This window comes from Neorhizobium huautlense, assembly GCF_002968575.1.
GTDB lineage: Bacteria > Pseudomonadota > Alphaproteobacteria > Rhizobiales > Rhizobiaceae > Neorhizobium > Neorhizobium huautlense.
Map to the genome: position 1 here is coordinate 113,564 of NZ_PVBM01000005.1, position 55,523 is coordinate 169,086.

A 55,523-nucleotide genomic window follows, 5' to 3' on the forward strand; every position below is an offset into this window, starting at 1 on the left:
GCACCTTCCGACAGCGACCAGGCGCGTCTCAGTTCCGGTGCGATGGCGTTTGCCGAAAACCAGGTGGAGAAGGAGAGCACCACGGCAAGGCAGAGAACTGCCAGCATGCCCCAGCGGCCTTGTAGCTGCGGTTCAGGAGACGTGGCCGTACTCATCTCATCCAGTCGTTCGATATCTAGCGGCGACGTGCCTGTCGGGCAGCCGTGGCGATCCGAATAGCTTTTCACGAAATGTGCCTTCGCGATAGCTGGTCTTGTAGAGTCCGCGTTCCTGCAGGATCGGGATCACCAGTTCGATGATATCGTCAAAGCACTCCGGGACGACGGTGCGCGACAGATTGAAGCCGTCGACGCCGGACTGGCTCATCCAGTCGGCGAGATTGTCGGCGATCTGTTCGGCCGAACCGATCATCGGGGTCTGCCGGCTGCCGAGCACCATCTGTTCCAGCAGCTTGCGCTTGGTCCATTGCGGCCCGGCAGTCCGGGTCATCGCTTCCACATTGGAGACGATCGCGGAACTCTTGCCCGTCTCGATCGGCTCATCAAGGTCGTATTTCGAAAAGTCGATGCCGAGCGAGCCCGCGGCATGGACGAGTGCGCCCTCCGAGCTGACATAAGCCCGATAATCCTCGAATTTTTCGCGGGCTTCCTTTTCCGTCCTGCCGGTGACGATTGTCGCGCCCATGAAAACCTTCACGTCCTCGGCCTTGCGTCCGTATTCCATGGCGCGGGCACGGATGTCGTCGACGATGCCTTTAATCCCCTCGATCTTCTGGCCGTTGACGAAGACGCATTCGGCATGGGTGGCTGCAAATTGCCGGCCGCGGATCGAGGAACCGGCCTGATAGAGAACGGGCGTGCGTTGCGGCGAAGGCTCGCAAAGGTGCAGCGCGTCGATACGGTACTGCTTGCCATGGTGGTGAACCTTGTGGACCTTGGCCGGGTCGGCATAGACGTGGTCCAGCGGATCGAACACTACCGCATCATCCTCCCAACTGCCCTCCAGCAGCTTGTACATCACCTCCATATATTCATCCGCGAGGTCATAGCGATCGTCATGTGCGGCCTGCGTGTCGAGGCCGATCGCGCGTGCTGCGCTGTCGAGATAGCCGGTGACGATGTTCCAGCCGATGCGGCCGCCGGTCAGATGATCCAGCGTCGACATGCGCCTTGCGAAAAGGAAAGGCGGTTCGTAGGTCAGATTGGCGGTAATGCCGAAGCAAAGATGATCGGTGACTGCCGCCATCGCCGGCACCAGCAGCATCGGATCGTTGACCGGCACCTGAACGGCGCCTTTGAGAGCGGCCGCGCCGCTGCCGCCGTAGACGTCGTTGACCCCAACGACATCCGCGAGGAAGATGCCTTCGAACAAGCCGGCCTCGAGCCTCTTTGCATAATCCGTCCAGTAGCGAAGCTGCGTATATCGATGCGACTGATCGCCAGGATGCGCCCAAAGCCCTTGCTGGATATGCCCGACGCAATTCATATCGAAAGCATTGAACCGAATTTCGCGCGCCACGAAGTTCCCCTTATGTCGTTGCAGTCCCTGTGCGTCTCTTATAGGATTATCTCGTCTACTATAGAAGACGAGCCTGAGAAGGCAAGCGGAACGGAAGATGGAACAGGATCCGGTTCAAGCGATCGCGAAAAGATTGAAAATGGAGCGGGAGGCCCGCGCCTGGTCATTGGCCGAGCTGGCGGAGCGTTCCGGGGTCTCCAAAGCGATGATCAGCAAGATCGAACGCAGTGAGGCAAGTCCGACCGCCACGGTGCTTGGCCGGCTTTCCGGCGCCTTCGGCTTGCCGCTTTCGGTGTTGCTGGCGCTCGCGGAAAGGGAACGGGAGCGGATGGCTCCGCATCGCGAGCAGCCGGTCTGGACCGATCCCGAGACGGGTTATACGCGCCGGGCAGTTTCGCCGCCGAACTCGATGCTTGAGCTGATCGAAGTGTTCTTGCCTCCCCATGTACGAGTGCCTTACCCGGCATCGGCCTTCGCCTTCCAGCATCAGCAGATCTGGGTTCTTTCCGGAAAGCTCGATTTCCAGGAAGGGGCAGTGCTGCATCATCTCTCGGAGGGTGATTGCCTGCTTCTCGGATCGCCGGCCGATTGCTCCTTCTTTAACCCCGGAACCGAACCCACCCGCTATGTCGTGGCGCTGACGCGCCGTTAGCGCGCCACGCTCGATGGGCGTTGATCGCCCGAACCCTGAAAGCCGAACCCCCGAAAGAAAGAGGCGCCTCCCGCGGGGGAGGCGCCAAGTGGGGAGGGTACTTATGACGCTGTCGGCCGCGTGGAGGTTCGGCGCCCGACAGGCCATGAACACGTAATCGTGAGTTTTGTTCCGCCGATTTTTCAATCGCCCTTTGCGCGGAACAATCCTCAAGGGCATCGGTTTTGCACTGAGAAGACAGGGAGAAGAACACTATGAGCAAAGCCGTAGAAACCACCAGCCACAAGGAAATCCGGCAGTGGATCGAGGAACGCGGCGGTCACCCGGCCCGCGTGAAAGGCGCCGAGGAGGGCGGTATCCTGCGTGTCGATTTCGGTAAGCCGGAAGAGTCCCTGGAGGAAATCGCATGGGAGGATTTCTTCTCGATCTTCGACGAGAACAAGCTCGCCTTCCTCTACCAGGAAGAAACGGAAGCGGGCAAAACCAGCCGTTTCAACAAGTTTGTCTCTCGCACGAAGCACTGACGGTCTGCAGCTCAAATGCTGCGGCTGATTGCCCGAAAGGAGCACGATATGTCCAAGCACTTCAAGACCGTTCGGCCAAGTGACGCCGATCTCAAAGCCGACCCCGGTATCGGCCAGTCGAAAGGGCTGAACCGTTTCGACGGCAATGACGAAATCATCGGGGAAAACACCGACGAGGGCGATGTCGGCAACGACACCAACCGTTTCGGCGGCGTCGACCCCAATCAGCGCGGTCGCGCCAACAAATAGCGAGGTCAGGAGGAACCGACCATGCAAGGCAACAAGACCCACCAGCAGCAGCGGGATATCCTTCAAAAGGGCGTCAATACCGCGAATGCGGGCAAGGATTTCGATCCCAAGGCAGACCTGAATCGCAGTGACGCAGCCCGCGAGGCCTTTCGAAAAGGTGACAATCTGGACATGCGGGCGGCGGATGTTTCGATGAAGGATGATCCTGCCATTATCCGCGGCCGCAACCAGGAAAGCGAACACCACAAGGGTAGCGGCTCCTGACTTTCAGTGAATGGAACCGAACGACAATCCCGGTGTTGTCCGACGCCGCCCGGTGTTATGATGACATAGGGTTGGAGGAAGCGACGGCGCGGCTGGTGGCCGCGCCACATGTGGTGGGAGGATAACATGTTCGGTTCAGGCGCAACTTTTTCCGATCGCGAGGATGCCGGCAGGCAGCTAGCGGAAGCGATGAAGGGGATGCCGCTACGCGCTCCCGTCGTCATGGCACTGCCCCGCGGCGGCGTGCCCGTGGCCTTCGAGATCGCTCAAAGGCTCGGAGCACCCCTCGATCTCCTGATCGTCCGCAGGATCGCAGCTCCCGGTCATCCCGAATACGGCATAGGCGCCGTGGTGGACGGCAAGGAACCTTATGTCGTGGTCAACGAGGAGGCAGCCCGGCATTTCCAGATCCCACCGGGTTATCTGGTGAGCGAAAAAGACCATCAGCTCGCCGAAATCGAGCGTCGTCATCGGATCTATTTCGGCGAAGACGAACCGGAGGATCACGACCATGCGGGTCAAGACGTCATTCTGGTCGATGACGGCATTGCCAACGGAGGCTCCATCCGAGCCGGCATCCATGCGCTGAAAGAGATGGGCGTGCGTTCCATCCGGGTCGCCGTGCCGGTTGCCCCGCGGGCTTTTCTGGAAATCTTGCGCGATGAGGTCGACGAGATCATCTGCCTGTCGACCCCGGAACATCTCGATGCGGTCAGGCGCTATTACCAGGATTTCACCGAAACCACCGATCAGGACGTCGTGCGCCTCTTGAAGGATGCCCGGCGGCTGACGCGGATGATCCATTGAGGGTCATATCTCGACCGTCGTCAGCAGAGGCAGGTGATCGGAGGCGCGGCGGGCAAGCGGCGCCGAGATAACCTGCGTCTCCACGGGCTTGACCTCCTGGGAGACGAATATGTGATCGATCCTCAACAGCGGATAGCGCGACGGGAATGTAGCCTTAGGTTTCGCCCCGGATCCAACCTGCACATCCGCCAGGCGGCGCGCTGCAGCCTTATAGGTGGCGGTGGACGGTATTGCATTGAAATCTCCCATCAGGATCACCGGCCTGTTATGGCAGGCCGAGTTGCCGAGCCATGAGGGCCCCAAAAGGGTGTTGATCTGCCGGATGCGTTCGCGTCCGCGCAGGCCGAGATGGGTGTTGAAGACCTGCAGGCGGTGATCGCCCAGCGCAATTTCGACCCAGACTGCGCCGCGTTGCTCGCCGATCGATGGAAGGCCGGCGCCCTTTATCGTTGTTGCCGGCAGGGCTGTCAGGATGGCGTCGCCATACCGCTCTTCCGCGACGCTGAGGGCGGCATGGAAGTGGTACTCCATCTGCAGCAGGGAAGCGATCGCGTGGGCCTGGTCGACACCGCCGGTGCGAACGCGGCCGACATCCAGCTCCTGCAGTCCGATGATATCCGGCTCTGCCGCAGCAATGACCTCCGCGATCCGCGCCGGATCAAGCCTGCGGTCGGTGCCGATGCAGCTGTGAACGTTGTAACTGAGGATTTTTAGGCGACGCCTGCGGGAAGGTGAAGGAGTTGTTCGATCGTTCATAGCGCTGGGAACACCTTTACCTAAGTTTTCGTTCCCGATGTCGGAGAACCGCAACGGGAGGATTTATGCCTGCGAAACGCCATCTGCTGAAGCTCTTAATCGGTGCAGCAATCTGCGTGGCGGTCTTCCTGCTTTACCGAAGCCTTGGTCGCTACACTCTCGACGAGATCGAGGAGTCGCTTCAGGCGATTATCGGCATCCGACTGATGAGCGCCTTTTTCTTCGTCATCCTCTCCTATTTGTGCCTTACCGGCTTCGATACGCTCGCTGTCGCCTACACGGGCCGCAGGCTTTTATATCGGCAGACTGCGCTCGCCTCCTTCACTGCTCTGTCCATCGGGCACAATGTCGGGCTGGCGGCCCTGAGCAGCGGCGCGGTGCGCTATCGGTTCTATTCGCGCTGGGGGTTGACCGCCGAAGATGTGGCGAAGGTCATCATCTTCTGCGGTATCACCGTGGGGCTCGGGCTCGCCACCCTTGCCGGCCTGGCACTTCTGCTGCAGCCCCCGGAAACGGACCTGTTCCGGCTGGATGGATGGGTGAAAGGAGCCGTCGGGATGTTGTGTCTGGCGCTTCCGTCCGCCTATCTGCTGGTATGTGCCTTCGTGCACCGGCCCCTCCATCTGAAAACATGGAGATTCCAACCGCCGCCGCTGAAGCTGGCGCTGGGCCAGATTCTCATCGGCACCCTCAACTTCGCCTCCGTCGCGGCAGCTATTCATCAGCTTCTCGCGAGCTTCACCGATACCGGCTATCTTGCCGTGGCGACGACCTATGTCACAGCCAACATCGCCGCTCTGATCAGCCATGTGCCCGGCGGACTCGGCGTACTGGAAGCCACCATGCTGAGCATTCTGCCTTCGACGGCCTCCATCGGGGCTCTCATCGCCTTCCGGGTGCTTTACTTTTTCGTGCCGCTGGGGATCGGGATCCCGACCTTGCTAGTGACCGAAGCCTATTATCGGCATCGCGCTGGAAGGCTGTCAGAGCAGACGGTGGTGTGAGAGGCGGAGGAAAAGGCGGCGCAGAGCATTTTTGATTTCCGGAATCGGCCAGAAGGGCTGTTTGGGATCGATGATTCCGGTGCCAACCAGAGACTGCGTTTCACCCTTTTCAGGATTGACGTCGAACGGCCTGAGGCCGCGCGGCTTGACGTTGAGCCGGTCGACAGAACGCACCATCGACCCAGTTTCCTCGATGAGGCGCGCCACTTCTGCCGGCTCCGCATCCAGATGTTCGGCAAGAAGGTCGTTGCGCAGCGCGTTGACGGCCGTCTGGCCCGCCGGGTCATAGGTCTCTATGGCCAGGTCACACTCGGTATCGAGGCCCTCCGAACGGTTGTTCAGATTGGAGGAGCCCACACGAACGAAGCAATTATCGACAATGATGACCTTGGAGTGGACGATCACCTCCAGATCGCCCCCCTTGCCGTTGGGCACCACGGCATAAAAGACCCGCAGGCGGCCATAACGGTCCGCACGCTTGAGGCGGCGGATCAGTCGGTTGCGGTTGTGCCCCATCATCAGCTTTTCCAGGAAGCCATGGGATTCTCGGGTCACGACGACGATAATCTCGGGGCCGTCGGCTCTGCGAAGCTGCTTGGCGAGCGTTCGCGCCAAGCCAAAGGAGGCGAGGTACTGCGTCTCGATGTACAGATGGTGCCTGGCGGCTTTTAGCGCGTCGTGCGTCAACCGGATCGCCTCGCGATGGCCGCGGCGGCCTTTCCATTTCCAGGGTTCGGTGAGTGCAAGGCCGGTATTGCAATGGGTAAGCGCCGGCTCAAGGTCCGCCGGCCAGGGCTCCTCTCCGGTAATATCCAGGGGCTCCAGAACTTCTCGTGTAGTCTTCCTCCACCGGCGGCGAGCCACATCGCCGATCAGCCTGGCAGTGTCGCCGCTGACGATCGTCTGCATGTCGTGGACCGGTCCATAGGGCGTGCCGTCGGCCGATTGCCGCAGTGGATGGTCTGCCGCATGGCTGCGATCGTCCCAGCGCCGGGCGGTAAGATCGATGCCCCCCAGGAAGGCGGTCTTGTCGTCGATGACGACGATCTTCTGGTGGTGGCTTGCCCGCAAGGGATGCTCGAAATCGAGATGAACGCGAATGCGCGGATGATCGCTCCAGGTCATCCTGCCAAACATCTTGAGGCTCTTGCTGGAATAGACCGGGCCCATTCCCCAGACGAGGATACGGACCTGCAGCGCCGGCTTTTCCTCGACAAGTCTGCGAAGCAGTTCCCCCAGCGTCTCTTCATCTCCTTCTCGGACTTTCAGACGAATGTCCGGGTTGAAGTCCCAGCCGACGATGGAGATTGAGCGTTCCGCCTGCCGAAGCACTTGGTCGAGCCGGAGAAAATACTCCTCTCCGTCGACGAGGAAAGCGAGTTTCTTCGCTCGCGCGCTGCCCCATGCATTGCGGCCCGGGCGAATGATCGGCTCCGCCTTGGGAACGGTTCGCGTCGTTTGATCGGATTGTATTTTCACGTCCACCTGCGCCACCTGATGATTTGGTGACAAGAAACGCCGGATTTTTGGCCTTTGTTCCAACAATCCGGTGGCTGTCGCAGTCTTGTACCATTTATTTGGTGGTTACAACTCCCGGCGGACGGGGCGCGACAAGTTCGGCGCCTGCATCGCCAAATATTTCGATGGCGGCGATCAGGCCCAGGAGGATGAGAGCGGCAGCGACCAGTAGCTTCCATAAGCCGGCCTTTACCGGTGTCTGGTGGTGCGTCTGTTTCATGTCCCGATGGTTCAGGTTGCTATGGCTTCGAATGTCCATGAGTATCCTTGCGGCGCTCCAGCCGCGCCATTCCCTCGATTCAGGCCAGTCTGCCGGGCGGCATATAAACTGGCGGGTTGGGATTTTCGTCCGGATTTGGCAGTGGAGATTCGTCCGGCAGGCGATCGGGTTCTGGTTCGTCGATGGGTGGTTCCGGATTCCAAATCGGCGCCGGCATTGGCGGACGGTCGCCCGGTTCGCGAGGGTCAGGTGTCATTACTACACTCCCTGTTACTCACTGAACAACCGTTCCGCATGAAGATTGTTCCTCGCAAACGACGGCATGAAAAAACTGCGAGCCATTGGGGGGCAGCCGATCAGAAGCAGCGGGCTGGCGACGAAGATTGCTGCAGCAACACGTCCGGCGTGGCATTTTTAGGTCATGGTCTTGCCCCTATGCTGTGGAATTATGCCCTTGGACAATTCGCGAACCTGCGCCATGTTTCCTTCGTGCAGGATGGATCCGCGAAGTCCTTTCGGGGATCGCTGCCCGAGCCCTGATTGTTCAGAGACCCAAAACGTCACTTTCTGGGGGCAATCTTTTGGAGGAGAGGCGAATGACACATGCCCGAGACAATTTTCTCGTGTGGCTTCGTTCCGCGCACGCGATGGAGGAGCAGGCAATCACCATGCTGACCGACCAATCGCGGCGGATAGAAAGCTATCCGGACCTCAAGGCACAGATCATCCGTCACCTCCACGAGACCGAGGGCCACGCACAGGCGCTGAAGAGCCTGCTCGACCAGTTTTCCAGTTCAGGCGGGGTGCTGACGCTCAAGGATGTGGCGGCCAAGCTGGCAGCCAAGGCCCAAGGGGTCGGCGGCATGTTGGTCAGCGACGAAATCGTCAAGGGAGCGATGGGAAGCTATGCCTTCGAGCATCTGGAAATCGCCAGCTATCGCGTGCTGATCGCTGCGGCCGACGAACTGGAGGAGAGGGAGGCCAAAGCCGTATTTGAGCGGATACTGGAGGAGGAAATAGTAATGGCGGATTGGCTGGGGGCTAATCTCGATCCGCTGACGCGCATCTTCCTGATGCGCGACGAGCGGGATTTGATGGCCAAAAGATAACGGGCCGTCGCCAGGACGGCTGCATCCGGTCAGAATTTCGAGATCTCGCCGCCATCGAGCTGAATCTCGAGTTCCTTCTCGTTCCTGATACCCTGCTGATAAAGTTGAATAATCTGCGCAGCGAGATCGTTGGCGGCCAGGCTTTCGCCGGTCAAGCCGCGCTCGGCACAAATACCGTCGAAGACGCGCTTGAGGAAAGCCAACTCACGTGGTTCGAACGTATTGGTGAGGACTGCCGAATTCATCTTTTCAGCCTCCACTGCGGGGGGCGAAAGCGCTTTCTGTCTTCCAGTCGCCAGCGCCCGTATCAATGGCTGGCAATGGCTCAAGACTACTCTTTTTGCCGTCCTTTTCAAGGCAGGAACGGTCAATGTTTCGACAGAGGCCACGTTTTGGGCCCCTCTCAACCAGACGTGATTAGGCAGCGTTTTCTAGTCATCCAGATGGTTGGCCTCATGGTCGTGAAATTGCTCGGTCTGGACTGTTTTGCTGTCCAGTCCGCGCTCCCGCGAGTGCTGTGCCTTGTCTCTGTTGGAAAGAACCATGTTCTCCGGAAGGATGTCCTTGTCGATATCCGTCATGGCGCCATTTCCGCTGCCTTTGCCAGTCGCGCCTGATCCCATGTGTTTCGAATTGGCATTGGCCATGAGTTCTTCCTCCTGATGTTTTTTCCGATCGGAGACAGAACCTCCAAAGTGCGTTTTTGATCCTGAAAAGGTGTGGGAAGCGGCAAGATCAGTCCGTCTCAAGCAGGAAGAATGTCGTCGGGCCTGCCGGCGCGTCGTTCGTAAGATCGAAACGCAGCGGTCCGTTTCCGCTGTGAAGCGGCGGATGCACCACGCCATCCAAGCCTATAGGGGAAAGCCGCCAGCGGCCCGCGCGGTTCTTGAACTCGATCGATAGCGCACCTTTGCGGATCAATACCGGCAAAGTCCCGAAGTCCTCGATCACCTTCTCCTGCGGATCTCGAAAGCGCATGCTGCTGTTGCGGGCGTCGGTGGCGAAGATCAGCAGCATGCGTCTGCTTGCCGCGAGCGAGGCGGCTCCATCGATGGCGGAAGCTGCGAAGAGCGCATCTTGGTCTCCGCCTTCGAGCCGGACGGTTCCGAGATCGACAGCGGTTTCCAAGGTAGTGAAAGCGGCGGCTTCCGTGCGGGGTGTAGACAATGTCAGGCGGAGTTTTTTGCTGTCGAGCAGCAGTTCCCCGGTATCGCTCTGGAAAATTCCGGCGGACGGATCGGTCCGACTGTTTTTGGGCAGCAGGCCGGCGCCTTTCAACGCAGCCAGCAGCTTGCCTGCATCCGCCTCGCTGCGCGGCTGGTTGATTGCAAGGGGCTCACGCAGCCCATCGGATTGTCTGAGGCCGATGCGGGAGACGAGCGACAATTTGGTCAGCGCATCTGGTTCCGCGGCCTGCATGTCGCCGCTCAGATCCTCCTCGCCCCGGACCAGGAAAGGAATGCTGTTCTGCGAGGTCTTGACGTCGCCCCGCCGGAAAAGAAGGGCTGCAAGCGTTTCGCCGGCGCGGGCTACCGGATCGAGCGCGATCGCATAAGGCAACATTGCCCGCTTGTGGGGAAAGGGTTCGCCATATTGCAGGGCGATCGGCCCATGGCCGTGGCGGCAGAGCATATCCCAGCCCTGCAGCGCTGCGTAGGCAGGCATCACAAGCCCGGCTTCATAGCGATATCTGCTCCAGAACAGGTGGTCGTATTCGGTGATGCCGAAAGGCTTGCCGAGCCAGCGGCTTGCAGCCGCGACGCGCATATATGCGCCGGCATCGGCAAGCGAGCTTTTGTTCTCGATCTTCGCGCCGGGTTCGTAGCTGTTTACGCTATCATGATAGGTGTTCATGGTGACGGCTTGAAGGTTCTGGCGGGTCAGGCCCGTCTGCACCGTCGGCCAGTTATTGTAGTCGCTGATGAGACCGCGATAGCCGAGGCCTCGCAGGACTTCCGTCATGCGGGCCGCGGTTCCGCGCTCGGTTTCGACGAAGAAGGCCTGCAGGTCGCGCAGGCGGGGGCTGTCGACATAACGATCGGTGGGCAGGCGTACGGAGGCATTTTCCAGCCGTTCGTTCGCCCGAAGGTCGGGCCATGCGGTCCGAAGCGCCTGGGTCGATCCGTAGCGCTCGCGCAGCCAGGTGTTGAACGGCTGGCGCAGGCTGTCCGGGTAGGGCCGGCCGATCCTGTCATGGACAACCGTCTCGAATTCTATGCTGTTTTCGTTGGCCAGGATCACGAGGCCGAGGGCCTCGTCACGGATCGGCGCAATGCCGGTATAGGGATTGACCCGGGTGAGGAAATCGGTGGCCAGCCTCTTCCAATGGGCAAAGGCCTTTTCCTCGTAACTCACCTCCAGCTTGAGTCCTTCGGACGGATCCCAGCGATCGTCGTAACCGCCGGAACCACCGCGCCATGAGGTCAACCCGTCGACCATCCAGTAGATGCCGTTCTTCTTCAGCGCGGCCATCAGATAATGGATACGGTCGAGGACCTCTGGATCGAAATCGAAATCCTTCTGCCGGCCGAACATCAGTGCCGCATCGGTGAAATGGAGGCGGGCGATATTGTAGCCACGCATGGCGAGCTGCCTTGCATAGACATCCGCGTCCTGATGGTTCGGAAAACCGCCGGATGCCGGGCTCCAGGCAAGGGAGGCGCAGAACATGGGGGCCGGTACGTCGGGCTTGGCGGCTTTCGCCAGATGGCCGTCCGTGCCGACGACGAGATGGTCGTTTTGGTCGATGGAGCCGTTGGGGAGCAGGTCCGAAAAATCGAGCGGACTACCGGGCTCGACGGCCAGCGATATCTCGCGGACCGGAAGCCAGTCAGCCGGCCAGGCTGCGGACGCCGAAGCCGTGAGCGCGAGTGTCGTTGCCAGAGCGCGGATCAGTCTCTTCATCAATGTCTCCGATCTCACGGCTCTCCACCCATCCACGAGGATCTCGACGCGGGGCGAAAAAGCCGAAAGGCAGCGCTGCCGTATGGAACAGCCAGGCGACGACCGTGTAAAGTCCGAGCGACACCCCGCCCTTTCGCCAGGACATCAGCGCGACGACGCCTGCGAAGAGGCCCAGCACCGTCGCCAGCGCGGCAGGCTTGTCGGGGACGGCAACCATCAACCCGAGCGAGAATAGAAGCCAACCCGCGACCAGCGCCCAAAGCTTCAGTTCCGGCAGTTCCCGCAGCATCTGCCGGAAATAGGGTTTTCCGGCAGATGCTCGCAACAGTTCTCCGACCCCGAAGAGATATTTCGTCTGCCAGCGCCGGACGAGAAGGCGGTAGGAATTGACGCTGTGGCCATAATGGCGGACGAAACGGCGATCGAGCCGATACAGGTCCCAGCCGGCGCTGCGCAGCCGGATGCCGAGGTCGAACTCCTCGTAGCCGTGCAGGTTGCGGTCCGTCAGATAGCCGATGCTCTCGATCGCGCTGCGACGATAAAGGCCGCCCCCGTTCATCCTGTCGATGGCGCCCACGCGGTTTTCCGGGGCGTTACGCTGGACCCGGCGGGTATATTCCAGATTGTCGAGCATCATTTCCTCGACATGGCCGGTCACGCCGCCCGTTTTGAGATGGTTGCTCAGATACGCCGTAGCGGCCGGCAAAAACGCGGGATCGAGGTCCATGTCGCCGTCGAGCAAGCAGATGAACTCGTGCCGCGCATACTGGAAGCCCAGTTGCGGGCCGATGCCGCAACTCGGGCGGGCAGGGTTCTGGATCTGGACGATCCGGACCGGATAGCGGGATGCGATCTCTATCGTTGAATCCGCCGAGCCGCTATCTGCAACGATCACCTCGCCTTGTCCGCCGGGCAGGCCGGCAAGCGCGAATTCGATCGTGCGGGCGATCCGCTTCTCTTCATTCAGCGTCTTGATGATGATCGATACGCTCACAGCAGCTCCTTCACCTTCTTCCGCGTCGCAACGGAGTGATAGATTGCCAATGTGCTTCGGGTGATGGACGGCCAGGCATAGGTCTGTTCCACCTTGCGGATGCGCGACAGGGCGCCCTCCTGCCCGAAAGGCTCGGCCATCTTGCGCTCCAGTGCCTTGGCCAGCGCGTCGATATCGCCCGGCGGGAAGTAGTCCTCAGGCGGCAGATCGACCTCGTGATTGGCAACGATGTCGCTCGCCAGCACAGGTAGTCCATAGCTCATGGCTTCAAGAAGCGAGATCGGCATGCCCTCGTGGAGCGAGGGCAGAACGAAGAGACCGGCCTGGGAAAACAGCGCGGCCAAGTCTTCACCGCTCTGGAAACCTGTCAGCACGACATCAGGCACCCGGGCTGCGGCAGCCTCGATTTCCTTGGCATAGGCCATGCCTTTGTGGTCGGCGCCCCCCACCAGAACCAGTTTCCAGTCGGTCTGCTTCAGTTTTTCGAAAGCCGCGATCAGATCCGTCTGGCGCTTTTCCGGCACGAAACGGGCGACCATGACGATGTAGCGGCGGCGCTGCAGGCCGAACCGGTCTAGCGTCGCTTTACCAACAAGGCTCGGTGTCACCGTGACGCCGTTCGGAATGTGGGCCACGTCCGCGCCATAGCGGCTCTTCATGGTTTCCGTCACGTCGCGCGACACGGCGATCCTGGCGTTCGCGAACCACATGGCAAGCCGTTCGCCGAGCTTCAGCGCTCGCTTGGCCATCGTACTCCACTTCTCGCGGTCGTAGTCGTATCCATGGTGCGTCATCACGATCTTCAGCCCGAGGAGACGAGCCAGCGGGGCGAGCAGGCCGGGACCGACCGCGTGGATATGCAGGATGTCAGGGCGGCGAACGGCAGCGTATACGACGCCGACGAGGGTGTGAACGAAGGTTTCGAGAAGCATTGATTTCGGCGCCCAAAGGGGCGTTACGCGGATCCCGCGCCAGGCGGAGGCGGTCGGCTCGGGCAGGTATTGGCGGCGCGCGAGGACCTCGACATCCCAGCCGCGGGCTGCAAGTTCCTGGCTCAGCATTTCGACATGCTTTTCAATGCCGCCCTGCACATTCGGTATTCCCCGAAGGCCAAGCATCATGACGCGTCGGCGAACCGGTTCCCGGTCGACACGGATGCCGGGAGCGGTGCCGATATCCGGCAAGACCGGAGACAGCCGGGGTGTCTGGTTCAGGACGACGCGCTCAATCCGGCTGTGCCCGGCTTGATCGCTGTGCGGAAGAGCCTGCGCCTGCAGCAGTTGCGCAGGGATGTGTTCGAGCGACGAGATGTCCCCCGGATACGTCCGGGTGGACTGCGAATGCCGCATCTTCGGAGGATTGGTCTTCTCGTTCATTACGGGCACCAGAAATTCATTTTCTGCTGCCCGTTCTATGCAAGGAACCTTCTCATACCGGAAAGAAAAAAGCTAAGATTTTAAAGGAGTTGTGCGGTTCCTGAGCAAAGTGACGAAAAATTTTCTCGACCCGGTGACCCTTTTCGAGATTGCGGTTTTTCGCGTTCAGCGGCGGATAAGGGACTGGTAAAGATCAAACATTCGCTGCCGATAGACGGTGCGGGAGAATTCGTCGGAAATCCAGGTGCGGCCGGCTTGCCCCATCTGTGCCCGCTCCTTCACCGATCGGCTGGCGAGGTCGTCAAGTGTCCTCGCCAGGTCATCGACAGAGCCGGGGGCAGCGCTCAGCCCGGTCTCTCCTTCGCGGATCATTTCCGGTATGCCGCCGATCGAGGCTCCAATCACCGGACGTCCCAGCGCATAGGCTTCCAGAATGCTGATCGGTGCATTCTCATACCATTCCGACGGCAGGACGAGCCCGAGAGACTGGCCGATGAGGCGGAACAGGATATCTCCCGACAGATGGCCCGCAAAAACGACCTCGGCACCGGCAGATCGCACAAGCGCCTTGAGAGCGGCCTCTTCCGGCCCGGTTCCCGCTATGATCAGTTTCTGCCGGGCTTGAGCCGCGGCGCGGATCAGGGTGGAGATGCCTTTTTCCGGAGCCAGGCGCCCGGCGAAAACGAAATAGTCGCTCTCGTGCCATTTCGTCGAAAACCGGTCGACGTCCACAAAATTCGGGACATGAACGAGCTTTTCGGCCGGCCAGCCCCATTCGATCAGCTTTTCGCGGTAGAAGCGGCTCGGTACCACCACCCGGTCGACCTTGTTGCGGTAGAGCCCGAGCGAGCGATGCAGGAGGCTCTCGGCGAAGACCACAGCACTCAGCGGCAGCGAGCCCTTGACGCAGCGATTGACCACGACGTTATGGATCCGACCGCCTTTGCAGGCTTCGCAGATACGGCCGTCGCGCAGCATCTTGTAGGAAGGACATGCGAGCTTGAGGTCATGGGCCGTCATCACCACCGGGACGCCTGCATCTTTCAGGGTGGAAAAGATCGCGGGGGAAAGGTGATGATAGATATTGTGGGCATGGGCGATATCGGGCCGCGCCTTGTCGATGAGGCGCTTCAGGTTCCGCTGAGCCTCGAAGGAATAGATAACCTTGGTCGCCTGCAGGACCTTGTCCTTCAACCCGATTTCGCGGCCGTATTCGATCTCCGAGACGAAATAGTCGGACCAGGGAGAGGAGAGGTTCTTCTCGTGCTGCATGGCGAAAGGCACGACATCCCAACCGATTTCTTCAAACAGCGCCGTATGATCAAAGAAAACGGTTTCGGCACCGCCGCGCCGATAGAAGTAATTGTTGATGTTCAGGAGGCGGGGCACCGCCACGGTTGTCGCATGGACGTTCATTGGGCGGATGTCTCCCAGCCAAGGGCGCGCGTCGCCGCCTCGACGGTCAGAATGTTGCAGCCGCGTTCACGGGCATAACCCACCAGATGCTCGAACGTCGCCGGCGTGCAGCCGTATGGGGTCGGCGTTTCGGTAACGTCATGGGTGAAGAAGATGAGCCATCCCGGGTTCTTCACGGCATCGTCTATCCAGGCCGTCAGCCCGCGGGCATGGTCCTCCGGTTGGCGGATCTCTACCGACTGCAGCATCAAGGGGTCGACCGGACCGCGATTGATGGCCTCGCCTGCGCCACGACAGGTCTGGTAACGCCGGGCAAGTTCGCGGCGGGCGAGCGGCCAGGCGGCATTGTAGGGAAAGGCAAAATTGCTGGCCGGGCGGGTAATGCCGGCATCGCTGAGATAGTCGGCATTTCTCTCGAGGTCCGCTGAAAGCGACTTGCCGTAGGAGCGGACTCGGCGGTGGGTGAAGGTATGGCCGCCGATCTCATGGCCGCGCCGGAAGAGTTCAAGGCAACCGCCACGGCTGATCAGCTTGCGGTCCGGCTCGACGCGCCCTTCAAGGCCTCCGGCGATATAGAACGTGCCCGATGCGCCGTATTTTTCGAGGATGGGCGCGCCATTGGTCAAAGCGGTCTCCGGTACGTCGTCGAAGGTGAAGGAGACAATCGGCACGTCGGTTGCGACGGTACGCGTCCGTGAAGCCATCTTCCAGATAAGCCGATTGCTCACCCGGTCGATCAGTCCCTCTATTGCTTTGAATGCGTCAGCCATGCCCCCCTCTTCCTCTTCCCGACGGCCTCTCCTCGATATGAACGGCATTGGCTTCGTAGCGGATACCAAAGAGCGCCATGCAGAACAGGAACCAGCCGACAATGTAGCCGGAAGAGCTTTCGTAAAAGAGACTTTCGAGGCAGGTGGTGAATATCATGTAAAGCCAGATGCGCAGGAAAAGCCGCCCGCTGTGGGTCATCCTTCCTTGAGCGGTGATTTTCGAAAAACTTCGCAGCGGTACGGCGAAAAACCAGATCAACGACAGCAAAAGGGCGGGGATCCCACCGATGAGCAGGATCTCCACATAAGAATTATGCGCATGCGAGGCTGTTACTGCCCAGGTTGCGACGCCCTGGCCGCCATAAACGAGCTCTTGGGTGCGCCAGAAGGACTTCAGGCCGAAACCCGTCATCGGGAATTCCGATATCGCATTGATCGCCAGCTGCCAGATATCGGAACGGTTGGTGAAGGTGGCATCCACGCCGAAGCTTGTCACCAGCTCCCTCAGGCCAGGTGAGGTCGCAGCGCCGACGGCAAGCAGGTTGAAGGCGGCGACGCCGCCGATCGAAAGCGGGATGCGAAGGAACCGAAATTTCTCGAACAGCCAGGAGAGCAGGATAATTGCCGGCAGCATGGCGGACGCGGTTTTGCCACCGGTATGCATCAGGAACCAGGTCGCGCTTGCGAAGATGGCGACGCCCACGAGCCTCGACCAGACCTGCATGACAAATATACCGCAGAAGGCAAACAGCACCATGGCGGCGGCGGCGTTGTTCTTGTGCGGGAAATAACCGCGCCAGAGGCCGGCATGCATGGGTTCGGCAACCTCGGCTGCCGAGTGGATGGACAGGTGGGGCAGGGAAAAGATGCCATAATAGCAGAGGCCGATACTGGCGAGCGTTCCGACCGCCAGCAGTTTGGCGAAATGTGTCTCGGAACGCGGCAGCAGCACGCTCGCATTGGCGCCGATGACGACAAGTGAGGTGAGAACCAGCGCCTTGAAACTGTTGGCGCCGTGGTTCGATAGAAGGGAAACGAACAGCAGCCAGAGAAAGATCGTCAGCATCAGCCAGCGAGGCTGCAGGAAGGTGCCGCGCATGGAGGTCGCCATGCTGCACAAAACTGCGCCGAACGGCAGGAAGATGAAAAGGATCTGGTTCAGCCGGCTGGACTTGTCGGTCGCGATACTCGCCGATGAGGGTAATGTCAGATCGTAAAAGGGATCGATCGATATCGCAAAGAACAGGAACAGGCCGAGGAACAGCAGGGATCCGATCAGGGGGCGGTGATCGATATCGGCGTGGCCTGTCGCGACGGCTGAAGGGTTGCGCATGCTCAACCCCTCAGGAATATCTCTGCGTGTAAGCGAGGCGCTGGCGAACATCGCTGAGATGTCGTGCGAGCCCCAGCAAAAGGGCCAATCCGGTGCCGAGCATGAAGCCGCCGGCAGCGCCGCCTATAAGCAGGATGATCGTGCGGGGGGGCCAGCTCTTCGTCTTGGGCGGCACGGGCGGCGAGATCACACGGACATTGCTGGTATCGATTTGCTGGCGTTCGGTGATCTGATGTGTGCGGCCGAGATAGGTTTCGTAGACTGCCGCCTTGGCGCGCGCATCCCGTTCCAGTTCCCGCAGACGTATCTGCGCATCGTTGTTGGTGAAAACGGTGGAACGTTCAGCGTCGGCCTTGCCGCGGAGCTGGTTCAGCGTCGCACGCGCCTGGTCCACGTCGGTCTTGGCCGTCTCGAGGATGCGGCTCGCTTCATCGGTTATGGCTTTGTCTATCGCTGCCTTTTCCGATTGCAGTGAGACCAGCCGGGGATGACGCGAGCCGTAGGTGAGGGTCAGCGAGCCGACCTGCTGCTGCAACGTATTGTAGCTCGTCCTCAGCGTCTGCATTCCGGGAGAATCAAAGACGGTCGCGGTCGCCGTCCGCCGGTCGGCAACGGCCGAACGCATCTGATTGTAGCGAGCTTCGGCCTGGATCAGCCGCTGCTGCGCATCAAGGACCTGCGTGTCGAGGGCGCTGGAAATGCGGCTGCTTGCAAGCTCGCCGGTATTGGATTCCTGGATATTGTTGTCACGCTTGAACTGCGCGACCTTTTCCTCGGCGTCCGTCACCTGGGCGCGAAGCTCGTCGAGGCGACTGGTGAGCGTGGCGGCGACGCGGCCGGCGCTGTCGGCTGATGATTCGAAAAGCTCGGTTTCGAAGGCGCGGACGATCGCCTCGGAGAGCCTGATCGATTTTTCCGGATCCTCGGACCACACGGAAAGCGTCACCACGAAGGACCGTTCCTCGCGGGCGGCTTTTACCCGCTCGCCGAGCTCCATTAGCACGCCGAGCTCCTTGTCGCTTGCAGGGCGGTTTGGGGAGATCAGACGGAGCAGCGGCTCCAGCGCGCTGGGCTTGGTGAATTCCGGATCTTCCGTCAGGTTCATGTCCGCGACGACCTGTTTCAGGACATTGCGGGACGTCAGCACGCGCAGTTTGCTTTCCACCTCCAGCAGCTGGGAATCCCGTTGCGGACTCGACGCAAACACGTCGTCGGTGACGACGTTGAGATTCTGCGGATCGATGATGATGTCGGTATAGACGGTGTAGCGCGGCGTGGCGGTCGCGGAATAGAGAAAGGCTGCGATCACGCCGAGGACGACGAAGAAGATGATCCAGGGCAGCCCTTTGCGCAGCCAGGAGAGGATGTCGCCGGCGCCGATCTCCGACAGGCTGCGGATTTGCGCTTCGACGACCCCGTTGAGAGAGGAAGGGTAGGTCGCCGCCGGTTCCGGCGCAGGACGCGGGGCGGGCTGCGGCTGCCGGCTCTGACGACGCCAATAATCGTCGCTGTCGCCCGTATGGTTATCGTTTTCGTCCTGGTAGGGCTCCTGGAAGCGGTCGTCGTCCAGCCGGTCAAGAAGCGAGCCGCGATAAGGCATGCCGCCGCGCTGGCCGGCAGACGCGGAAGATGACGCCGGGCGTCGGTTCTCGGGCTCCCTCGGCCGGTACATGCACACCTCCAGCCATGCGGCGGAAGCATCGAACCCGCCGCATTTCGCCAATATCAGGCTTCATCACTAGGTCAGTACGGTGAATATCGCGTTAATCTCACATTACGCGAAGTCCGTGAGGAGACGGCTCCAGCTCTCGGAAGCAAGGCCGCCGACAAAAATATCGTTTGCGGTCGCAGCCTCGCGGACGTCCTGATGCCGCGTCACCATGCAGAAATAGCCGCGGTGCCGGAAGCTCATCTGCCTCTGGCGCATCAACGCGTTCATGAGGAAGGGCTGCGCCATTCCATGGGCCGCTGAATAGCCGGAGGCCGACAGATCGGAAAACATATGTCCGACCACCTCGAATTCGTGTCCTTCCCGGCAGAGGATATTGAGGACGTGCGCCGTCCTGCCCGGCTTGCCGAAAAACAGGTAGCAGCCGATCGTCGTGCCTTTGGTATTGAGGACACGTTTGCAACGGAGCCGGCCGAGCGAAATGTTCGAAGCGGCCGTATCCATCAGCCAGAGAAGATCGTCACGCGACCAGTCGGGGCGGATCGCAAAGCGCTCTGTCATCGTTGCGGCACATGTGACGAAATCATCGAAATCCGCTTCGATCGAGGTTCCGCCGACAGGGTCCCGAGGCGTGAACGTGCCGAAAAAATGCCGCGCGAGGAAGTCAGCCGGTCTGAGCGATGTCGAAAGCGGAAGATGGCTGCCGGCCGGCAGTTTTCTCCTTAATCGATCGAAACCCGCCTGAAACGGTCGGAAGGTGCGGCGCCACTCGAGGCTTTGAACGGGAAGCATGAAACCGCCGCCGGTCGTCCAGTGATCGGCGCTGACGGGGGAGGCATTGTCGGAAAAACACAGGTCCGGTTGCGAGAGGCGGATCGTGCGCGCCAGTCTTGCCGCACCGGCAAGCCCGGTCTTTCCGTCCGCCATGAAGGCACAGAGAAGACGCGCAGTAATTCGCCTGCCGTAAACAAAAAAGGGCATCGGAAGCGCCAGCAATGCGCTGTCGATCCGGCCCTGGTGATCCTGATGGACGATGCTGCCGTGCTCCAGTGCGTAGCCCGGACATTTCAGGAAAACGCGGTCTAGATAATCCAGCAGGTCTTGTTGCGGCGCCTCGTCCTTGTTCCGGAATGCCTTGTTGAAGAGCCGGCCGACGGCCTTAAGGTCGGCAGCTTCCATCGGACGCACGCCATGTGTGGCGTTGCGGGTGAGGAGGACGGCAGGAGCCTCCACGGCCGGATGGCTGTACGGCAGGTTCATTCGGCAGGCTCGCTGACGGCAAAGCTCGTCTGCCTGCTCCTCGTCATCACGCTCAGATAAACAGCCCAGGCGGCGGCCGCCATCGCTGCCTCGATCACGTAATAGGATACGAAGGTGCCGAGCGGCGGGGCATACCAGGTCGCCCATGCAGCGATGCCTGCACCAACCAGGCTGCCGGTTCCCAGGACGGAAGCGCGCGCGCCCTGATGGCCGGCTGCGCCAAGTGCTTCAAGCGCAATCGCCCAGCAGGCGACCGGCACCACGACCCAGCAGAGGACGCGGACGAAACCTACGAGCGAGACGTATTCATGACCGAAAAGAAAGGGCAGCACCGGCGCAAATACATAGACCGTCGCGCCTGCGGCAACACTGATGGTGAATGCCACGGCGAAGATCTTCGATACGCGTTCGGCCGCATGATGAAGCCCGGCCTGGCTCGCTCTTGCGGTACCCGGGTAAACGATGCGGTTCAGCGCATCGACGGAGAGGTAGCTGCTTTCGATGATGCGACGCGCGACGCTGTAGCTCGAAACGAACTCGGCCGTGGTGACCAGGCTCAGGACCAGCAGGTCGGCATTCTGACGTGCCGCCTTGAGAATGAAGGGGATGCTGAAGAAGAGGCCGAGCCGGAGCTCCTCGCGGACAAGTCCCCATCGGGGTCGGCCGAGGCGGCGAAGCGCCTGGACGCAGAAAGCCAGCATGAGGAGATGCGCCGCGAACTGCCAGATGATCCAGCCCGAGAGCGTCGATACGCCAAAGATGAGGCAGGCGAGCACGGCTGCGGCAGTGCGGATCAGCGCGAAACCCATGACCACCTTGTTCGCTGAGCCGAAATCGGAAAAGGCGATGAAGACCTGTTCGGCGAACAGGATGCAGCGGACGAGCAGAATGTTCGTCACCAGCATGAGGGTGATCTCGACGACGTTTACCACCGGATCGGCAGACACGTCGAAGAAGAAGGGCAGCGCCACGGCGCCGATCAGGATGAGTGCAAGGCCGCTCGCCGCAATCAGGATCAGGTTATGCCCGAGCATGCGAGGATAGATGGCATGGTCGCGGGCGACACGGCGCACCAAACATTCGGTGGCGCCGACGCCGCAGAGATGAACCGCGATCGCCGAGACCGCGGTGATCGCCACAAACAAGCTGAATTCGTGGACGCCAAGGAAGCGGGCCAGGATGGCAAAGGTCAGGAGCTGGGCGAAGGAGCTGACGATCAGACTGCCGCCCGAGGCGGCATAGGACAAGAACATCGGCAGGAAACCGCGAAGGCGTGCCATCTTCTGGATTAATCCGGGCGCCGTCATGCTTTACTTCCTGCCGCCTTGGCAATGTGATCGGCACCGGCTGCGTCTCGGGCCGTAAACTTCCGCAGCCAGAGTTGTGTCGAAAGAATGCCGACAAAGGCGGCATTGTCGCGGAAACCTGAAACCGTCTGTGTCCGGCACTTCTGATGCAATTTGGCGACCGCCCGCGCGTTGAACAGTCCCGTCTCCGCGACTGCCTGTTCGCCGAGCATCTCGCCGACATAGGCTTGCTCGTCGTTGCCAGCGAAGGAACGGCTGTCTGGCGCTCGATATGGCTGTTTGGGCCTCTTGGTGATCACATCCGGCAGCAGGTCCTTTGCCACCCGCCGGAGGATATGTTTCTCCTCGAGACCCTTGAGCTTCATGCTTGGATTGAGCCGGGCCGCAAATTCGACCAGGCGGTGGTCGAGGAATGGGAACCGGCCTTCGACGCCATGTGCCATCGCAACCCGATCTCCCTGGCTGGAAAGGATGTAGCCCGGCAGCAGGAAACGGCCTTCGAGATATTGCGCCTGATGCAGCGGATTCCAGCGGCGGAAGTTGTCGGGCAGGCGAGAGGCAAGCTCTTCGGCGGCGTCATAGGTGCCGAGAGTGGCGCGCAAATCGTCGGAATAGAAGATCTTCGCCGCCGCCGTGGAGCGGAAACGCGGCCGGTGCGAGAAGAGCGGGTCGCCGGCAACGTCGTTCGAGGCGCCGAAGAATGCCGCGAGGTAATCCGACGATTGCTGCTTCAAGCCGGGCAAATAAGGGTAGAGCTTGCGGAAGAGATGCGGCCTGATTTTCGAACCCGGCTGGCGGGCGCAGAAGCGCCGCACGCGCGCCTCCCGAAAGATATCGTAACCGGCAAAGATCTCGTCTGCCCCTTCGCCGGTCAGCACGACCTTCATGCCGGCGTCCCGCACGAGGCCGGAGAGGCGGTAGAGCGGGGCAGGCGCGGTGCGCAGAACCGGCCGCTCCGTAAAGTTGATCACATCCGGAAAGCTCGCCGCGATATCGGCCGAGCCGCTTGCGACTGCACGATGGTGCGTCCCGAGCGCGCGGGCAACTTCCATCTGGAAGGCGCTTTCGTCATGCTCGGCGTCGTCGAAGGTCACCGAGAAGGTGTTCAATCCATTCGGCGCCATCGGCGCCGCCAGGGCGGTGATCAGCGAGGAATCGAGGCCGCCGGAAAGATAGGCGCCGACCGGTACGTCGGCACGCATGCGAAGCCGCGTCGCATCGGCAAGGAGTGCCCTCAGCTCTTCTTCCATCGCGCCCTGGTCCGCCTCGGCCCGGTCGTCGGCATCGGGAAAGTCGAGCGACCAGTAGGGCCTGACGTCGATGCGTCCGCCTTCGGCGGTCAGCAGATGTCCTGGCTCGAGTTCACGGATATCCTTGAAGGCCGTCCGCGGCGGGATCGGCGCCCAGAGCGTGAAGATCTGGTCGAGCGCAAAGGGATCGAGTTCCGCCTCGATGCCCGGCACCTGGAGCAGGGCCTTGACTTCGGAACCGAAGTAGAGCGCGCCTTTGTGCCGGGTATAAAAGAGCGGCCGCACGCCCATCCGATCGCGGGCAAGCATCAGCCGCCGGTCGCGGGCATCCCATATGGCGAAGGCGAAGTCGCCGTTGAGGCGCGAAAGGCAATCCTTGCCATAAGCTGCATAAAGCTGCAGCAGCACTTCGGTGTCGCTGCCGGTTCGGAAGGTAATGCCGCGAGCCTTCAGGTCGTCGCGCAGTTCCACATAGTTGAAGATCTCGCCGTTGAAGACCATGGTGAATCGGCCGTCGGCACTCGTCATCGGCTGCTGGCCGTCGGCGAGCCCGACGATCGACAGGCGCACATGGGCAAGCCCGACGCCCGGCGCGGCGAACACGCCTTGTCCGTCCGGTCCGCGATGGGCAATCGCGGCCGCCATGGACGACAGGAGAGCTTCCGGATTACCGGAGCCACATGCTTCACCAAGGAAGCCAGCAAAACCGCACATCTGTTTCCGTCATGAACAGGATCTTGAATGCCGGTCATAGACGGAAATGCTTGAGGCTCTCCTTAAGCGGTCGATAAAAATTTAGATGTGTCCAAAAGAGGTTCAGGTCGGCTGCATGCCGAGGACGACCGTCGGCCAGAGTTCCGACACCGTGGGGTGGATAGGAACCGCCCAGCGCAACGTATCGAAAGTGGCGCCGGCATTCATCATATCGAGTATGCCATGAATGGATTCGTCGCCGCCGGTGCCGAGGATGGCGGCTCCCAGGATACGCCTCGTGTCGGCGTCCGCCACGATCTTCATCAGGCCCTGGGTCTCGCCCTTTTCGACCGCGCGGCCAACCTGCGTCATCGGCCGGTGCCCGACGAGAACCTTCTTTCCTGCCTTGCGGGCTTCCGTTTCGCTCATGCCGACGCGGCCGAGCGGGGGATCGATGTAAAGCGCGTACCCGAGCAGCCGGTCGGAGACTTTGCGGTCTTCTCCGTCAAAGAGGTTCGCAGCAACGATCTCGAAATCGTTGTAGGCCGTATGCGTGAAGGCGCCGCGGCCGTTGCAGTCGCCCATCGCCCAGATACCCTCGGCATTCGTTGCCAGATGGTCATCGACCTTGATATAGCCCTTGCCGTCGGTTTCCACTCCTGCCTTGTCCAGACCAAGGTCGTCTGTGTTCGGCCGCCGACCGACGGCGAGCAGGATATCGGTGCCGATCACTTCCGGTTCGCCCTCGGCGCAGTCCACCCCGACTGCGATGCCGTCCCCGTGCTTGCGGAAGCGGATGCATTCGGCATTGGTGCGGATCTTAATTCCTTCGGCTTCCAGAATGCCGCGGATGGCTTCGGAAATCTCTTCGTCCTCGCGACCTACGAGCCGCGGCCCCTTCTCGACGACCGTGACCTCCGCGCCGAAGCGACGATACATCTGCGCGAATTCCAGGCCGATATAGCTGCCGCCGACGACGACCAGATGGCCCGGCACCCGGTCGAGCATGACAATGTCGCTGTTGGTCATGAAGGGCACTTCATCGATGCCCGGAAAATCCGGGATCGCGGCGCGTCCGCCGACATTGATGAAGATCTGCGGCGCGGTCAGCAGTTCGTCTTCGACCTGCACCGTGTTCTTGTCTTCGAACCGGGCATGGCCGCGGATCAGGGTGCAGTTCGGCATGCCTTCCAGCCAGCTCTCGTTGCCGTGGCGGGAATCGAGCGTCACCTGGTGCGAACGGCGCATCACCTTCGGCATGTCGATCTTCACGGAGCTCTCGAGCACCACGCCGTATTCGCTGCCGCGGCGGGCGAGATGGGCGGCATAGGCGCTGGCGACGAGCGTCTTGGTCGGCTTGCAGCCGGTGTTGACGCAGGTCCCGCCCACATGCTTCCGCTCAATGATGGCGACGCGTTTGCCGGCATCGTTGAAACGCCCGGCAAGCGAGGGGCCGGCCTGTCCCGCACCGATGATGATCGCGTCGAAAGCTGTCATGCGGCGACCGGAATCGGCAGGGACGCAACGATCAGATAGGCCCCGATGATAGCGACGGCGTCCTCGATCAAGGCTGCAGGCAGGTCCTTTCCGAAGCCCGCGGCGAGTTTGGCGCGGACGGCTGCGCCGCCGTAAGTTCCAATTGCTGCGCCGACGACGCCGGCGATCAGGCAGACGATCCAACCGCCATAGGGCGTGCCGATGGCGGCTCCGGTCAGGGCGCCCATCAGGAGCCGGGCGCCGAACTGCTGCGGAACCTTGCGGCTCGGCGTCGAGGGCAGCTGGTCGGTCACGAGTTCCACGACTGCGAGAATGGTGAAGATGCCGACGGCCCAGACTGAGCCCATGAAGGCGAGCCAGGAACCGGAAAGATTGAGCCAGCCGAGATAAGCGGCCCAGGCGATGGCGGCAGGCGCCGTCATGGCACGAAGGCCGGCGATGATGCCGATGAGAAGCGCAAGCACGTAGACCATGAAGCCCCCTGATGCCGAGACCGGCGCCGATACCCGCTTGCCAGACTGTTCCGGCCCAGGCGGCAGGTCAAGTAAAACTTCCATAAAACCGAGCATGTCTCCTTTATGCGTCCTACGGCGGCAGTTGAACGTTAGGGCTCATGAAAGGAAGTGATGGAAATCGCTCCACCACGGATTACAATAGCCGTGCCCCTTTTGCGGGGCGGAGAGATGGGAGGACCCGGCCTGTTGAGATATCGCCTTCTTTTGCCGCTGGTCCTCCTGGCGGTGCTTGGGCTTGCCTTGATCTTCAGGGGCAACGATATCGCGGCGCGCGGCTATATGAACGAAGCCGAAACGCAAGCCGCCACGACATTGCGGCTGGCGGTATCGGCATTGGATGGCCACCTGAAGCGTTACGAGGCTCTGCCGGCGCTGATCGCCGACCAGCAGAATGTCGAGGCGCTAATCCTCGACCCAGGAAACGACGCGCTGCGGGCAACGACAAATGCCTATCTCAAGGACGTCAACGCTCTTCTCAAGTCGTCCGATATCTATGTGATGACGATGGACGGCCAGACCGTTGCGGCGAGCAATTACGACACTCCGATCAGCTTCATCGGCGAGAACTTCACCTACCGGCCCTATTTCCAGGACGCGGCGGCTGGGCGGCAATCGCGTTTTTATGCGCTTGGCACGACATCCCTGAAACGCGGCTATTATTTCGGCTCGCCGATCGAGGTCGGCGGCGTGATCCGCGGCGTGATCGTCTTCAAGGTGGATATCGATACCATCGAAGACAGTTGGCGCGGCGGCGACGACCGGATCTTCGTCTCCGATCCGGAAGGCATCATCTTCATGACCGGCAGTCCGGAATGGCTTTATGCAAGCATTCTGCCGCTGACTCCCGAACGGATCGCACGCACTGAGGCCTCCAGGCGGTATGCGGACGCGAAACTGCGGGAATTGCCGGTGAAGCGCGGCACATTTGCCGATCGCGACGTCATGATCATCACCGACAATCGGGTTGAGAAGGAATATCTCGTCGTTTCCCAGCCCATGCCGGATGCTGGCTGGACGGTCAACGTCCTGATGGACACGAGTTCCGTCCGTACCCAGGCAAAAACCGCGACCGTCGCGGCGCTCTTGACGCTCTGCCTCGCCGGTCTGGCGCTTGCCGTCCTGATGCAGCGGCGCGCACGCCTCAACGAACGCATGCAGCTGCAGGCGGAAGCCCGCAACGAACTGGAGCGGCGCGTGGCGGAACGCACCGCCGATCTCGCTCGCGTCAACAGCCGCATCGAGGAGGAGATCGCCGAGCGGCGGCTCACCGAGCAGCGGTTGCGGCAGACGCAGGCCGACCTCATCCAGGCCGGCAAACTCGCCGGTCTCGGCCAGATGTCGGCGGCCCTTTCGCACGAGTTCAACCAACCCCTTGCAGCTGCCAAAACCTATGCCGAAACGAGCGGCGTGCTCATCGATCTCGGCCGTACGGACGAGGCGAGGGACAATATCCGGCGCATCTCGGCGCTGATCGACCGCATGGCGTCGATCAGCAAGCACTTGCGCAACTTCGCCCGCAAGCCGAACGAGAAGCTCGGTCCCGTGCTGATCGAGGACGTGATGCGGGATACGCTCGAGATCGTGGCGGCGCGGCTCAAGACGGCCGATGCCGTCCTGGACGTGGAGATCGATCCGATGCTGCCGGCCGTGAAGGCGGGGGCTGTGCGCCTGCAGCAGGTTCTGGTGAACATCATCACCAATGCGGCCGATGCGGTGGAGGGGCTGGAGGACCGGCGTATCACCGTTTCTGCCGAGAAAGAGGGCGACAAGGTGATCGTGTCGGTTCGCGATCGCGGGCCTGGCGTTCCCCCGGCCATCCGCGAGCGCATCTTCGATCCGTTTTTTACTACCAAGGGCGTGGGCAAGGGCTTGGGGCTCGGCCTTTCGATCTCCTACAATATCATCAAGGATTTCGGCGGCAGTCTGAGCGTCGGTGAGCATCCCGATGGCGGCGCAGTCTTCAACATCGAGCTCGACGCTGCCGATGGCAATCTTCTGGAGGCAGCCGAGTGAACGGGCAAAGGGTGCTGCTGGTCGATGACGAGGAGGAGCTGCGCCGTTCGACCGCACAGGCGCTGGAACTCTTCGGCCTTTCGGTACAGACGTTTTCCCATGCGGATCATGTGCTCGAACTTACGGGTTTCGGCTTCGACGGGGTGGTCGTCAGCGATATCCGTATGCCCGGCATCGACGGCATGACGCTGCTTCACCGCATCCGCGAGCTGGATGCGGAAATCCCGGTGATCCTGGTGACGGGCCACGGCGACGTCCAGCTTGCGGTGAAAGCGATGCGGGAAGGTGCCTACGATTTTCTCGAAAAGCCGTTCACGCCGCAGCATCTGGCGGGCATCATCCGCCGGGCGCTGGATCGGCGCGGTCTGGTGCTCGAAAACCGGCGGCTGCGGGCGGTCGCCGGCAAGCGCGACGATGTCGAGGCGCGGCTTCCGGGGCGCACGCAGGTCATGGTCGACCTGCGCTATCAGCTCCGCGCGATCGGGGCTGCCGATGCGGATACGCTGGTTATCGGCGAGACGGGGGTAGGCAAGGAGGTGGTGGCGCGGGCGCTGCACGATGTCAGCCCGCGTGCCCATAAGCCGTTCATCGCCATCAACTGTGCTGCGCTGCCGGAAAATCTGATCGAAAGCGAGCTGTTCGGTCACGAGGCCGGCGCCTTTCCGGGCGCATTGCGTCCCCGCTACGGCAAGTTCGAGCACGGCCGGGGCGGCACGATCCTGCTCGACGAGATCGGTTCGATGCCCGTCGATCTCCAGGCAAAATTCCTGCGCGTTTTACAGGAGCGGGTGATCACGCGGCTCGGCTCCAACGAAACCGTGCCGTTGGATGTCCGCTTTATCGCCACCAGCAAAGTGGACCTGGAGGCAGAGGTCGCAGCGGGGCGTTTCCGCGCCGATCTTTTCTACCGCCTCAACGTGGCAACCATCCATGTCCCGTCGCTCGCTCAGCGACGAGCCGATATCCCGCTGCTCTTCCTGCAGCTCGTCCGAGAGGCGGCGGCGCGCTACGGCCGGGAGGATCCGAACGTGCCCGCCGATGTGATCTCTGCGATCGCCCAGCGCGACTGGCCGGGCAACGTGCGGGAACTGCGCAATGCCGCGGACCGCCTGGTGCTCGGTCTCGACCCGAGGCCTGGCGAGACCGCCGTGCCGGGACGAGACGGGGCAGGGCGGCTGGCTGACAAGGTCGCGGCTTTCGAGCGAAATATCATTGCCGGCGAGATCGCCGCCCATGGGGGTGCGTTGAGGCCGGTTTATGAATCTCTCGGGATTTCGCGCAAGACGCTTTACGAAAAGATGCAGAAATATGGCCTCGACAAGAAGATCTTGGGCGTGGAACACCTGCTGCAGGACGACCGGGACGGATAACGGCGAATGTAATGGGTGGAAATCCACCCATGCTTTTGGTGCCTTGTGGCCCAATCCACCCATGGTGCAACGCATCAAAGCTAGAAAAAACGATTTAGTACTTTTCAAATGATTGCACCTGCCCAGCGCATTGGCGCAGATTTCCGGCAGGTTGGCGCCGGAGGACTTGAGCGCTGACTGTGCTCTATTTCATCCTGGAGGACCCCGATGAAAACCCTGAACGCCTTTATTGGCGCTACCGCTCTTGCGGCGCTTTCGCTTTTCTCCGCTTCCGCCAATGCCGCCGGTTATCCGGAGCGGCAGATCACCATGGTGGTTCCGTTTGCGGCCGGCGGCCCAACCGACACGGTTGCCCGTCTGGTAGCTGAATCCATGTCGAAGAATCTCGGCCAGCAGATCATCGTCGAAAACGTTGGCGGTGCCGGCGGCACGCTCGGCGCGGGCCGCGTGGCCAGCGCCGACCCGGACGGCTACACGGTTCTGCTCCACCATATTGGCATGGCGACCAGCGCCACCCTCTACCGCAAGCTTTCCTACGACACGCTGAACGCTTTCGACTATGTCGGTCTCGTCACCGAAGTTCCGATGACGCTGCTTGCCCGCAAGGACATGGAAGCGAAGGATCTCAAGGGACTGATCGAATACGCCAAGGCCAATGCGGATAAGGTTACCGTTGCGAATGCCGGCATCGGCGCTGCCTCGCATCTTTGCGGCATGCTCTTCATGAGCGCGATCGAGACGCCCCTTGTCACGGTTCCCTACAAGGGCACCGGTCCGGCCATGACCGATCTTCTCGGCGGACAGGTCGATATCATGTGCGACCAGACGACCAACACCACCAAGCAGATCCAGGGCGGTACGGTCAAGGCCTATGCGGTCACGTCGCCGGAACGCCTCGACGTTCTGAAAGATCTTCCGACTGTCACCGAAGCCGGCTTGCCGGGACTGACGGTGGGTATCTGGCACGGCATCTACACGCCGAAGGGCACCCCTAAGGAAGCGATCGACAAGCTCAGCGCTGCATTGAAGGTCGCGCTGAAGGACCCGAACGTCGCCGCCCGCTTCGCCGAACTCGGCACGGAGCCCTCGTCCGAGAACGATGCCACTCCGGAAGCGCTGAAGGCCAAGCTTGAAGGCGAAATCACCCGCTGGAAGCCGATCATCGAGGCTGCTGGACAATACGCCGACTAAGCTGCACCATCGGCTGAGGCTTTCATTCGGTTCGCGTCTTTCCAATCCCTCTCCTCCACTCCGGAGGGGAGGGATTCTCTAAAGAAAAACGGTGTGAACGGTTTGGTGGCCGGCCCTTCGTCATCCTCGTCCAAGAGGATCCGTTGACCAGGTGATCTTGGCCATCCGCTCTTCGATCCATACGGAGACACCATGAATTCGCTGAAATTCGACACCACCAATCTGATCTGCGGACTGCTGTTCGTCCTGACGGGCATCTACTTCGCCTATCAGGCCTTCGAGCTCGAACTCGGTACGGCATTTCGCATGGGCCCGGGATATTTCCCGTTCATTCTCGCCTGCGCGCTGATGCTGTTCGGAGTCATCATCCTCGTTCAGGCCGCGCGCGTCCATGGTGAGCCGATCGGCCATATCGCCTGGCGCGGGATGCTCTTCATCCTGCCGGCACCGATCTTTTTCGGCCTCACCGTGCGGGGCCTCGGCTTCGTGCCGGCGCTGTTCTTCACGGCATTGATCGCATCGTTTGCATCAGGGCGGATGAAGCCTCTGACGGCGGTTGTTCTCTCCGCCGCCTTGACGGTTTTCGCAGTCGCGGTCTTCATCTACGGCCTCGGCCTCCCGTTCCGCAGTTTCGGCCCCTGGCTCGGTCTTTGAGGTGTGAGTGATGGATCTGTTCAGTAATCTCGCGCTCGGCTTCGCGACCGCAACCTCTCTGGAAAACCTGTTCTTCTGCCTGATCGGCGTGCTGCTCGGCACCCTGATCGGCGTGCTGCCGGGTATCGGCGCCACTGCGACGATCGCCATGCTGCTGCCGATCACGTTTCAGCTGGAGCCGGTCTCTTCGCTGATCATGCTCGCCGGTATCTATTACGGCGCGCAATACGGCGGCTCCACCACGGCGATCCTCATCAACATGCCGGGTGAATCCTCCTCTGCCGTCACGGCCATCGACGGCTATCAGATGGCGCGCAAGGGCAAGGCGGGTGCAGCACTCGCGATCGCGGCGATCGGCTCGTTCTTCGCCGGCACCGTTTCGACCTTCCTGGTAGCGATCTTTGCGCCGCCGCTCACCGAAATCGCACTGCAGTTCGGCGCGGCCGAATATTTCTCCCTGATGGTCGTCGGCCTGGTGTCCTCGATTGCATTGGCGCACGGTTCGATCGTCAAGGCGCTGGCGATGGTGGCGCTCGGCCTGTTGCTGGGGCTCGTCGGCACCGACATCTACACCGGAACGCCGCGCTTCACGCTCGGCATTCGTGAGTATGCCGACGGCCTGAATTTCGTTGCCGTCGCGGTCGGTGTCTTCGGTATCGCGGAAATTCTTCGCAATCTCGAAAACGAAAAGAGCCGGTCGGTGCTGGTGTCGAAGGTCAGCGGCCTGCTGCCGACCAAGGAGGACTTCCGGGCGATGGTCGCGCCGGTTTTGCGCGGCACCGTCATCGGCTCGATCCTCGGTATCCTGCCGGGCGGCGGTGCAATCCTTGCGGCTTTCGCCTCCTACACGGTGGAAAAGAAGGTCTCGAAGAACCCGCAGGAATTCGGCCAGGGAGCTGTAGCGGGCGTCGCCGGACCTGAATCGGCCAACAATGCCGGTGCGCAGACCTCCTTCATTCCGCTTTTGACCCTCGGCATTCCGGCCAATCCGGTCATGGCGCTGATGATCGGCGCGATGATCATCCAGGGCATCGTGCCGGGTCCGAATGTTGCTGTCGAGCAGCCGGCCCTCTTCTGGGGCATCATCGCCTCCATGTGGATCGGCAATCTGATGCTCGTCGTCCTCAACCTGCCGCTCATCGGGCTGTGGGTGAAGCTGTTGACTATCCCTTACTACGTGTTGTTCCCGATCATCATGGCCTTCTGCTCGATCGGGGTCTACAGCGTCAATTCGAACGTCTACGATCTCTACTCCGTGGCCTTCTTCGGCTTCATCGGCTACGTGCTGGTCAAGCTCCGCTGCGAGCCCGCGCCGCTGCTGCTCGGCTTCGTACTCGGGCCGCTTCTGGAAGAGAATCTGAGGCGCGCGATGATCCTGTCGCGCGGCGATCCGACAACGTTCGTCACGCGTCCGATCAGCGCCGGCCTTCTCTTCGTCGCAGCGCTGGTCCTCGTCGTCGTCTTCCTGCCGAGCGTCAAGAAGAAACGCGAGGAAGTCTTCGTCGAAGAGGATTGAGAACCGGGTGCTCCGGACCTCAGACGGTCTGGAGCACCCGCATTTCGTCGATGGGCTGGGGGCCGCCGATACGCTTCAGAAGCAGGCGGCCCATCAGCAGCCCGGCCTCCGCCAGGTCCTCGTAGATGGTTTCGACCCGCGGCCTGATCTGGTCGAAAAGGCCGGAGGTTTGTTTGGCCACCAGGCGCACATCCTTCCCCAGTTCGAGATGATGGTCATAGGCTGCGGCCATGACCGATAGAGCAGAAACCTCCCCGCCGCAGATAAAGCCATCCGGCCGTCCCGGCTCGCCCATCCGGCGGAAAAGATAATCGCGGATATCGTCCGATCCGCTGTCGAGCGTAACGTCTCTGGCGATCTCGAACGCGACCCCTTCCTCCCGCACGGCTGTCATGAAACCGTGCCGCATGTGATGGGCGAACGTGAAACGCTCGGGCGGCAGGATGATGAACAGCTTCCTGCAGCCCGCCGCGATCAGTTTTCGCGCCGCCAGATAGGCAAAACCATAGTTGTCGTAATCGACGTATGGATGGGCGGTCGCCAGTTCCGTCCGACCGTGACAGATAAATGGAAAATTGTTTTCCATCAGCAGTTTTACGCGTTCGTCCGACGGTTCGGTCCGGGTGAAGATAATGCCGTCGGCCATGCGGTTACGCATGATATGCCGGACCGGGTCGGCCTGCGGCGTGTCGGAGAAATGCGGCGTGATGACAAGGTGATAAGGTGTGCCGCGGAGCGCTTCCGTCAGCCCTTTGATCATAGAGGTGGCATAGCTCAGGATTTCCTCGTGAGGATCGAGGACGAGGCTGATGACGTTGGTGCGGCCTGTACGCAGGCGTTGGGCGGCACGGTCGGGCAGATAACCGATCTCGCTTGCCACCTGCCGCACCCGCTGGCGTGTCTCCAGGGCTATCTGCGGCGCATCGGCGAGCGCACGCGACACCGTGGTGACGGCAAGGCCCGTCAATTCGGCGATGGTTTTCAGGGTGGGCTTCGCGTTGCCGCCGGCTTGCCCGGATTCCCGCTCCGGCTTCGCCCGCCGACCCTTCTCCCCCAGGTCTCCCAGCGACATCTCCTTCTTCCTCCGTTCCCGCCCAAAAAACCAAGGCAAGCGTCATCTATATCGTTACAAATTTTTTCGGCTACGCGGAATTTTTTCTCGATTCGGGAGAAAAATTTCGAGTTTGGGGGAAATTCGCATTTAATTCAATCTGTTATCGGTATGTCCGATTGCTGTAGAAATCTCCGTGTCCGGGTTGACACCCACCGCATTTATATCGTTATAAATCGAAATATCCGGAGAGGAGCCCGGATGCAAAGGGAGATTCTCAATGAATATTCGAATGATCAGAAAACTCGCCGCCGGTGCGGCGATCATCGCTCTGACGGCCGGTGCCGCCAAGGCAGCCGAAAGCGTCGAAGTCCTTCACTGGTGGACCTCGGGCGGCGAAGCGGCGGCGCTCAACGTCTTGAAGGAAAACCTGCAGAAGGAAGGCGTTGCCTGGAAGGACATGCCGGTTGCCGGCGGTGCAGGTTCTGCGGCGATGACGGCTCTGCGCGCCCGCGTCACCGCCGGCGATCCGCCGACCGCCGTTCAGCTCCTCGGTTTCGACCTGAAGGACTGGGCGGAAATGGGCGTTGCCGCAAACCTCGACGAACTCGCCACCAAGGAAGGCTGGGACAAGGTCATTCCGGCTGCACTCCAGGACTTTTCCAAGTATGACGGCCACTGGATCGCGGCTCCGGTGAACATCCACTCCACCAACTGGCTGTGGATCAACAAGGCCGCCCTCGACAAGGCCGGCGGCAAGGTTCCGACCAATATCGACGAGTTCATCGCCCTGCTCGACAACTTCAAGGGCCAGGGCCTTACCGCGCTCGCTCATGGCGGCGTTCCGTGGCAGGACGGTACGCTCTGGGAAGCGGTCGTTCTCTCCGTCGGCGGTCCGGACTTCTACAAGAAGGCCGTTCTCGACCTCGATCCGGCTTCGCTTTCCGGCGACACGATGAAGAAGGTCTTCGACACCATGTCGAAGCTCAGGACCTATTTCGACCAGAATTTCTCGGGTCGCGAATGGAACCTCTCCACCGCCATGGTCATCGAGGGCAAGTCCGGCGCCCAGCAGATGGGCGATTGGTCGAAGGGCGAGTGGCTGCGCGCCAACAAGAAGCCGGGCACCGACTTTGTCTGCATCCGCTTCCCCGGCACGCAAGGGTCCGTTCTCTTCAATGCCGACCAGTTCATGATGTTCGACGTGGGTGACGATCAGCGTGCCGCACAGCTCAAGATGGCTTCGGCCGTCGAAAATCCGGCATTCCAGATCGCTTTCAACACGGTGAAGGGTTCGGTACCTGCCCGTACCGACATCTCGGACGAGAAGTTCGACGATTGCGGCAAGAAGGGCATGAAGGATCTGGCCGAAGCAGCCACCAAGGGCACGATGATGGGCTCGCTCGCCCATGGTTATGCCCAGCCGGCCGCCATCAAGGAAGCCATGCTCGACGTCATCACCCAGCATCTCAACGGCCAGCTCACGACCGACGCGGCGCTGAAGCGCCTGCCGGAAGCGGTCGCTGCCGCCAAGTGATGGCATAGTTGAAGGCTAAGGTGAGGGGGTTGCCGACGGCGATCCCCTTACTTGTAATTTCAGCATCTTAGCCAAAGGCTAGGTGTCAGATTTTGTTGGTGAGAGGATAGCTCACGTATCCTCGGAACTGTTATTCCTCCCGCCCTCATCCGGAGGTCATGATGACGACAATCGAGCCGGTGCCCGCCCTGACGCCCAATGGAATCCCAAAAAGACAGGGCCGATCATTTGCGGACGGATTGCGCAACGCGCTGCCGAAGATCGTCCTGGCGCCGTCGTTCGCGGTCATCCTGGTTTTCGTCTACGGGTTCATCCTCTGGACGATCTATCTGTCGTTCACGACCTCCCGCATCATGCCGGTCTACAAATGGGGCGGTTTTGACGCCTATTTCCGTCTCTGGTCGCAGCCCAACTGGTATGTGGCCATGCAGAATCTCGCAATCTTCGGCATTCTCTACATCGGCATCTGCATCGCGATCGGTCTGTTCATCGCTATCCTGATGGACCAGCGGATCCGCGCCGAAGGCGTGTTGCGGCCGATCTTTCTCTATCCGATGGCGCTCTCCTTCGTCGTTACCGGCACGGCCTGGAAATGGTTCTTGAACCCCGGTCTCGGGCTTGAGAACACCATGCACAATCTCGGCTGGGAAAGCTTCAAGTTCGACTGGCTGGTCAATCCGAAAATGGCGATCTACACCGTCGTCATCGCCGGCGTCTGGCAGGCCTCGGGCTTTGTGATGGCGATGTTTCTCGCCGGCCTCCGCGGCATCGACGGGGAGATCGTCAAGGCGGCGCAGATCGACGGCGCCTCGACAGTATCCATCTATCGCCGCATCATCATTCCGCTCTTACGCCCCGTCTTCCTGTCCGCCTTCATCGTGCTCGCGCATATGGCGATCAAGTCCTATGATCTGGTTATCGCGCTGACCGGTGGCGGGCCGGGCAATGCGACCGAGCTGCCGTCCACCTTCATGTATTCCTATACCTTCACGCGCAACCAGATGGCCGTCGGTTCGGCGAGCGCCGTCATGATGCTGATGGGCATCACTGCGATCATCGTGCCCTATCTCTATTCGGAACTGCGGGAGAAGCAGTCATGAGCGCGGCCAACGAAACCGTCAGCGCCGGCCAGGCCCGCGCCGCCCGCTATTTCATCTATGCGGCCCTCGTCGTGCTCGCACTCGTCTACCTCCTGCCGCTTTATGTGATGCTGATCACCTCGCTGAAGTCGCTCGACGAGATCCGCGGCGGCGACATGCTGGCCCTGCCGGGCTCCCCTTCGATCGCCGCCTGGGTCAAGGCCTGGGGCGAGGCCTGCATCGGGGTCAGCTGCGTCGGCATCAAGGGTTATTTCTGGAACTCCATCAAGATGGTGGTTCCGGCCGTGCTGATCTCGACGCTGCTCGGCGCCCTCAACGGATACGTGCTGACGAAATGGCGATTCCCCGGTCATAAACTGGTTTTCGGCATGATGCTGTTCGCCTGCTTCATTCCGTTCCAGGCGGTTTTGATTCCGATGGCGCGTCTTCTCGGTCTCCTCGGCCTTTCGAATTCCACCACGGGCCTCGTCATGGTGCACGTGATTTACGGCCTCGGCTTCACGACGCTGTTCTTCCGCAACTATTACGAAGCTTTCCCAGACGAGCTGGTGAAGGCAGCGATGATCGACGGCGCCGGCTTCTTCCGTATCTTCTGGCGCATCCTGCTGCCGAGTTCCGGGCCCATCATCGTCGTCACGATCATCTATCAGTTCACCAATATCTGGAACGACTTCCTGTTCGGCATTTCGTTTGCGGGCGGTGAGGCCTCACCGATGACGGTGGCGCTCAACAACCTCGTTTCCTCCTCCACCGGCGTCAAGGAATACAATGTCGACATGGCCGCGGCCGTGTTTGCGGCATTGCCGACGCTGTTCGTTTATATCGTCGCCGGACGCTACTTCGTGCGCGGTCTGATGGCCGGCGCAGTCAAGGGCTGACTTAGGGATAACCGTCAATGAGCTTTCTTGAAATCAAGAACATTCGCAAGAAGATCGGCAATGTCGAGATCCTCAAGGGTATCGATATCGATCTGGAAAAGGGCGGCTTCCTGGTGCTCGTCGGCCCTTCAGGTTGCGGCAAGTCGACCCTCCTGAATGCCATCGCCGGTCTCCTGCCGCCGTCGTCCGGCGATATCGTCATCGACGGCCAGGTGATCAACGACCTGCATCCCTCGCAGCGCGACATCGCCATGGTCTTTCAGTCCTACGCGCTTTATCCGAACATGACGGTGGAACAGAACATCGCGTTTGCGCTTGAAATGCGCGGCATCGAGAAGGCGCAGCGCGAGGCCGCGGTAAAGCAGGTGGCTAAAACCCTGCAGATCGAGCACCTGCTGAAACGCCGTCCGAGCCAGCTTTCCGGCGGCCAGCGCCAGCGCGTCGCCATGGGCCGCGCGCTCGTTCGCCAGCCGCGGGTCTTCCTATTCGACGAACCGCTATCGAACCTCGATGCGAAGCTTCGTGTCGAGGTGCGGGCCGAGATCAAGGCGCTTCACCAGAACACCAACGCCACCATCGTCTATGTTACCCACGATCAGATCGAGGCGATGACGCTCGCCACCAAGATCGTCGTCTTGAAGGAAGGCATGGTCCAGCAGGTCGGTACGCCGGCGGAGATCTACAATCACCCGGCCAACCTGTTCGTCGCCGACTTCATGGGCTCGCCGGCAATGAACATGCTGAAGGGCAAAGTGATGTCCGCCGCCGGCGCGCAGGGCATTTCGCTCTTCGGCAACGAAGGCGTCAAAGTCGCCATGCCGCCATCGGTTACGACAATCCTACCCGACGGCAAGGAAGTCATTCTCGGCCTGCGTCCGGAAACGATCACCGATGCCGGCCTGGTGGATCCCGAGGCGCGCGCCACGGCCCAGATCGCCGCCGACGTCATCATGGTCGAGCCGACCGGTTCGGATACTTTTGTCACCGGCAAGCTGGACGGCGCGAGCTTTACCGCCCGAACCCGCTCCGACGTGCAGGTGAAACTCGGCGAGAAGTTTCCCTTCTCCTTCAACCTGGACAAGGCCGTCGTCTTCGATCCCGAAAGTGGCAGCCGCATCGGCTGACGCGCCCGTCATTGACGTTTGCGCGATCAATCGGACGTGGCTCCGTCCGGGGCTGTTTCTCGCGAAGCCGCACTCTTGTCGACCACCGAATTCGAGGGCTTGGCTCCGCGAAAGCCCGGAACAATCCGGAGGAGGCTGCGTTCGGTTTGTGTTCCGTTTGGAACGGAACCAACCAGGTCGAGGAGACAAACAATGGCTAACGGAAACTATTCTCAACCGGGCCGGTATCGAAACGACCGGATGCGAGGCGAACGCGATTTTCCTCGCGAGCCGTCCGGTGATTATCGCCCGGGAGACACGGGGTACGTCCGCGGTTTTGGCGACAATCAGCGAAGCGGCGACAATTTTCCCGGCGATCACGAATACGGCCGGGAGGATGGCGATCGCTCGCGGTTCTCCCGCTATGGCCGGGGCGAGCAATGGGCCACCGACGACTACGGTTATGACCCCGGCTACGGTGATACGGAGCGCTCGCGAATATGGGCGCGCGACTCCTACCGGGGCAGACCCTCTTCATTCAGCTATGAACCCGGCCGCGGTCGCGTGAACCAGGCCTATGGCGAGCAATACGGTTCGGACTATGGTTACGGCGGCGAGAGCCGGCCGCGCTACGGCCAGGAGCACCGGTTCCGCGAAGAAGAGGACTATGGCCGCAAACGTGGCTTCATGGAGCGGGCAGGCGACGAGGTCGCTTCCTGGTTCGGCGATGAGGAGGCCGAACAGCGTCGCGCGATGGATGAACATCGGGGAAAGGGACCGAAGGGTTACCAACGCTCCGACACCAGGATCGAAGAAGACGTCAACGACCGTCTGAGCGATGATCCCATACTGGACGCTTCGAACATCTCGGTTACCGTGAAAGGTGCGGAGGTCACCCTCGACGGCTTCGTTTCCAGCCGCTGGGACAAACGCCGGGCCGAGGATCTCGTGGACGGTGTTTCGGGTGTACGGCATGTGCAGAACAACCTGCGCGTCAACAACGCTCCGACCGACACCTTGACAGGTTCGACGACCATCTGATCCGGTCGGCAGGCGCCACTGGACCGCTTTGCGGAGGGGTCCAGTCCTCGAAGTCGATGATAAAACCCCTTTCGGCGAACCCTCGCGGAAAAGACACATTGTCAGCAATCAATCCTTGGCCCGACTTCCAAAACCAGTTAGAAGTCCTGTGCTGCATATATTAGTAGATGGCGGGATACATAAATGAACATGAGGGCGGACGGCAGGCCACGTGCGCCGTCTTTTCGGGTTAACTCCAGGAAATGTTAAGAATTTCGCGGTTTTTCCCGATTGCGCCCATTGGCGCGTATCTGGTTGCGCTCGCAGCCGGTGTGGCTCTGCCCCTGCTGATCTTCGTCGGTTATCTGATGATGGAGCTGGAGGCGAACGAGCGCGAAATCCTTGCCAACGACACGGCTGAGGACGCACAGCTCATTGCTCGCGCCGTCGATCGCGAGCTGCAGGATATGGCAACGACGCTGCGGATCCTCGTGACGTCGCCGGAGCTTAAAAACGGGGACCTGAAGTCATTCCACAACAGGACCCAGACCAGCCTGCGCTCCAATTCGCTGTATGTGCTGGTCGTCGATGCGGATGGGCAACAGAAACTCAATACGCGCGTGCCCTTTGGAACTCCCCTCCAGAAGGTTTCCAATCCAACGGCGCTTCAGTCGGCGCTGCGCAGCGGCGTGACCGAAGTTTCCGGCGTCTTTTTCGGGGCAACCAGCGGCAAGCATGTGTTCAACATCACCATGCCGATGCCCACCGAAGTCTCCGGCGCCGGTGCGGCGATGGTCATCACGCAGAATGCCGAGGATCTACAGAAGCTGATTTCCGTGGAGAGGCTTCCCGCAGGCTGGTCCGTCGCCATCGTCGACGGCCTGGGAAATGTAGTTACGTCCGTCGGGGCCGACACATTCGCCTCAGGCTCTGCCTTTCCCGCAAATACCCTGAAACTGATGACAGGTTTCAAGGGGACCATCGAGGACATGAGCGGTGACCGCAGGCAGATGTATGGTTATGCGCAGATCACCGGCTGGACCTGGAAGGCGGTCGTCTGGGGCCCGATCGATACGGCGCAGGCGAGCATTCTCACCACATGGCGGCAGTTGATCGGGGGCGGCGCGATCTTTCTCGCCGTCGGCATGTTGATCGCCTGGCTGGTCGGGCGTCAGCTTCGGATTCCCATCCGGCAGCTCGCGCAAATGGCTGAACGGATGGGCAGGGGCGAGATCGTTTCGCCCATCGAAACGAAAATCCGCGAAGCCAACCAGGTTGCGGTGGCTCTATCGAACGCATCCTTCGACCGCAGCCAGGCGGAGGACCGCATCCATCTGATCCTGCATGAGCTCGTACATCGCACGAAGAACATCCTGACTCTGGTGCAGGCCATGATGCGTCAGCTGGCGCGCAAGGACACCACCATGGAGGAGTTCCAGAGGGCTATCAGTGGCCGGTTGCAGGGGCTCGGCAAATCCATCGAAGCACTTGCGAAAGAGCAGTGGTCGGGGGTTTCGATTCGGCGAGTCATCGAAATCCATCTCAGTACCTTTGGAGAAGTGGCCGAGCGGGTCGAACTTCAGGGAGCGGATTTCACGCTCAAAGCCGAAGCGGTACAGAATCTGGGCCTCATCCTGCATGAGCTTGCGACCAATTCCGTCAAGTACGGTGCGCTTTCGGTGCCGCACGGCAAGGTCCGGATCGCCTGGAAGGACGTGGTCAAGGATGATGAGGACGAGGTAAAGCTGCGCCTGGTGTGGGAAGAAAAGAACGGGCCGCCGGTTCATGAGCCCTCACGCACCGGCTTCGGCACCACCATCGTCAAGCGCCATGCGGCAGCGGCTTTTGGGGGGGAGGTCGAAATCGATTTTAATCCCGGAGGGCTTTGCTGGAGGTTGACCGCGCCGCGTGCCGCGTTCGAGCGAGGCGAGGGCGCCGACGATCTGAGGGACATAGCGATTTAGCCGACAACCGGAACGAAGGCGTCGCTTTGCCGTTAATCGGCCATGGACGCCATGCTCACCACAATCGACATCGATCAGGATACCCTTCAAACAATCGGCCTTACCTATGTCAGCGATACGGAACCCGGCATCCGCAGGCTCCGGCGCGGCAAAGGGTTCTGCTACCGCCTGCCGGACGGAGCGCTGCTGACTGACGAGCGGGAGCGGCGAAGGATCGCAGCGCTCGGGCTGCCGCCTGCCTACGAGAATGTCTGGATCTGCCTCGATCCTCGCGGCCACCTGCAGGCAACAGGGTATGATTCCCGCGGCCGAAAGCAATACCGGTATCATCCCGACTGGCAGAGTTTCCGCAGCGAACGAAAGTTCGACCAGCTCTTGAAGTTCGGAGAGGCGCTGCCGCGGATTCGCAGCCGGGCGAAACGGGATCTGGCACTTGGTCTGGATAAAACCGAGGCCGTGATTGCTGCGCTGGTCGCGCTCCTGGATGCGACGCACCTGCGGGTGGGAAACCAGGCCTACGCAAAAGAGAACAGGACCTATGGAGCAACGACGCTCTTGAAGCGTCATATGACCCTGTCGGACGACGCGGTCCTCCTGCGCTTCACGGCGAAGGGCGGGAAGAGGGTACGGCACACGCTGAAGCATCCGCGCCTGCAGCGCATCCTGGAGGAGATAGCGGATCTGCCCGGACGGCAGCTGTTTTCCTGGCCAGATGAACAGGGCGTGCCTCATTCGGTGGATTCAGGTCGCTTGAACGCCTACCTTGCCAAGGCGGCGGGTTTTCCGGTGTCGGCAAAGACATTCCGGACCTGGGGCGGGAGTCTCACCGCCTTCAACGCTGCCTGGGACTTCATGGAAAGGGAAGGAAAGCCTCCAAAGATAAAATTGATGGCTCACGCGGCTTCTGACGCGTTGCACAATACCCCGGCGGTTTGCCGCTCCAGCTATATCCATCCAAGCATTTTGGAGCTTTCTGAAAACACGGCGCCACTGGAAAAGATAATGACAAACAAGGCGGAGCTGAATGTTCCGAGGGGCTTGAGGGAAAGCGAGGGCCGATTGGTGGCCTTTCTCCGGGAGGTTTCCCCGGAGAACCCGCCGATGACCGCCCGCGAAGCACTGCGGGCGGCTGTTGGAGAGCTGGCGAAAACTTAGGCCGCGCGGCGATCGTGGGGACCTTCTTGAATCTCCTCGACGATCTTTTCCACGAACTGGGGAAGATCCTTTGGCGATCGAGACGTGATGATCCCGTTGTCGACGACCACCGCCTCGTCCTTCCAGGACGCGCCGGCATTGCGGATGTCGGTGCGAATGGAATGGTAAGAGGTAGCCTTGCGGCCGCGAAGCGCATCCGCTTCCACCAGCAGCCAAGGGCCGTGGCAGATCGCGGCAACCGGCTTGCCGCTCTTGACGAAGTCTCGCACCACCTTCACGGCTTCTTCATTAACGCGCAGAAGATCTGGGTTGATCTGCCCGCCGGGCAAAACCAGGGCGTCGAACTCCTCCGTCTTCACATTCTTCGCCTCGAGATCGACGGACACGGTATCGCCCCAATCCTTCTCGTCCCAGCTCTTGATCTCGCCGGTTTTGATGGATGCGATCTTGACGGTGGCGCCTCGCTTCTTCAACTCCTCCAACGGAACCCGAAGTTCCGATCGTTCATAGCCGTCGGTGGCCAGAATAAGGATGGAAGCGGAATCGATAGCGGTCATTCATTACTCCTTCGGTCGATTTCGTCCGGCTCCTTCACAAGCGGCCTGAGGAAAGGTCACGGCCGTTGATCGACGCCGGAACGCTGATTTCATCGCGGGGCGACTTAGGTAGAGGCAGAACCACGGCCTCCGGCACCATAACCTGAAGCTCTTCGGGGTGTTCCACGGCAAAAGTCTTCTTCTCGTGCCGGATTCCGGTCAGCCTGTTCCTGAGCATCTTGAAAAAGTGTCGCATGTTGATTTCTCCCGTCGCGAGGCAAGGGCGTCCGGCCCTCTCACGAAGGAGCAAACCCATGCGGTAGGGAATCGTTCCAACTTTTTCTCAGAACGTTACAGAAAGTTATCGGGGGCCTGGAACAAAAGCGGGCAAGCCGCGTTCTTGGCCGGATGTTCGCGGCGTTGCCGCAAAACACTTGCCAGGTATCGGCCGAAATGAATGATGACCGCTTGGCTGCCTCCGGCCGGCCAATTCGATCAGGACCAAGCCTGGGCCGCCACGGCGTCTGTCGACGCCATCACCTCCTCCTTTTCGTTTTTCCGCCGCTCGCGTCATGCTCGGGAGCGCAATCCGCGCTGGATCCCGCAGGACCCGAGGCGGCAGGCGTCGCCACGCTCTTCTACACGATGCTGATCGGCGGGATCGTCATCTGGTGCGGCGTTGTCGGTCTGCTCTTTTACGCGGCACGCAAGCGGCGGGCGCATTCGACGAAAAGTGCCGGCCAGTTGGTCCTGTGGGGTGGAGCCGTTTTTCCGACCGTGGTGCTTGCGGCGCTTCTGACCTATGCCGTCTGGCTGATGCCGGTCATGCGGCCCTGGTTTCAGGATGATGCAAGCGGCATGCGGCGCATCGAAGTGACCGGCGAGCAATTCTGGTGGCGGGTCCGGTATCTCGGTGAGGACAGCGGGCCCGTCTTCGAGACGGCAAATGAAGTGCGCATACCCGTCGGCGAGCGGGTGGTTTTCCTGTTGAAGTCGCCGGATGTCATCCATTCCTTCTGGATCCCGGTGCTCGGGGGCAAGATGGACATGATCCCCGGGCGCGAAAACCGGTTGACGCTTGTCGCCGAAAAACCGGGCACCTATCGCGGGGTCTGCGCCGAATTCTGCGGGCCGTCCCACGCGCTGATGGCTTTTACGGTGCATGCCATGGAGCCACGGGCTTACGAAGCCTGGCTTTCGGCGCGGAAAAACTCGTCGGGTGCTGACGCGGAGGGCTTGGCACTTTTCCTGAGGCACGGCTGCGCCGCCTGCCATGCTATTTCAGGCACCGAGGCGCGCGGCACGATCGGTCCGGATCTTACCGCCTTCGGAGAACGCGGCAGCGTCGGCGCCGGGTCGCTAGCCAATACGGCCGAACATATTGCGCGGTTCATCCGCTACCCGGACGGCGTCAAGCCCGAGGTCCGGATGCCTCATTTCTCCATGCTGCCGGATGCGGATGTCGAACGGATCGCAGCTTACCTGAAAGGGCTACGATGACCCCAGAGCTCGGCAATTTCTCGGCCGAAGAAAGGGCGGCCCAGGAAGAACGGCTCCGCAAGGTGTGGGAGACGCCGAAGGGGCTCCGTTACTGGACATCGGTCAACAATAGCGAGATCGGCCTCTGGTACGGCGTGACTGCGTTCGCCTTCATGCTGTTTGCCGGTCTGCTCGGGCTTTTGATGCGCCTGCAGCTCGCGGTGCCCAACAACGATCTCATCTCGGCGGATCTCTTTAACCAGGCCTTTACGCTGCACGGCACAGTGATGATGTTTCTGTTCGCGGTGCCGATTTTCGAGGCGATCGCCATCTTCCTGTTGCCGTCGATGCTCGGCGCCCGCGAATTGCCGTTCCCGCGTCTCTCTGCTTTCGGCTTCTGGAGCTTCCTCATTGGCGGGATCTTCGTCTGCGGTTCGATCTTCTTCAATGCGGCGCCGAATGCCGGTTGGTTCATGTATCCGCCGCTCGCGACCGACAAGGAATATTCGGGCATCGGTGCGGATATCTGGCTGCTCGGCCTCTCGTTCATCGAGGTGGCGTCGATCGCCGCGGCCGTCGAGATCATCGTCGGCATCATGAAATGCCGGGCTCCGGGTATGCGCATCAACCTCATGCCGATGTTCGCCTGGTATCTCTTGATCGTCGCAGGGATGATCCTGTTTGCCTTCCCGCCGCTGATCGCCGGTGACATCCTGTTCGAGATGGAGCGGATGTTCGACTGGCCGTTCTTCGATGCCAAGAGGGGCGGCGACCCGCTCCTTTGGCAGCATCTCTTCTGGATCTTCGGCCATCCGGAGGTCTATATCATCTTCCTGCCCGCGATCGCGTTGATGGCGATGATCGTGCCGACCTTCTCGCAGCGGCCGATCGTCGGTTATTCCTGGATCGTGCTGGCGGCCGTCGGCACCGGCTTCCTGAGTTTCGGGCTCTGGGTGCACCATATGTTCGCGACCGGCCTGCCGCAGATTTCGCTGGCCTTCTTCTCCGCTGCGTCCGAGGCCGTGGCGATCCCGACCGGAGTGCAGATCTTCGTCTTCATCGCCACGATGCTTGCCGGCCGGGTGATCTTTTCGGTGCCGATGCTGTTCGGTGCCGGCGGCGTCATCATCTTCGTGGTCGGCGGATTGACCGGCGTGATGGTGGCGCTGGTACCTTTCGACTGGCAGGCGCACGACACCTATTTCGTCGTCGCGCACCTTCATTATGTGCTGATCGGGGGCATGCTGTTTCCGGTGGTTGCCGGCATCTATTATTATTTCCCGTTCGTAAGAGGCAAGAAGCTCAGCGATGCCTGGGGCAAGGTGGCGTTCTGGCTGATGTTCTCAGGCTTCAACATTGCCTTCTTCCCCATGCATTTTTCCGGCCTGCGAGGCATGCCGCGTCGCGTCTTCACCTATCCGGAGGGCATCGGCTGGGATTGGTTCAACCTGGTCTCCACGATCGGCGCCTTCATCTTCGCCTCGGGTGTGGCAATCGTCGTCACCGATATTCTGAGGCCAAAGCCAAAACCGACGGCGCGTAATCTCAATCCCTGGAATTCCGGCACGCTGGAATGGACGAACGATCCTGACGAGAGCTGGGGCATGCGCTCGGTGCCGGTCATCACCAGCCGCTATCCGCTCTGGGACCAGCCGAACCTGCAGCGCGATATCGAGGCGGGCCGCTTTTATCTGCCGGATGCGAAGTCGGGCAAGCGCGAAACCCTCGTCACCTCGGTCCTGGATGCCGATCCGATCCAGTGCCTGCGGGTCGGCGGCGTTTCCTATGTGACGATCATCGCGGCGCTTGCGCTCGGCGGGGTCTTTATCGCGCTCACCTTCCATTGGTGGATCACGACCATTGTCTGCGCGATCATTACGTTCGTGGCCATCGTCGTCTGGCTGTGGACGGGGACGGCGCCGATCCCGGAGGAGCCGGAGATCGATGTCGGGCTCGGGCTCAAACTGCCGATCTATGTCTCGGGTCCGGCGTCGGTCGGCTGGTGGGCGATGTTCATCACCATGGTGGGTGACGGAACGGCCTTCGCCAGCCTGATCTTCGGCTATTTCTTCTACTGGACGATCCATGCGGATTTCACCGCCGCGGCACAGGGGCCGGGCATCTTATGGCCGATGATCGCGCTGGCGCTCTTCGTCGTCGCGTGGGCGCTGACGGTGCTTGCGCGGGAGCTCAATGAAAAGGGGCCGGTCGGGGCACGGCTCGCGCTGGTCGCGGGCTTCGTCGTCACGGTCGCAGCGTCGCTTGCAGGTCTGGCGGGTCCCTATTTCCACGCCATGGATCCGACCGCCAACGTCTATCCCGCCACCGTCTGGATCCTGGCAATCTGGACGGTGACGCATGGCGCCGTCGGCGCGATCATGCATCTCTACTGCCTGGCCCGCAGTTTTGCCGGCAGGATGACGGCGGAATACGATCAGGATATCCGCAATGTTACGCTCTACTGGCACTTCATGGCCGTCACCGCCGTGACAACCTTCGGCGTCATCGGCCTCTTTCCGATGGTGATAGAATGAAGAGCTTCATCCCGCGCGAGGTCGAAACCCTCTGGACGCTGTTTACCGCGCCCACCGTCTGGGCGCTGCATTTTGTCGTATGTTATGCGGCGGTCGCCATCTTCTGCGCCAAGGGGCTGGCCGAAGAGATTACCTTCGGCACCCTGCGGTTCGCGTTGGGGGTCTTCACGCTGCTGGCGCTGGCGATGATCGTGCTGTCCGCCTATCTCGCCTGGCGGCAATGGGGTTTCGGATCGGGAGATCCTCCGCACGACGCGGCGACGCGGGAAGATCGAAAGTATTTTCAAGGTTTTGCGACGCTTCTCCTCTCCGGCCTCAGTTTCGTCGCCGTCGTCTATGCCGCCATTCCCTTGATCTTCATCGCGGAGTGCCAGCGTTGAAGCGGGCGGCCTGGGTTTTCGGCCTTGTCCTGCTTCTCCTGCTCTGGGCGTTCCTGCTCCCCTTTGCCGACCGGGGCTCCTTTTCCGTCCACATGATTGCGCATATGGGTGTGGTGGCAGGTGCTGCACCGCTGATTGCCGTCGGCCTTTCGGGAACCCGCCTCGACTTCACCGCCGGGCGGGCCTGGTTGACACCCGTGCTCGCCTCGCTGATCGAGCTGGTCGCTGTATGGGGCTGGCATGTGCCGGCCGTGCGGGCTCTCTCGGAAACCTCTACCGTCGTCACGGTGCTGGAACAGCTTGTCTTCGTGGCTGCGGGATTGACGCTCTGGCTGACCTGCCTCGGCGGCGCCACCGGTGGCCGTGAAGAGCGGCGGCTTGCCGGCACGGTCGGGCTTCTCTTCACATCGATGCATATGACATTGCTTGGCGCGCTTCTGGCGCTTTCGCCGCGGCCGCTTTACGGTGACGGGGAGGTAAGCTGTTTCGGTGTCGTGCTGAATGCCGGGACGGACCAACAGATAGGTGGCGTGGTGATGCTGCTCGTCGGCGCGGTCGTCTATCTGGCCGGTGGCGTAGCGCTCCTGGCTCGCACGCTGAACATTGATGCGCCAAAGCCTTTGGGGAGGAGGGGCCGATGACGATCCCGAGGAAATACCTGATTGCCCTTGTCGTGGTACTGCCGTTGCTCGGCATGGTTTTCGCCTGGTCGGGACTGATGAGCGTCAGGGCGAGCACGGGCCACTGGGGCGTGACGGACTGGTTCCTCCACTGGGTGATGAAGAATTCGGTGCGCACCGCCGCACTGTTCGTGGAGGTTCCGCCGCTCGACGATCCGGCGCTTCTGCCACCAGCCGCCGGCCACTTCGAGACCGGCTGTGCTATCTGTCACGGCTCGCCGGCGCAGGGGCGGTCCGATGCGGTGCTCGCCATGCTGCCGCGGCCGCCCGACCTGAAGATGGTCGTGCCGACCTGGACCGATGCCCAGCTTTTCGAGATCGTCAAACATGGCGTGCGCTTCACCGGCATGCCGGGCTGGCCGACCGGGCTGCGCGATGACGAGATCTGGGCGATGGTCGCTTTTCTGCGCAAGCTGCCGGAGATGGACGCAAACGCCTATCTGCAGGTGTCCGGCCTGCACGGCATCGGCCATGCGGGCGAGGTCTCGCCGCTGCCGATCACCTGCGAGAGCTGTCATGCGGAAAAGCGGCTTACGGAAGGCAGTATCGTTCCCAGGCTTGCCGGCCAGTCGGAGGCGTATCTGCTCAACAGCCTCAAGGCTTATGCGGAGGAAAAGCGTCCGAGCGGCATCATGCAGGTGGCAGCCGGCACCTTGCCGGAAGAGAGCCTGCCGGAGCTTGCGAGTTATTACGCCAAGCAGGCGCCGCCTGCACGACAGATCGGCCAAGGCGATCCGCAATTGGTCGAAAGGGGGCGGGAGCTGGCAGAAAGAGGAAGGCCGGCTGACAAGGTGCCGGCCTGTCTGAGCTGTCATGAAAAGGCCGGCGGCAACCCGGCCTATCCGCGCATATCGGGTCAGACCGCTCCTTACCTGGAGCGTCAACTTCGCCTCTTTCATACCGGTGCCAGAGGCGGCGGCCCATTCAGTCACCTGATGACCGAGGCAGCCAGAAGTCTAAAGGAAGAGGATTTTGCCGCTCTCGCGGCCTTTTTTGCCAGCCGCGAGAGCAGGGGCCCTTGAGTTCAGGCCACTCTCTCCTCCCCAGGAGCTTTCAAAATCAGACTGGAATGACGAGCATGTAGCATGCCGCGATCACAAGAACGAAGCCTGCCGCCTCTACCCATTCCCTGACCATAGACGCCTCCATCGCTTCCCTAGCAAGTGAACGAGAAAACACCATTCTAGTTCCACGAAATGGCCATAAACGTGGCGGGATTGCCATAAATGTGAAGCGCTACGGTTAACGACGTTTCAACGGTCGTCCGCCTCTGCCCGGGCGCGGGCCGCTTCGAGTATGGCGCGCACTTCACGCGCGGCGGAATTTTCTATCGCAAAGGTATCTTCGGGCATGACGCCCGGATCCTCCTCATTGTCCTTGAAGGTGGCATCGTCCCTCAGCCGCCTCAGAAACGAGGAGATGGTGACCTCTCCGCCGATCATTGCCGCCAGAAGCTCGATCATCAGCTCCCGGTGTGCGTTCAGGCGTCCTTCCAGTTCCTCGGGTGTCAGCGCCGACATCTCAATCCTCCTGACGAATTCCGTTGCTCAAGGAGATAGGGGACCGTTTGACGGAGGGAACAATCGCCCGGACCGAAAGTTCATCCCTTAACAAAGATAGGGAGAACGACCATGGCGGACTTCGTCAGATCAGGGGCAGGACATGGAGAACGGGACGTGCGCGACCGTCTGATCCTTGCCCTTTACGCCCAGCTGAAGGCGGAGCGGCAAACCCGGGAAGCGCTCGAATATGTGATCCGCGAAGGCGCGATCTCTCCTGAGGTATTGGAAGCGATCGCCAGTGATCCGGTTCCCGTCGCAGCGGCGGAAGATGTTGCCGCGGTAGAGAAAGTCATCGCACTCGATGCCCATCGGCGCCGGGGTTCCGTCAGCAATCTCGATGGAGAAGAGAAAAAATGAAACGCCTGATCCTTGCCCTTTCGACGGTGGTTCTTTTGAGCGCGTGCAGCGACAACAACGAAAAACAGAGTGACCCGATCAACAACACGCCGCCGCAGCAGCCAAACAACACGGCACCCGCGGACAAGGATCCCACGCCGCAAACAAGCACCGGCGGCCAGAGCCCTGCCACATCCCCGTCCGGGACAACCAGCAATCCACCCGTAACCCCTGCGCCGGCAGGCTCCGGCAATCCATAGATTTTGAAGCCCTAGGGAACGATTTGTTGTGCGGCACCATTATCAGGCGGAAACTTGGAAGGGTGCCGCATGGACACGAAATCGAACCATTTCACAGTGGAGCCGGGATACTGGCATCAGCTCGGCGCCAATTACGACGGCGAGGGGGTCAACTTCGCGATCTTTTCGGCCCATGCCGAACGGATCGAGCTATGCCTGTTCGACAATAGCGGCAAGATCGAAATCGCGCGGCTGGAGCTGCCGGAATATACCCACGAGGTCTGGCACGGCTATGTGCCGGGCCTCAAGCCTGGCGCGCTTTACGGATATCGCGTCCACGGCCCTTACGATCCGGAGAATGGCCATCGGTTCAATCCCAACAAGCTGCTGATCGATCCCTACGCCCGCGAGCTTGTGGGCGACGTCAAATGGAATGAGGCCCATTTCGGCTACGATCTCCTGCACGAGGATAAGGATCTTACCTTCGACGAGCGCGACAGCGCACCGTTCATGCCAAAGTGTCGAGTGATCGATCCCAACGAGTTCGACTGGCAGGATCAGAACCGGCCGAACATTCCCTGGCCCGCCGCCGTCATTTACGAGACGCATGTGAAGGGCTTCACTCAGCTCAATCCGGCGATCCCGAAGGAATTGCGCGGCACGTTCGAAGGAATGGGCCACAAGGCTTCGGTGGACTACATCAAAAGCCTCGGCGTTACCTCCGTCGAGCTGATGCCCGTTCACGACTTCCCGGACGACCAGCATCTGCTCGACAAGGGTCTCAAGAATTTCTGGGGCTACAATACGCTCGGCTTCTTCGCGCCGGCCTCCCGTTATTACGGCCCGAGAGGCATCCAAGGCTTCCGCGACATGGTGCGCGCTTACCACGACGCGGGAATCGAGGTCATTCTCGACGTGGTCTATAACCATACCGCCGAAGGCAACGAGCTTGGGCCGACGCTTTCCTTCAAGGGCATCGACAATTTTTCCTATTACCGGACGATGCCGGACCAGCACCGCTACTATATCAACGACACAGGCACCGGGAATACCGTCAACACGTCCCACCCTCGCGTGCTGCAGCTCGTGATGGATTCGCTTCGCTACTGGGTCGAATTCATGCATGTCGATGGCTTCCGCTTCGATCTCGGGACGATCCTCGGGCGCGAGCCGCAGGGTTTCGACCAGCGCGGCGGCTTCTTCGACGCCATGACGCAGGACCCGGTGCTGTCGAAGGTGAAGCTGATCGGCGAGCCTTGGGATATTGGGCCTGGCGGCTACCAGGTCGGCGGCTTCCCGCCGGGGTGGGCGGAATGGAACGACAAGTACCGCGACACGGTACGCGAATACTGGAAGGGAACGAATGTCTCGACCGATTTCGCTGCCCGCCTGCTTGGCTCCGGCGATCTCTACGACCAGCGCGGTCGCCGGCCTTGGGCGAGCGTCAACTTCATCGCCGCGCACGACGGGTTCACCCTTAACGACCTTGTTTCCTACAACGAGAAGCACAACGAGGCGAACGGCGAGGACAACAACGACGGCCATAACGACAACCGCAGCTACAATTACGGTGCCGAGGGGCCGACCGAAGACGAGGACATCAACGCGGTCCGCGACCGTCAGAAGCGCAATTTCCTCGCGACGCTGTTCTTCTCGCACGGCACGCCGATGCTGCTTGCCGGGGACGAATTCGGCCGCAGTCAGATGGGCAACAACAACGGCTATTGTCAGGACAGCGAGATCTCGTGGGTCCATTGGGAGGATTTGCCGGAGACCTGCGAGGCGTTGCGCGAATTTACGCGCCACATCATCAAGCTGCGCAAGGAGCAGCCGCTTCTCAGGCGCGAGAACTGGCGCGACGGACTGGAGATCAAATGGTTCAATGCCGGCGGCGGCTTTCAGACGCCGGAACAATGGGACGAGGGCTCGACGCTCGGCCTCTATATCGGCCGGCCTGATCTTCGGGAGGAGGAAGGCATCTGGCACGACGTGTTGCTGCTCTTCAATCCGTTCGAAGGCAATGTGCCGTTCCGCATCCCACAGTTCGGCGAGGGCGGCTGGGTGCTGGAACTCACCACCTCCGATACCGCCAGGCATGGCCAGGTGATCACCAAGGAAAAGGATTTCGAGCTCGAAGGCCGCAGCCTGGTGTTGTTCCGCAGACCGTAAAGGAAGCGGCCGATCGGCAACAGAAAACCGGCCTCGAAGGCCGGTTTTCGCGATCTGTGATCAGAGTATCGCCCGGTATCGATCCGAGGCCGATCCCTGGCCGGACTTCTTCACCAAGTTGGCATAGACCGCCGCATATTGCAGGGCGCTGCGTTCCCAGGAAAACTTTGCCTTCATGCCCTGGTTCTGCAGCCGTGCCCACATTTTCGGGTCCTCGTACGCATGCAAAGCGCGCCGAAGCGCCAGGCGCAGGCCGTCGGTGGTGACCGGGTGGAACTGAAAACCCGTCGCGACGCGGGCCGACATCGCGGCATCATTGGCGTCGATGATGGTCTCCGATAGTCCGCCTGTGCGGGAAACGACGGGTACGCAGCCATAACGCAGCGCATAGAGCTGGGTCAGGCCGCAAGGCTCGAAGCGCGAGGGCTGCACGATGGCGTCCGAGCCTCCATGGATCAGATGCGCCGTCGGTTCGTCATAACCAATGTGGACGGCCATTCGACCGGGGAAGCGTGAGGCCGCGTCGAGGAGGGCCCGCTCGATCCCGTGATCACCCTGGCCGAAAACGATGACCTGTCCGCCGCGATGGATGATCTCGTCCGCCGTCTCGGCGAACATATCGAAACCCTTCTGCCAGGTCAGCCTGCTGACGGCGGAGAACACCGGGCCGTTTCCAGTCGTGTCCAGGCCGAACTTCTCCAGCAGCGCCCGGCGATTTTCCCGCTTTCGGCGCAGGTTGGTGGCATCGTAGTTGCGCGGCAGGTGCGGGTCCGTCAAAGGATCCCATACCTCGAGGTCGATGCCGTTGACGATGCCGCGCAGAATGGAAATGCGCGCGTTCAGAACACCGTCCATCCCCATGCCGAAACGGGGTGTGAGAATTTCCCGTGCATAGGTCGGGCTAACCGTGGTGATCGCATCGGCCGTCTGCAATCCGCCTTTCAGGAAACTGATATCACCGAAATATTCCAGCCGGTTCATGGAATAGGCCTGGGGCGGCAGACCGAGGCTGTTAAGCAGGGTTGCAGGATATTGCCCCTGGAAAGCCAGGTTGTGAATGGTCAGGACAACAGGTGTCATGCAGCCGCGTTCGCGCATGTAGACGGAGGTCAGTGCCGTCTGCCAATCGTGGGTATGGACGAGGTCCGGAACCCAGCCGGGCAGGGCACCGTCGGCAATTTCGGCCGCGGCGAGGGACAGGGCGGCAAACCGTTTCCAGTTGTCGACATGATCTGCACCCGTGTCGTCGACATAGGGACCGCCCGGTCGGTCGTAGAGGCTTGGGGCATCCAGTACGAAAAGGCTCAAACCCTCGATCCGGGTGTGGAGCAACGAGGCGCGCTCCCCCAGAAGGCTCTCGAAGGTGACGAGCGGCATGGCGCTTTTCAGCTGCTGCATCACCCGCGGATACCCGGGGATCAGTGTGGTGGTCTCAATACCCGAGCCGGCAAGTGCTTTCGGCAGGGAGCCGGTCACGTCAGCAAGCCCGCCGGTCTTGACAAGCGGGTAGATCTCCGAGGTGACCGAAAGAACTTTCATATGCGGCAAAGCCCGCTTTCCGGGAACGATCTCAGCTTCATGGCCGATCACGCTGCGCGGATTGTGATGGCCCTCGTCGACCGGAAGGTGGGCGTTCATCATGCGTCTCTCCGCCATAGCCCGTTCAGTTCTTCCAAAACAACCAAGCCCTGGCCAACGTTCCCTCTCGGGGTCGGCTCCAGGCGGAATTCGGATGCAGATGTCATGTCATTTCCCGGAACAAAAAAATCTTGCCGCCGCGACGATGGCACTCGTCGCGACCGGTAAACTTGGTCCTTGCTGTTTTTCCCGCCCCCGGAACTATTTGCCCGGCGGTACCTTTTTGGAACGTTTCTTGGCAGGTTCGACCGCCGCGGTGATGGCCGCCGGTGGTTTCGACGCGGTTTTTGCGGATGCGGCCTTGGATGCGACTGTCTTAGGCGCCGCCTTAGGGGAGACTGCCTTGGGAGCCGCGGCCTTCGAGGCTGCTTTGGGAGGTTTGACCGCCGCTGCCGCCTTGCCACCCGAAGCCTTGGCCGACGCTCCGTTCAGCGCCGCGGGCTTCAACGTCGCATATTCCAGCTTAGCCTGTTCCCAGTGCTCTCTGTCCTTGCCGGTAGGATAGCCTTCCGCTTCCCACAAAGCGTAGGCCCGCTTCTTGATCCAGTCTTGTTCGGATTCCGCCATTATTTAGTCTCCATTCGCCCGATTGCCCCAACGGATTCGCGGGAGCAAAGTTCCATGGTCAAAAACGAAAACTCACAATTCGGCCAACAGGCACACGGCCAATTCAAAAGTCTGCCCGACGGAACTTTCGGCAGCCCAAATATGTTTATTCCGCCGGGAAGGAGACACATCGAAATGGAAAAGTACTGCGATATCATCCCGCACGCAACCGGCTGGGTCTATGTCATAGATGGGGTGCAGTCCGCGTCCTATTATCACACCTATGATCTGGCTATGGATGCTGCAAAAGCCCAGCTCGCCCGCTCCGGTTCCACCCGGGACAAGGTTTTCCGGCGGCAAGCGCTGAACGGCGAAATGCTGCCGGTGCAGATCCTGGCGCAAGGCATGGCGACTTCGAGACCGAGCGGCTCGTTCCGTCACTGAGCCCGAATAAAGGGAGGAAATGAAAAGCCCGGCCAAGCCGGGCTTTTCCGTCTCGTCAGGGGCGCAACCTGATGTCGCGCCCCTTAGCTTTTCACCTCAGGCGGCCTTTTGAGCCGCTGCATTGACGGCGGACTCGGCAAGTGCGGTCAAGGCTTCGTCCGTCTTGCTTTCTTCCGCAAGGGTCTGTTCAAGAAGCGTGACTGCCTCTTTCAGCCCGAGCTGCTGAGCCCAGCTGCGCAGGGTGCCGTAGCGGCTGATCTCATAGTGTTCGACGGCTTGTGCGGCGGCGAGCAGGCCGGCGTCGAGTGCAGGATTGCCCTTGAATTCGTCAAGAATTTCCTCGCCTTCTTCGATAATCCCGTCGATCGCCGGGCAAGTCTTGCCCTGCGCGCGCTTGCCGATGATCTCGAAGACCTGTTTCAGGCGCTCGATCTGACCTTCCGTTTCGTCCCGGTGTTTTTCGAATGCAGCTTTCAGCTTCTGGTCCTGAGCACCGCGCGCCATCTTAGGAAGGGCTTTCACGATCTGGCGTTCGGCGTAGTAAATGTCCTTGAGGGTTTCATAGAAAAGGTCGTCGAGGGTCTTGGTGGCCATTGCTCTCTCCTTGGATTTTTATGAAAATGTTCGAATGGCTGTTGCGAGACATAGAACGACGAGGCGGACTGAAAGTTCCTCGCTCTCAGTGACCGCCCGGATGCGGCTCGCGCCCGCCCGGCGGTTTATCGTAGAGGCGTTCGATCGCCTCCTCCTGCTTGCTTTCCTCGCCGCTCGTCAGGCGGCGACGCTGCAGCAATGCGTAGGCGATCGCTCCGCCAAGGAGGAT

At 61.0% G+C, this 55,523-nt stretch carries 56 protein-coding genes (2 of these 56 running past the window's edge); 29 read left to right on the forward strand and 27 right to left on the reverse strand.

Going from position 1 to position 55,523, the window contains the following annotated elements:
- Positions 1 to 155, reverse strand: partial view of an MFS transporter gene (locus tag C5L12_RS07560; protein WP_105371424.1) — the beginning only. The gene continues 1,081 nt to the left of window position 1, outside the view; only the first 155 of its 1,236 coding nucleotides appear in the window; it begins with the start codon at positions 153 to 155; its stop codon lies beyond the left edge, outside the window.
- A gap of 1 nt (position 156) precedes the next feature.
- Positions 157 to 1,518, reverse strand: coding sequence for an LLM class flavin-dependent oxidoreductase (locus tag C5L12_RS07565; protein ID WP_105371425.1), 1,362 nt, complete (start codon positions 1,516 to 1,518; stop codon positions 157 to 159).
- A gap of 97 nt (positions 1,519 to 1,615) precedes the next feature.
- Here C5L12_RS07565 and C5L12_RS07570 point away from each other — a divergent pair, with 97 nt between their 5' ends.
- The 5 genes from C5L12_RS07570 to C5L12_RS07590 all read left to right on the forward strand — a co-directional run bounded on the left by C5L12_RS07570 (position 1,616) and on the right by C5L12_RS07590 (position 4,014).
- Positions 1,616 to 2,170 (forward strand): helix-turn-helix domain-containing protein, encoded by a 555-nt coding sequence (locus C5L12_RS07570; RefSeq protein WP_105371426.1) that lies wholly within the window; start codon positions 1,616 to 1,618, stop codon positions 2,168 to 2,170.
- Between the two features lie 254 nt (positions 2,171 to 2,424).
- Positions 2,425 to 2,694: a hypothetical protein gene (locus C5L12_RS07575; protein ID WP_105371427.1), complete on the forward strand. Its 270-nt coding sequence runs from the start codon at positions 2,425 to 2,427 to the stop codon at positions 2,692 to 2,694.
- 48 nt (positions 2,695 to 2,742) lie between these two features.
- On the forward strand, positions 2,743 to 2,943 hold the full coding sequence (locus C5L12_RS07580) for a hypothetical protein (protein WP_105371575.1): 201 nt from the start codon (positions 2,743 to 2,745) through the stop codon (positions 2,941 to 2,943).
- 21 nt (positions 2,944 to 2,964) lie between these two features.
- The gene (locus C5L12_RS07585; RefSeq protein ID WP_105371428.1) at positions 2,965 to 3,207 is read left to right on the forward strand and encodes a hypothetical protein; all 243 of its coding nucleotides are present in this window, start codon (positions 2,965 to 2,967) and stop codon (positions 3,205 to 3,207) included.
- 126 nt (positions 3,208 to 3,333) lie between these two features.
- The gene (locus C5L12_RS07590; protein WP_105371429.1) at positions 3,334 to 4,014 is read left to right on the forward strand and encodes a phosphoribosyltransferase; all 681 of its coding nucleotides are present in this window, start codon (positions 3,334 to 3,336) and stop codon (positions 4,012 to 4,014) included.
- Positions 4,015 to 4,017: 3 nt separating this feature from the next.
- On the opposite strand, the gene C5L12_RS07595 is transcribed toward C5L12_RS07590, so the two are convergent.
- Positions 4,018 to 4,770 carry an endonuclease/exonuclease/phosphatase family protein gene (locus C5L12_RS07595; RefSeq protein WP_105371430.1) on the reverse strand — a complete coding sequence of 251 codons (753 nt, stop codon included), beginning with the start codon at positions 4,768 to 4,770 and terminating at the stop codon, positions 4,018 to 4,020.
- Positions 4,771 to 4,835: 65 nt separating this feature from the next.
- On the opposite strand from C5L12_RS07595, the gene C5L12_RS07600 reads away from it, so the two are divergent.
- Complete coding sequence (locus tag C5L12_RS07600) at positions 4,836 to 5,774, forward strand: putative bifunctional lysylphosphatidylglycerol flippase/synthetase (protein WP_105371431.1); 939 nt, start codon at positions 4,836 to 4,838, stop codon at positions 5,772 to 5,774.
- On the opposite strand, the gene C5L12_RS07605 is transcribed toward C5L12_RS07600, so the two are convergent.
- Complete coding sequence (locus C5L12_RS07605) at positions 5,754 to 7,259, reverse strand: phospholipase D-like domain-containing protein (RefSeq protein WP_105371576.1); 1,506 nt, start codon at positions 7,257 to 7,259, stop codon at positions 5,754 to 5,756. The two genes, C5L12_RS07600 and C5L12_RS07605, sit on opposite strands and share 21 nt — an antisense overlap.
- Before the next feature lie 88 nt (positions 7,260 to 7,347).
- Positions 7,348 to 7,551 carry a hypothetical protein gene (locus tag C5L12_RS07610; RefSeq protein ID WP_105371432.1) on the reverse strand — a complete coding sequence of 68 codons (204 nt, stop codon included), beginning with the start codon at positions 7,549 to 7,551 and terminating at the stop codon, positions 7,348 to 7,350.
- A gap of 102 nt (positions 7,552 to 7,653) precedes the next feature.
- Between C5L12_RS07610 and C5L12_RS28375 the strand changes: the two genes are divergently transcribed.
- Both C5L12_RS28375 and C5L12_RS07615 read left to right on the forward strand, forming a co-directional pair.
- Positions 7,654 to 8,052 carry a hypothetical protein gene (locus C5L12_RS28375; protein ID WP_165924123.1) on the forward strand — a complete coding sequence of 133 codons (399 nt, stop codon included), beginning with the start codon at positions 7,654 to 7,656 and terminating at the stop codon, positions 8,050 to 8,052.
- 56 nt (positions 8,053 to 8,108) lie between these two features.
- Positions 8,109 to 8,621: a ferritin-like domain-containing protein gene (locus tag C5L12_RS07615; protein WP_105371433.1), complete on the forward strand. Its 513-nt coding sequence runs from the start codon at positions 8,109 to 8,111 to the stop codon at positions 8,619 to 8,621.
- 29 nt (positions 8,622 to 8,650) lie between these two features.
- Here C5L12_RS07615 and C5L12_RS07620 read toward each other — a convergent pair whose 3' ends face one another.
- The 14 genes from C5L12_RS07620 to C5L12_RS07685 form a co-directional block, all read right to left on the reverse strand.
- Complete coding sequence (locus C5L12_RS07620; RefSeq protein WP_112823758.1) at positions 8,651 to 8,866, reverse strand: hypothetical protein; 216 nt, start codon at positions 8,864 to 8,866, stop codon at positions 8,651 to 8,653.
- A 186-nt stretch (positions 8,867 to 9,052) separates the two neighbouring features.
- Positions 9,053 to 9,268: a hypothetical protein gene (locus tag C5L12_RS07625; protein ID WP_105371435.1), complete on the reverse strand. Its 216-nt coding sequence runs from the start codon at positions 9,266 to 9,268 to the stop codon at positions 9,053 to 9,055.
- Positions 9,269 to 9,356: 88 nt separating this feature from the next.
- Positions 9,357 to 11,525: a glycoside hydrolase gene (locus C5L12_RS07630; RefSeq protein ID WP_105371436.1), complete on the reverse strand. Its 2,169-nt coding sequence runs from the start codon at positions 11,523 to 11,525 to the stop codon at positions 9,357 to 9,359.
- Positions 11,452 to 12,519 (reverse strand): glycosyltransferase family 2 protein, encoded by a 1,068-nt coding sequence (locus C5L12_RS07635; protein WP_105371437.1) that lies wholly within the window; start codon positions 12,517 to 12,519, stop codon positions 11,452 to 11,454. The genes C5L12_RS07630 and C5L12_RS07635 overlap by 74 nt, the downstream gene beginning before the upstream one ends.
- Positions 12,516 to 13,640 (reverse strand): glycosyltransferase family 4 protein, encoded by a 1,125-nt coding sequence (locus tag C5L12_RS07640; protein ID WP_425350757.1) that lies wholly within the window; start codon positions 13,638 to 13,640, stop codon positions 12,516 to 12,518. Before C5L12_RS07640 ends, C5L12_RS07635 begins: the two co-directional genes overlap by 4 nt.
- A gap of 420 nt (positions 13,641 to 14,060) precedes the next feature.
- Positions 14,061 to 15,290 (reverse strand): glycosyltransferase family 4 protein, encoded by a 1,230-nt coding sequence (locus C5L12_RS07645; RefSeq protein WP_105371578.1) that lies wholly within the window; start codon positions 15,288 to 15,290, stop codon positions 14,061 to 14,063.
- A gap of 17 nt (positions 15,291 to 15,307) precedes the next feature.
- Positions 15,308 to 16,081, reverse strand: coding sequence for a polysaccharide deacetylase family protein (locus C5L12_RS07650; protein WP_105371438.1), 774 nt, complete (start codon positions 16,079 to 16,081; stop codon positions 15,308 to 15,310).
- Positions 16,074 to 17,414 carry an O-antigen ligase family protein gene (locus tag C5L12_RS07655; protein WP_105371439.1) on the reverse strand — a complete coding sequence of 447 codons (1,341 nt, stop codon included), beginning with the start codon at positions 17,412 to 17,414 and terminating at the stop codon, positions 16,074 to 16,076. Before C5L12_RS07655 ends, C5L12_RS07650 begins: the two co-directional genes overlap by 8 nt.
- A 10-nt stretch (positions 17,415 to 17,424) precedes the next feature.
- Positions 17,425 to 19,086 carry a GumC family protein gene (locus C5L12_RS07660; RefSeq protein WP_245422802.1) on the reverse strand — a complete coding sequence of 554 codons (1,662 nt, stop codon included), beginning with the start codon at positions 19,084 to 19,086 and terminating at the stop codon, positions 17,425 to 17,427.
- A 102-nt stretch (positions 19,087 to 19,188) separates the two neighbouring features.
- Positions 19,189 to 20,343: a GNAT family N-acetyltransferase gene (locus tag C5L12_RS07665; protein WP_245422803.1), complete on the reverse strand. Its 1,155-nt coding sequence runs from the start codon at positions 20,341 to 20,343 to the stop codon at positions 19,189 to 19,191.
- Positions 20,340 to 21,650 (reverse strand): lipopolysaccharide biosynthesis protein, encoded by a 1,311-nt coding sequence (locus C5L12_RS07670; RefSeq protein WP_245422804.1) that lies wholly within the window; start codon positions 21,648 to 21,650, stop codon positions 20,340 to 20,342. The genes C5L12_RS07665 and C5L12_RS07670 overlap by 4 nt, the downstream gene beginning before the upstream one ends.
- Positions 21,647 to 23,614, reverse strand: coding sequence for an asparagine synthase (glutamine-hydrolyzing) (asnB, locus tag C5L12_RS07675; protein WP_105371440.1), 1,968 nt, complete (start codon positions 23,612 to 23,614; stop codon positions 21,647 to 21,649). The genes C5L12_RS07670 and asnB overlap by 4 nt, the downstream gene beginning before the upstream one ends.
- Positions 23,615 to 23,716: 102 nt before the next feature.
- Positions 23,717 to 25,090: an FAD-containing oxidoreductase gene (locus tag C5L12_RS07680; RefSeq protein WP_105371441.1), complete on the reverse strand. Its 1,374-nt coding sequence runs from the start codon at positions 25,088 to 25,090 to the stop codon at positions 23,717 to 23,719.
- Positions 25,087 to 25,563 carry a DUF4126 family protein gene (locus C5L12_RS07685; RefSeq protein WP_105371582.1) on the reverse strand — a complete coding sequence of 159 codons (477 nt, stop codon included), beginning with the start codon at positions 25,561 to 25,563 and terminating at the stop codon, positions 25,087 to 25,089. The genes C5L12_RS07680 and C5L12_RS07685 overlap by 4 nt, the downstream gene beginning before the upstream one ends.
- Positions 25,564 to 25,773: 210 nt before the next feature.
- Between C5L12_RS07685 and C5L12_RS07690 the strand changes: the two genes are divergently transcribed.
- The 5 genes from C5L12_RS07690 to C5L12_RS07710 all read left to right on the forward strand — a co-directional run bounded on the left by C5L12_RS07690 (position 25,774) and on the right by C5L12_RS07710 (position 32,349).
- On the forward strand, positions 25,774 to 27,618 hold the full coding sequence (locus tag C5L12_RS07690; protein ID WP_280952515.1) for a sensor histidine kinase: 1,845 nt from the start codon (positions 25,774 to 25,776) through the stop codon (positions 27,616 to 27,618).
- The gene (locus tag C5L12_RS07695; protein ID WP_105371443.1) at positions 27,615 to 28,988 is read left to right on the forward strand and encodes a sigma-54-dependent transcriptional regulator; all 1,374 of its coding nucleotides are present in this window, start codon (positions 27,615 to 27,617) and stop codon (positions 28,986 to 28,988) included. The genes C5L12_RS07690 and C5L12_RS07695 overlap by 4 nt, the downstream gene beginning before the upstream one ends.
- A gap of 207 nt (positions 28,989 to 29,195) precedes the next feature.
- On the forward strand, positions 29,196 to 30,179 hold the full coding sequence (locus C5L12_RS07700) for a tripartite tricarboxylate transporter substrate-binding protein (protein WP_105371444.1): 984 nt from the start codon (positions 29,196 to 29,198) through the stop codon (positions 30,177 to 30,179).
- A 192-nt stretch (positions 30,180 to 30,371) separates the two neighbouring features.
- On the forward strand, positions 30,372 to 30,833 hold the full coding sequence (locus C5L12_RS07705) for a tripartite tricarboxylate transporter TctB family protein (protein WP_105371445.1): 462 nt from the start codon (positions 30,372 to 30,374) through the stop codon (positions 30,831 to 30,833).
- Between the two features lie 10 nt (positions 30,834 to 30,843).
- Positions 30,844 to 32,349, forward strand: a complete 1,506-nt coding sequence (locus C5L12_RS07710) for a tripartite tricarboxylate transporter permease (protein WP_105371446.1) — start codon at positions 30,844 to 30,846, stop codon at positions 32,347 to 32,349.
- A gap of 19 nt (positions 32,350 to 32,368) precedes the next feature.
- Here C5L12_RS07710 and C5L12_RS07715 read toward each other — a convergent pair whose 3' ends face one another.
- Complete coding sequence (locus C5L12_RS07715) at positions 32,369 to 33,421, reverse strand: LacI family transcriptional regulator (protein ID WP_105371447.1); 1,053 nt, start codon at positions 33,419 to 33,421, stop codon at positions 32,369 to 32,371.
- A gap of 259 nt (positions 33,422 to 33,680) precedes the next feature.
- Between C5L12_RS07715 and C5L12_RS07720 the strand changes: the two genes are divergently transcribed.
- The 7 genes from C5L12_RS07720 (at position 33,681) to C5L12_RS07750 (ending at position 42,157) form a co-directional block, all read left to right on the forward strand.
- Positions 33,681 to 34,937 (forward strand): ABC transporter substrate-binding protein, encoded by a 1,257-nt coding sequence (locus C5L12_RS07720; protein WP_105371448.1) that lies wholly within the window; start codon positions 33,681 to 33,683, stop codon positions 34,935 to 34,937.
- A 158-nt stretch (positions 34,938 to 35,095) separates the two neighbouring features.
- Positions 35,096 to 36,037 carry a carbohydrate ABC transporter permease gene (locus tag C5L12_RS07725; protein ID WP_425350753.1) on the forward strand — a complete coding sequence of 314 codons (942 nt, stop codon included), beginning with the start codon at positions 35,096 to 35,098 and terminating at the stop codon, positions 36,035 to 36,037.
- Positions 36,034 to 36,915, forward strand: a complete 882-nt coding sequence (locus tag C5L12_RS07730; protein WP_105371449.1) for a carbohydrate ABC transporter permease — start codon at positions 36,034 to 36,036, stop codon at positions 36,913 to 36,915. The genes C5L12_RS07725 and C5L12_RS07730 overlap by 4 nt, the downstream gene beginning before the upstream one ends.
- Positions 36,916 to 36,932: 17 nt before the next feature.
- The gene (locus C5L12_RS07735) at positions 36,933 to 38,039 is read left to right on the forward strand and encodes an ABC transporter ATP-binding protein (RefSeq protein WP_105371450.1); all 1,107 of its coding nucleotides are present in this window, start codon (positions 36,933 to 36,935) and stop codon (positions 38,037 to 38,039) included.
- A 192-nt stretch (positions 38,040 to 38,231) separates the two neighbouring features.
- Positions 38,232 to 39,059 carry a BON domain-containing protein gene (locus C5L12_RS07740; RefSeq protein WP_245422805.1) on the forward strand — a complete coding sequence of 276 codons (828 nt, stop codon included), beginning with the start codon at positions 38,232 to 38,234 and terminating at the stop codon, positions 39,057 to 39,059.
- A gap of 242 nt (positions 39,060 to 39,301) precedes the next feature.
- Entirely contained in the window at positions 39,302 to 41,002 is a 1,701-nt protein-coding gene (locus tag C5L12_RS07745; protein ID WP_105371452.1) for a sensor histidine kinase, read from the forward strand.
- 69 nt (positions 41,003 to 41,071) lie between these two features.
- A complete protein-coding gene (locus C5L12_RS07750) occupies positions 41,072 to 42,157 on the forward strand; it encodes a DNA topoisomerase IB (RefSeq protein WP_165924137.1) in 1,086 nt (361 codons plus the stop codon).
- Here C5L12_RS07750 and C5L12_RS07755 read toward each other — a convergent pair.
- Both C5L12_RS07755 and C5L12_RS07760 read right to left on the reverse strand, forming a co-directional pair.
- Positions 42,154 to 42,714, reverse strand: coding sequence for a type 1 glutamine amidotransferase domain-containing protein (locus C5L12_RS07755; RefSeq protein WP_105371453.1), 561 nt, complete (start codon positions 42,712 to 42,714; stop codon positions 42,154 to 42,156). The genes C5L12_RS07750 and C5L12_RS07755 overlap by 4 nt on opposite strands.
- 34 nt (positions 42,715 to 42,748) lie before the next feature.
- Positions 42,749 to 42,949 carry a hypothetical protein gene (locus C5L12_RS07760; RefSeq protein WP_105371454.1) on the reverse strand — a complete coding sequence of 67 codons (201 nt, stop codon included), beginning with the start codon at positions 42,947 to 42,949 and terminating at the stop codon, positions 42,749 to 42,751.
- 197 nt (positions 42,950 to 43,146) lie between these two features.
- Between C5L12_RS07760 and coxB the strand changes: the two genes are divergently transcribed.
- The 5 genes from coxB to C5L12_RS07780 are packed head-to-tail and all read left to right on the forward strand — an operon-like array spanning position 43,147 to position 48,788.
- Positions 43,147 to 44,193, forward strand: coding sequence for a cytochrome c oxidase subunit II (gene coxB / locus C5L12_RS07765; RefSeq protein ID WP_105371585.1), 1,047 nt, complete (start codon positions 43,147 to 43,149; stop codon positions 44,191 to 44,193).
- The gene (ctaD, locus tag C5L12_RS07770; protein WP_105371455.1) at positions 44,190 to 46,706 is read left to right on the forward strand and encodes a cytochrome c oxidase subunit I; all 2,517 of its coding nucleotides are present in this window, start codon (positions 44,190 to 44,192) and stop codon (positions 46,704 to 46,706) included. Before coxB ends, ctaD begins: the two co-directional genes overlap by 4 nt.
- On the forward strand, positions 46,703 to 47,086 hold the full coding sequence (locus C5L12_RS28715) for a hypothetical protein (protein ID WP_245422806.1): 384 nt from the start codon (positions 46,703 to 46,705) through the stop codon (positions 47,084 to 47,086). Before ctaD ends, C5L12_RS28715 begins: the two co-directional genes overlap by 4 nt.
- Entirely contained in the window at positions 47,083 to 47,727 is a 645-nt protein-coding gene (locus tag C5L12_RS07775; protein WP_245422807.1) for a cytochrome c oxidase assembly protein, read from the forward strand. The genes C5L12_RS28715 and C5L12_RS07775 overlap by 4 nt, the downstream gene beginning before the upstream one ends.
- The gene (locus C5L12_RS07780) at positions 47,724 to 48,788 is read left to right on the forward strand and encodes a c-type cytochrome (RefSeq protein ID WP_105371457.1); all 1,065 of its coding nucleotides are present in this window, start codon (positions 47,724 to 47,726) and stop codon (positions 48,786 to 48,788) included. Before C5L12_RS07775 ends, C5L12_RS07780 begins: the two co-directional genes overlap by 4 nt.
- Before the next feature lie 231 nt (positions 48,789 to 49,019).
- Here C5L12_RS07780 and C5L12_RS07785 read toward each other — a convergent pair whose 3' ends face one another.
- Positions 49,020 to 49,286: a hypothetical protein gene (locus C5L12_RS07785; protein ID WP_105371458.1), complete on the reverse strand. Its 267-nt coding sequence runs from the start codon at positions 49,284 to 49,286 to the stop codon at positions 49,020 to 49,022.
- Between the two features lie 111 nt (positions 49,287 to 49,397).
- Between C5L12_RS07785 and C5L12_RS07790 the strand changes: the two genes are divergently transcribed.
- The 3 genes from C5L12_RS07790 (at position 49,398) to glgX (ending at position 52,072) form a co-directional block, all read left to right on the forward strand.
- The gene (locus tag C5L12_RS07790) at positions 49,398 to 49,685 is read left to right on the forward strand and encodes a hypothetical protein (RefSeq protein ID WP_105371459.1); all 288 of its coding nucleotides are present in this window, start codon (positions 49,398 to 49,400) and stop codon (positions 49,683 to 49,685) included.
- The gene (locus tag C5L12_RS07795; RefSeq protein ID WP_105371460.1) at positions 49,682 to 49,924 is read left to right on the forward strand and encodes a membrane lipoprotein lipid attachment site-containing protein; all 243 of its coding nucleotides are present in this window, start codon (positions 49,682 to 49,684) and stop codon (positions 49,922 to 49,924) included. The genes C5L12_RS07790 and C5L12_RS07795 overlap by 4 nt, the downstream gene beginning before the upstream one ends.
- A 69-nt stretch (positions 49,925 to 49,993) precedes the next feature.
- On the forward strand, positions 49,994 to 52,072 hold the full coding sequence (glgX, locus tag C5L12_RS07800; protein WP_105371461.1) for a glycogen debranching protein GlgX: 2,079 nt from the start codon (positions 49,994 to 49,996) through the stop codon (positions 52,070 to 52,072).
- A gap of 60 nt (positions 52,073 to 52,132) precedes the next feature.
- On the opposite strand, the gene glgA is transcribed toward glgX, so the two are convergent.
- Both glgA and C5L12_RS07810 read right to left on the reverse strand, forming a co-directional pair.
- Positions 52,133 to 53,611 carry a glycogen synthase GlgA gene (gene glgA / locus C5L12_RS07805; RefSeq protein WP_165924136.1) on the reverse strand — a complete coding sequence of 493 codons (1,479 nt, stop codon included), beginning with the start codon at positions 53,609 to 53,611 and terminating at the stop codon, positions 52,133 to 52,135.
- A 300-nt stretch (positions 53,612 to 53,911) separates the two neighbouring features.
- Positions 53,912 to 54,277 carry a DUF2934 domain-containing protein gene (locus tag C5L12_RS07810; protein WP_105371463.1) on the reverse strand — a complete coding sequence of 122 codons (366 nt, stop codon included), beginning with the start codon at positions 54,275 to 54,277 and terminating at the stop codon, positions 53,912 to 53,914.
- Positions 54,278 to 54,331: 54 nt separating this feature from the next.
- Between C5L12_RS07810 and C5L12_RS07815 the strand changes: the two genes are divergently transcribed.
- Positions 54,332 to 54,700: a hypothetical protein gene (locus C5L12_RS07815; protein ID WP_105371464.1), complete on the forward strand. Its 369-nt coding sequence runs from the start codon at positions 54,332 to 54,334 to the stop codon at positions 54,698 to 54,700.
- 96 nt (positions 54,701 to 54,796) lie between these two features.
- Here the strand turns inward: C5L12_RS07815 and C5L12_RS07820 are convergent, their stop codons facing one another.
- A complete protein-coding gene (locus C5L12_RS07820; protein WP_105371465.1) occupies positions 54,797 to 55,294 on the reverse strand; it encodes a YciE/YciF ferroxidase family protein in 498 nt (165 codons plus the stop codon).
- A gap of 85 nt (positions 55,295 to 55,379) precedes the next feature.
- A protein-coding gene (locus tag C5L12_RS07825; protein ID WP_105371466.1) for a hypothetical protein crosses the window boundary here: on the reverse strand, positions 55,380 to 55,523 show its 3' portion. The gene runs 42 nt beyond the window's last position; the window shows 144 of its 186 coding nt (coding positions 43-186); its start codon lies off the right edge, out of view — the gene reads right to left on this strand; it ends in the stop codon at positions 55,380 to 55,382.

Bases quoted from the DNA above. Each gene is read 5' to 3' on its own strand.
- C5L12_RS07570 (WP_105371426.1), top strand. From the start codon at position 1,616: ATGGAACAGGATCCGGTTCAAGCGATCGCGAAAAGATTGAAAATGGAG.
- C5L12_RS07575 (WP_105371427.1), top strand. From the start codon at position 2,425: ATGAGCAAAGCCGTAGAAACCACCAGCCACAAGGAAATCCGGCAGTGG.
- C5L12_RS07580 (WP_105371575.1), top strand. From the start codon at position 2,743: ATGTCCAAGCACTTCAAGACCGTTCGGCCAAGTGACGCCGATCTCAAA.
- C5L12_RS07585 (WP_105371428.1), top strand. From the start codon at position 2,965: ATGCAAGGCAACAAGACCCACCAGCAGCAGCGGGATATCCTTCAAAAG.
- C5L12_RS07590 (WP_105371429.1), top strand. From the start codon at position 3,334: ATGTTCGGTTCAGGCGCAACTTTTTCCGATCGCGAGGATGCCGGCAGG.
- C5L12_RS07595 (WP_105371430.1), bottom strand. From the start codon at position 4,770: ATGAACGATCGAACAACTCCTTCACCTTCCCGCAGGCGTCGCCTAAAA.
- C5L12_RS07600 (WP_105371431.1), top strand. From the start codon at position 4,836: ATGCCTGCGAAACGCCATCTGCTGAAGCTCTTAATCGGTGCAGCAATC.
- C5L12_RS07610 (WP_105371432.1), bottom strand. From the start codon at position 7,551: ATGGACATTCGAAGCCATAGCAACCTGAACCATCGGGACATGAAACAG.
- C5L12_RS07615 (WP_105371433.1), top strand. From the start codon at position 8,109: ATGACACATGCCCGAGACAATTTTCTCGTGTGGCTTCGTTCCGCGCAC.
- C5L12_RS07620 (WP_112823758.1), bottom strand. From the start codon at position 8,866: ATGAATTCGGCAGTCCTCACCAATACGTTCGAACCACGTGAGTTGGCT.
- C5L12_RS07625 (WP_105371435.1), bottom strand. From the start codon at position 9,268: ATGGCCAATGCCAATTCGAAACACATGGGATCAGGCGCGACTGGCAAA.
- C5L12_RS07630 (WP_105371436.1), bottom strand. From the start codon at position 11,525: ATGAAGAGACTGATCCGCGCTCTGGCAACGACACTCGCGCTCACGGCT.
- C5L12_RS07640 (WP_425350757.1), bottom strand. From the start codon at position 13,640: ATGATGCTTGGCCTTCGGGGAATACCGAATGTGCAGGGCGGCATTGAA.
- C5L12_RS07650 (WP_105371438.1), bottom strand. From the start codon at position 16,081: ATGGCTGACGCATTCAAAGCAATAGAGGGACTGATCGACCGGGTGAGC.
- C5L12_RS07655 (WP_105371439.1), bottom strand. From the start codon at position 17,414: ATGCGCAACCCTTCAGCCGTCGCGACAGGCCACGCCGATATCGATCAC.
- C5L12_RS07660 (WP_245422802.1), bottom strand. From the start codon at position 19,086: ATGTACCGGCCGAGGGAGCCCGAGAACCGACGCCCGGCGTCATCTTCC.
- C5L12_RS07665 (WP_245422803.1), bottom strand. From the start codon at position 20,343: ATGAACCTGCCGTACAGCCATCCGGCCGTGGAGGCTCCTGCCGTCCTC.
- C5L12_RS07670 (WP_245422804.1), bottom strand. From the start codon at position 21,650: ATGACGGCGCCCGGATTAATCCAGAAGATGGCACGCCTTCGCGGTTTC.
- asnB (WP_105371440.1), bottom strand. From the start codon at position 23,614: ATGTGCGGTTTTGCTGGCTTCCTTGGTGAAGCATGTGGCTCCGGTAAT.
- C5L12_RS07680 (WP_105371441.1), bottom strand. From the start codon at position 25,090: ATGACAGCTTTCGACGCGATCATCATCGGTGCGGGACAGGCCGGCCCC.
- C5L12_RS07685 (WP_105371582.1), bottom strand. From the start codon at position 25,563: ATGGTCTACGTGCTTGCGCTTCTCATCGGCATCATCGCCGGCCTTCGT.
- C5L12_RS07690 (WP_280952515.1), top strand. From the start codon at position 25,774: ATGGGAGGACCCGGCCTGTTGAGATATCGCCTTCTTTTGCCGCTGGTC.
- C5L12_RS07700 (WP_105371444.1), top strand. From the start codon at position 29,196: ATGAAAACCCTGAACGCCTTTATTGGCGCTACCGCTCTTGCGGCGCTT.
- C5L12_RS07705 (WP_105371445.1), top strand. From the start codon at position 30,372: ATGAATTCGCTGAAATTCGACACCACCAATCTGATCTGCGGACTGCTG.
- C5L12_RS07710 (WP_105371446.1), top strand. From the start codon at position 30,844: ATGGATCTGTTCAGTAATCTCGCGCTCGGCTTCGCGACCGCAACCTCT.
- C5L12_RS07715 (WP_105371447.1), bottom strand. From the start codon at position 33,421: ATGTCGCTGGGAGACCTGGGGGAGAAGGGTCGGCGGGCGAAGCCGGAG.
- C5L12_RS07720 (WP_105371448.1), top strand. From the start codon at position 33,681: ATGAATATTCGAATGATCAGAAAACTCGCCGCCGGTGCGGCGATCATC.
- C5L12_RS07725 (WP_425350753.1), top strand. From the start codon at position 35,096: ATGATGACGACAATCGAGCCGGTGCCCGCCCTGACGCCCAATGGAATC.
- C5L12_RS07730 (WP_105371449.1), top strand. From the start codon at position 36,034: ATGAGCGCGGCCAACGAAACCGTCAGCGCCGGCCAGGCCCGCGCCGCC.
- C5L12_RS07735 (WP_105371450.1), top strand. From the start codon at position 36,933: ATGAGCTTTCTTGAAATCAAGAACATTCGCAAGAAGATCGGCAATGTC.
- C5L12_RS07740 (WP_245422805.1), top strand. From the start codon at position 38,232: ATGGCTAACGGAAACTATTCTCAACCGGGCCGGTATCGAAACGACCGG.
- C5L12_RS07745 (WP_105371452.1), top strand. From the start codon at position 39,302: ATGTTAAGAATTTCGCGGTTTTTCCCGATTGCGCCCATTGGCGCGTAT.
- C5L12_RS07755 (WP_105371453.1), bottom strand. From the start codon at position 42,714: ATGACCGCTATCGATTCCGCTTCCATCCTTATTCTGGCCACCGACGGC.
- C5L12_RS07760 (WP_105371454.1), bottom strand. From the start codon at position 42,949: ATGCGACACTTTTTCAAGATGCTCAGGAACAGGCTGACCGGAATCCGG.
- coxB (WP_105371585.1), top strand. From the start codon at position 43,147: ATGAATGATGACCGCTTGGCTGCCTCCGGCCGGCCAATTCGATCAGGA.
- ctaD (WP_105371455.1), top strand. From the start codon at position 44,190: ATGACCCCAGAGCTCGGCAATTTCTCGGCCGAAGAAAGGGCGGCCCAG.
- C5L12_RS28715 (WP_245422806.1), top strand. From the start codon at position 46,703: ATGAAGAGCTTCATCCCGCGCGAGGTCGAAACCCTCTGGACGCTGTTT.
- C5L12_RS07780 (WP_105371457.1), top strand. From the start codon at position 47,724: ATGACGATCCCGAGGAAATACCTGATTGCCCTTGTCGTGGTACTGCCG.
- C5L12_RS07785 (WP_105371458.1), bottom strand. From the start codon at position 49,286: ATGTCGGCGCTGACACCCGAGGAACTGGAAGGACGCCTGAACGCACAC.
- C5L12_RS07790 (WP_105371459.1), top strand. From the start codon at position 49,398: ATGGCGGACTTCGTCAGATCAGGGGCAGGACATGGAGAACGGGACGTG.
- C5L12_RS07795 (WP_105371460.1), top strand. From the start codon at position 49,682: ATGAAACGCCTGATCCTTGCCCTTTCGACGGTGGTTCTTTTGAGCGCG.
- glgX (WP_105371461.1), top strand. From the start codon at position 49,994: ATGGACACGAAATCGAACCATTTCACAGTGGAGCCGGGATACTGGCAT.
- glgA (WP_165924136.1), bottom strand. From the start codon at position 53,611: ATGAAAGTTCTTTCGGTCACCTCGGAGATCTACCCGCTTGTCAAGACC.
- C5L12_RS07810 (WP_105371463.1), bottom strand. From the start codon at position 54,277: ATGGCGGAATCCGAACAAGACTGGATCAAGAAGCGGGCCTACGCTTTG.
- C5L12_RS07815 (WP_105371464.1), top strand. From the start codon at position 54,332: ATGGTCAAAAACGAAAACTCACAATTCGGCCAACAGGCACACGGCCAA.
- C5L12_RS07820 (WP_105371465.1), bottom strand. From the start codon at position 55,294: ATGGCCACCAAGACCCTCGACGACCTTTTCTATGAAACCCTCAAGGAC.